Raw genomic sequence first — 54,304 nt, 5'->3', positions numbered from 1 at the left:
AGCAGCCGGTGCCGACACCGCCGCTGCCGGCCGTGCGCAGCAAGGTCGAGGAAGCGGCCGACATTGCGCTGGAGCAGAAGAAGCGCAAGCAGGCCGAGGAAGCTGCCGCACGCGAGGAAGCCGCGCGCCGCGAACGCGAGCGCAAGGACCAGGAGCAGAAGGAAGCCCAGCGCAAGGAAGAGCAGCGCCAGCAGCAGCTCGATGCGCAGCGCAAGGAAGACGCAAAGAAGAAGGCTGACAAGGACAAGGCTGACAAGGCCGCCCAGGAAAAGGCCGCCGAGGTCGCTCGGGAAAAGGAAAAGGCCGAACAGCAGCGCAAGGAAGCCGAGGCAAAGGCCAAGGCCGATGCGGACAAGCAGGCCAAGGCCAAGACGGATGCCGAGAAGCAGGCGAAGGCCAAGGCGGATGCCGATGCCAAGGCCAAGCATGAAGCCGCGGCCAATGCGCAGCGCAAGAGCGAACTGGCGCGCCTGCAGGCGCTGGCCGGCGGCGGCAGCGCGTCGTCGAGCGGTGGCGGCATCGGCAGTGCCGCGGGTTCTGGTGCCGGTTCGGGCGGCAAGGCGTCGCCGGGCTATTCGGACCGCGTGCGCCGCAAGGTGAAGCCGAACATCATCTTCAACGGCACCGTGGACGGCAACCCGTCGGCCGTGGTGGCAGTCCGCCTGGCCCCGGACGGCTCGATCCTGTCCAAGCGGCTGGCCAAGTCCAGTGGCGACGCCGACTGGGATAATGCCGTGATGCGCGCCGTGGAGCGTTCGGACCCGCTGCCAACCGATGAGGGTGGCAAGGCCCCGTCGTTTGAATTCACCATCACGTTCCGCCCGAAGGATTGACCGGCTAAGGGTCGAGAGCGCCATGATTTGCAACATAATGCAACCTTCATCGTTGGCCGCCAGTCCCATCGCTACCATGAACGGTTGCCTGACGCGGCCGGCAGTGTGCAAGACGTACACGCACGGAGCATGCGCCAAGCTGCATGCCGTTCCCGTGCCTGACTTGCTGTGCCCGCCGTACCGATGAATCCCAAAATCGACTGAGGAGCAGCATGCGAAAGCTTTGGGTCCCTAACTGGCTGTCCCGGCGCCAGACCACCAAGATCACCCGCGACCAGGGCCGCCACGCGCTGATGGCCTGGCTGGCGGTGGCGCTGATGTCGGCCGGCGCGGTGCACGCGCAACTGAACGTGGAAATCACCGGCGTGGGTTCGAACCAGTTCCCGGTGGCAACCGCCAATTTCCAGGGTGAAGGCCAGGGCGCGCAGAACCTGACCGCCGTCATCCGTTCCGACCTGACCAACAGCGGCCGATTCCGCAATATCGATCCGGCCGGTGCCACCGTCGCCGAATCGGCCCAGGTGGACCTGGGCAGCTGGAAGGCCAAGGGCGCCGACGCCTTCGTGGCCGGCAGCGTGACCCCCTCCGGCAATGGCCAGTACGAGGTGCGTTTCCGCCTCTACGACACGGTCAAGGGCCAGAGCCTGGGTGGCCTGGCGTTCAACGTCAGCCAAAGCCAGCTGCGCGTGACCGCGCACAAGATCGCCGACTACATCTACGAGAAGCTGCTGGGCGAGCGCGGCGTATTTGCCACGCGCCTGTCGTACGTGTCGAAGGTGGGCAGCCGCTACCAGCTGCTGATTTCGGATTCGGACGGCCAGAACGCCCAGGTGGCGCTGTCCAGCAGCGAGCCGATCATCTCGCCGTCGTGGTCGCCCGATGGCCGCCGCGTGGCCTATGTCTCGTTCGAGGCCAAGAAGCCGGTGGTGTACGTGCACGACCTGGCAACGGGCAAGCGCACGCTGGTATCGAACCAGAAGGGCAACAACAGCGCGCCGTCGTGGTCGCCTGACGGCCAGCGCCTGGCCGTGGCGCTCTCGCGCGATGGCAACACCCAGGTCTACCTGGTCAACGCCGACGGCTCAGGCCTGCGCCGCATCTCGCGCAGCAGTGCGATCGACACCGAGCCGCAGTTCTCGCCGGACGGCCGCAGCATCTATTTCACCAGCGATCGTGGCGGTGCGCCGCAGATCTACCGTATGCCGGCCTCTGGCGAGGAATCCGGCGCAGCACAACGCGTGACCTTCAAGGGCAACTACAACGTCAGTCCGCGCATTTCGCCGGACGGCAAGTACCTGGCCTACATCTCGCGTTCGGGCGGCTTCCGCCTGCAGCTGCAGGACCTGTCCAACGGTGACGTGACTTCTCTTACGGATACGTCCAACGACGAAGCCCCGAGCTTCGCCGCCAATGGCAAATACATCCTGTATGCCACCCGCGTGGGCGGCCGCTCGGTACTGGCGGCAGTCTCCACGGACGGCCGAACGAAACAGGTTCTGTCACTCCAGTCCGGCGAGGTTCGCGAGCCGTCCTGGGGTCCTTTCATGCAGTAGAAAAAGAGGAGTCTCTCGCCATGTCCCAAATGATGACCAAATCGCTTGCCCTGGCTGCTCTGCTGGCCCTGGGCGCCTGCTCTTCCGGCGTGAAGCTGGACGACGCATCGAAGTCGGGTGCCAACCAGGGCGGTGCCCAGACCGATCCGCGCGCCGTGGCGCCGGTGGTTGCCGCCGACCCGCTGAACGACCCGAACAGCCCGCTGGCCAAGCGTAGCGTGTACTTCGACTTCGACAGCTACTCGGTCAAGTCGGAATACCAGGGCACGCTGCAAACGCACGCGCAGTACCTGAGCGCCAACAAGGGCCGCAAGATCCTGATCCAGGGCAACACCGACGAACGCGGTACCAGCGAGTACAACCTGGCCCTGGGCCAGAAGCGTGCCGAGGCCGTGCGTCGCTCGATGTCGTCGCTGGGCGTGCCCGAGTCGCAGATGGAAGCTGTGAGCCTGGGCAAGGAAAAGCCGAAGGCTACCGGCCACGACGAAGCCTCGTGGGCTGAAAACCGTCGCGCCGACATCGTCTACTGATCCACGGAATAATCCTTCATGAAAGCTCGCGTTTCCACCCTGCTGTGGCTGGCCGCCTTCTCCGGTGGCCTGCTCGCAGCCAGTTCCGCGCACGCCGGCGTCTTTGACGACGACGAGGCGCGCAAGGCGGTGCTGCAACTGCGGGACCAGTTCAACGGTTTCCAGGCAACGGCATCGCAGCGTATTGACCAGAACAGCCGCCAGCAGCTCGACATGCAGAACCAGCTGGAAGGTCTGCGTCAGGAAGTCGCCCGGCTGCGCGGTCAGAACGAGGTGTTGCAAAACACGGTGGACACGCTGCAGAAACAGCAGAAGGATTATTACGCGGACCTGGATGCGCGCCTGAAGAAATTCGAGCCGCAACAGGTGACCGTCGATGGGAAGGAAGGGCTTGCACAGCCGACCGAAAAGCCCGAGTACGACGCCGCGCTGAAGCAGTTCCAGTCGGGCGATTTCAAGGGCGCGGGCAACGCTTTCTCGGCGTTTGCGAAGAAGTATCCGCAAAGCCCGTATCTGCCGCTGGCGCAGTTCTGGCTCGGCAACTCGCTCTACGCGCAGCGTGACTACAAGGGTTCGACTTTCGTTCTGCAGAACATGGTGCAACAGTTCCCGGCGCATGCGAAGGTGCCGGACGCCATGATCGCCATTGCCAACAACCAGATGGAATCGGGCCAGAAGGCAGCGGCCAAGAAGACACTGGAGACGGTGGTGTCGAAATATCCGGGCACAGAAGGCGCCCAGGCCGCCAGCAACCGGCTGAAGACGCTGAAGTGACCGGCTGAAGTACGAAAGCCAGGAGAGAGCCCGCAGATTGCGGGTTTTTTCTTTTTCGGGGCGGCGCAACGGCGGCATCGCGGCTGTCGGGCCGGGTCATTGGCGCCATCACCCCTGGCTGATCCTCTCCGGGGCGCCGGCGCGTTAAAATACGCGATTCGCCCATCGCGGCGTGTCCGACAGCGCGCTTGTTCCGCGCGCACCCCATCATGACCAAACGTGCAATCGTCCTGCTTTCCGGCGGCCTGGACTCCGCCACCGTGCTCGCCATGGCCAATGCGGCCGGCTTCGAAACCTATGCGTTGTCGATGCGTTACGGCCAACGCCATTCGTCCGAGCTGGATGCCGCGAAGAAGGTGGCCGCCGCGCTTGGCGCCAAACGCCACGAGATCATCGACCTGGACCTGCGCCGCTTTGGCGGCTCGGCCCTGACCGACGATGCGCTCGATGTGCCCGTCGACGGTGCCACCGGCGGTATTCCGGTAACCTACGTGCCGGCTCGCAATACGATCATGCTGTCGCTGGCACTCGGCTGGGCCGAAGCCATCGGTGGCCGCGATCTGTTTTTCGGCGCCAATGCGGTGGACTACTCCGGCTACCCCGATTGCCGTCCCGAGTACGTCTCGGCGTATGAAACGCTGGCAAACCTGGCAACCAAGGCCGGTGTCGAGGGCGACCGCTTCCGAGTGCATGCCCCGATCATCGACATGACCAAGGCCGAGATCATCCGCGCCGGCGTGAAGCTGGGCGTGGACTACGGCCTGACCGTGTCATGCTACAAGGCTGACGACGATGGCCGCGCCTGCGGGGTTTGCGATTCGTGCCGCATTCGCAAGGCCGGCTTCGAGCAGGCCGGCGTTGCCGATCCCACGCGTTACCAGCCGGCTGCCTGAGCGGCTGAACAAGGCTGGTCATGACGAGAGGCGCCGCGAACGAGCGCCTCCGTTCACAGAAAATCAGAAATCTACGAGCCACCCCCGGTCCCGACATGCCCGATATCGATATCCCCGCGCTTACGCACACCGTCCTGCTGAGCACCTTCGTCCTGACTTTCCTGTTTGGTGCCGTGTTGCAGCGCACGCACTTCTGCACGATGGGCGCCATCTCGGACATCGTCAACATCGGCGACTGGAGCCGCATGCGCATGTGGGTGATGGCGATTGGCGTGGCGATGATCGGCACTGGCGTGCTGGCGTGGGCAGGGCTGATCGATCCGACCAAGACCATCTATACGTCGGCCAGGCTCGGCTGGCTGTCGGCGGCAGTGGGCGGGCTGATGTTCGGCTTCGGCATGGTGCTGGCGTCGGGCTGCGGCAGCAAGACGCTGGTGCGTATCGGCGCGGGCAACCTGAAGTCGCTGGTGGTGTTCGTGTTTCTCGGCCTGTCGGCATACATGACGCTGCGCGGCCTGTTCGGCGTGGTGCGCGTGAATACGGTGGATACGGTGGCCGTGGCGCTGCCGGCGACGCAGGATCTGCCGTCGCTGGTGGCGCAGGCTACCGGCATGGCGCGCGGCATGCTGCAACTGGTGCTGGGCGTGGCGATTGGCGCGGTGCTGGTGCTCTGGGCGCTGGTCGGCAATGGTTTCCGCACCTTCGACAACCTGCTGGGTGGCCTGGCCGTCGGTCTGATCATCGTGGGCATGTGGTACGTATCGGGCCATCTTGGCTTTGTGTCGGAAGACCCGAATACTCTGGAAGAGTTGTTTGTCGGTACCAACAGCGGCCGCATGGAAAGCCTGAGCTTCGTGGCGCCGTACGCATACACGCTGGACTGGCTGATGATGTTCAGCGACAAGAGCAAGGTGCTGACGATCGGCATCGTCAGCGTGTTCGGCGTGATCGCGGGTGCGGCGGCCTATGCGCTGGTGTCGCGCACGTTCCGCTGGGAAGGCTTCGGCAATGCCGAGGACGTGGCCAATCATATGGTCGGCGGCATCCTGATGGGCGCCGGCGGCGTGACCGCGCTGGGCTGCACGATCGGACAGGGGCTGTCGGGCGTGTCGACGCTGGCCGTCGGTTCGTTCATCGTATTCGCCACCATCATCGTCGGCGCGATCCTGGCATTCAAGTACCAGATGTGGCGTCTGGAGCGTATGGTCTGAGTGGGGCATGACGTGCCCGAAGCTTGACACGCCATAGGGTGCTCCCTATAATCGCGGATTCAGTTTTTTCGGGTCGTTAGCTCAGTCGGTAGAGCAGCGGACTTTTAATCCGTTGGTCGCGTGTTCGAGTCACGCACGACCCACCAGCATTCCCAGAAGGGCCTGTGGCGAAAGTCACAGGCCCTTTTGTTTTGTCTGCGCGTTTTATGCGTTTCCGCTTGCTCGGTCTCCGGTCCATGCGCAAGCGCACGTAACAGATCAGGCAACGTGCGGCGCCGCTGCATAGAATGAATTTCCCGCTTCCCGAAAGGCCGATGCGCAGACACCATGCAGCGGATTGCAGGCCACCTGGCATTCTTCGTCGTCCTGGCATTGTGGGTTGCCGAAGTGACATGGGCTTCCGATATCTCGTGCCCGCACGCCTATCGGCCGCGCTGTGATGTTTCCGCCCCTGCTACTACGTCTTGCGCGGAGCCCATGCGGCAACACGCGCATGGTTCGCAGTTGATCTGCGAATACGCGTTGCTGCACGAAACCTACGAGGGCATCTACGCGGACCAGCAGCGCAGGCGGTATGCCGGCACGCTGCGCAAGAGTGATCTGGACGCGTGGCGCAAGCGGCGCGACGCGTGTACGACGGTGCGATGCCTCGATCAGCTGTTCGCGGACTGGCGCCGGGCACCACAGGGAACCGCCACGCGTGAGGCGACCACGCAGAAGCCGCCGGCGATGGCTGACAACCGGACGGCAAGGCGAACGCTGCCCGCTGCGCCGACTGCCACGCGCACCATGCCGGCCAGGGATGCCGGGATATCGGCGGTTAGCGCGGCGGACGATTCGAATCCTCCCGCGCCCGTCTTCGAGTCCGTGCCCGTGTCGTTGCGCGATTCGCTGCAGCCTCTGCCACCGGTATCGCCACGCGTGCCGGGCAGGGTGACCAATGTCCCGACGCCGTTCGCATGGCTGGGGTGGCTGTCGTGGTTCGTGGTCGTGCTGGCGGCCGGCGGCGCATTCTATTGGCTGGTCGTGCGCAAGCAGGCCACGCGCTATCTGGACGCGGCCTTCACGTCGGCTTCCGCCGGATTATCCTGGCTCAAGACGCTGCCGACGCTGGCCTTCATCCTTACCGGACTCGCGCTCCTGAACGGGGTTTTGCTCGTTGTTCTGCTAGGCGGTTGGCCGATGCATATTCCCGGCGTCAATTAACCAGTCTGAGGTAGAGACACCCATTAACGCGTCATTGACAATGCAACCAGACATGGCTGGCCGTCCAAGGCCCGCCATGGTGCATTCATCGACAGGGCCGGGCCCATGGCCTGGCGCGGGAAGTCTCATATGCAGCAAGCTGGTGGCGGCGGTAGCCTGCCGGCCAATGAGCACGTACTGCGTGTCGTCTGGCCGTTTGTCCCGGTGGTTCTGGCGTTGGCGTTGGTCTGCATCGCCAGTGTTGATATGCTGTCTGCGGCACGCAGCTTTGTTGCCGGTGAGAGTCACTGGACCAAGGGCCAGAAAGCGGCGGTCCTGCATCTGCTGCGCTACGCCGACAGCCGCGATGAAGCGGACTACGACGCCTACCTGGCCAGCATCGCCGTGCCGCAAGGCGACCATCAGGCGCGCCTCGAACTCGAAAAGCCCGACTACGATCACGCCCGCGCGGTGCAGGGGCTGCTGACCGGCGGCAATCATCCCGACGATGTGCCCGGCATGATCCGGTTGTTCCGCTATTTCCGTCATGTGCCGGAGATCGACGAGGCCATCTCGATCTGGGCCGCCGCCGATGTGGAGATCGCAAGGCTCGACGTCATGGCGCGGCGCCTGCGCGAGCGCGTGGGCGAGCACGGCTGCGACGCGGCCTGCGTCACGCCGCTGCAGCGCGATATCGCCGATGTCGATGCCTTGCTGACGCCGATGGAAGAAGCCTTTTCCGCCGCGCTGGGCAAGGCTTCGCGGCGCGTGCGTGCGTTGCTGATGTGGGGATCGGCCGGGCTGGCGCTGGCACTGCTGGGCTGCGCGGCGTGGATGTCCACCCGGGTCATCAGCCGGCAGCGCCAGCTTCGGCTCGCCCTGACGGTCAGCGAGGAACGTCTGCAACTGGCCGTGGCCGGCAGCACCGATGGCCTGTGGGACTGGCATCCCCATCGTGGCGAACTGTATTTCTCGCCCCGCTGTGCCGAGATGCTGGGCTATGGCCCGCACGAACTGCCGCAGGCGCGCGAAACGCTGCTGGCCTTGATGCATCCTGCCGACGTGGCCGAGTTCGACCGGCGCCTGGTGGTGCATGTGCGCCAGGGCGTGCCGTACGACGTGGAACTGCGCCTGCGCCGCAAGGGCGGCGGCTATCTCTGGGTCAGGGCCAGGGGGCGCATGGTGCGCAGCGCCATCGGCAAGGCCACGCGCATGGCGGGGTCGTTGAGCGATATTTCCGACCGCAAGCGTTCCGAGGCGCAGCTGTTTGCCGAAAAGGAGCGCGCGCAGGTCACGCTGCAGGCCATTGGCGACGCGGTGATCACCACCGATGTCTGGGGGCGCATCCAGTCGCTGAACCCTGTGGCCGAAACCATGCCGGCTGGACCGATGCCGAGGCTGCTGGCTGTTTCCTGCAACAGGTCTGCCGGCTGCATGACGAAGCCGCGCGCGAGCCGGTGGCCGACCTGGTGCCGCGCGCACTGGCGGGTACCTGGCCCGGCCAGATGGTGATGCTGCTGGAGCGTCGCGAGCCCGCCGCGCAAGGCGCGACGCTGGCGGTCAAGCCGTCGGTGGCGCTGATTCGTGACAAGGGCGGCCAGGCCATCGGCATCGTCGTCGTCCTGCACGATGTCAGCCTGGAGCGGGCTCACGCCGCACAACTGGCCTACGAGGCCAGCCACGACCCGCTGACCGGCCTGGTCAACCGGCTGGAATTCGAGCGGCGGCTGGGGGCGGCCGTGGCGCGCGCCCAGCACGAAGGCTGCACGCACACGCTGATGTATCTGGATCTCGATCAGTTCAAGGCCGTCAACGACACCTGCGGGCACGCGGCTGGCGACGAACTGATCTGCCAGATCGCCGATGTCATGCGCCACCAGCTACGGCGCAGCGACACGCTGGCCCGGGTAGGGGGCGATGAATTCGCGGTATTGCTGGAGTATTGCGCCGCCACCGACGGCGAGCGCGTGGCCGAAGGGCTGCGCAGCGCCATCGCGGCCTATCGGTACCGCTGCCACGAACATGAATTCTCGATCGGGGTCAGTATCGGCCTGGTGCGGGTCGACGAACACACGGTCAAGCGCGAGGATGCGCTCGATGCGGCCGACCTGGCCTGCTATCGGGCCAAGCGCGAGGGCCGCAATCGCGTGCAGATCGGCTGATAGGGGGCGATCAGGGTTGGGAGACCGGGGGCGCGGCTGGAGGCACCGCTGCGGGCGGCGACGGCACCAGCGGGTCGCGGAACCCGGTGTCGACCGGCACTGCCGCCGCCCGGGCAGCCGAAGCCGCGTGGGCACCAGCCTGCGGCTGCGCGCCGTTCCAGGTCTTGTAGGCCCAGTACCCGGCGCCGGCCAGCATGCCCACCTTCGACACCTTCCAGGCCACGCGGCCGATGGGGGTCTTGCGCAGCAGCGGCAGGGCCAGCGTGATGGCCGTGCTCAGCATCGGATAGTCGCGCGTGATGCCTAACAGCTTGAGCCAGCCCGACGGACGGGTCACGCGCGGCAGCCACGCGCCCAGGTTGGTCATGCGACGGGCGCCGCCCTTGACCTGGCGCAGCGCCTGGACGGCGTCATAGCGCTCCAGCGCGGCACGCGTGACCAGCAATTCCTTGCGCACCGCCAGCGGCAGGCGAACTTCGCGCGTAAAGCGGACCGGACGCGGGTGCTCGTGGCGCTGGCGGCTGTCGATCGAATCGTCTTCGGGCGTGGTCATTGGCGCAGCATCTCCCGGTCTTTATCGAGCTCGGCCAGCGTGGATTCAAACAGCGGCGGGGCGTTGCGGACCTTGTTGCGGGCCACCAGCAGGCAGGCTGCGGCGCAGATCAGGTAGAACAGCACGATCGCGCCCAGGGCCTGCCAGCGATAGGTTTCCCAGAACAGGATGGCGACCAGCAGCGTGAAAGTCATCAGCGCCATGCTGAAGAACACCAGCCCGAACAGGGCCAGCAGCGCAACCTTCATCAGCCGCTCGCGTTCCTCGGCCAGTTCCACGCTGGCCAGTTCCAGGCGCGTCTGCAGCATCGACACCACGGAACCGGCGAGGTTGCGAAGGGATTCGAGGAACTTGGGGGAATGGGATTCGCTCATGCGGCTCCGGCGATAAAACGATGCGCCGGCATGGGCGGCATCTGCGAGGGATGGACTGGCAGCGGCGTGATGGGGCCGCGCCAGTCCGTCTTCAGGACTGCATGCACCCGGCGCAGATGCGCAGCCGGGGCTGGTAATGCGAATTGCTACGGTACTGCGGTTCGGCTTACTTGCGGTTCAGCAGCAGACCGATCAGCAGGCCCACGCCGGCTGCCACGCCCACGGCGCGCCACGGGTGGTCATGCACATAGTCGTCGGTGGCGCGGGCGGCCGCCTTGCTCTTGGTCACGACGGCATCCTGCAGGTCCTGGGCCTTTTCCTTGGCCTGCTTCAGCAGGCCCATGCCACGCTCGCGCAGTTCGGCGGCTTTTTCGCCGGTGGTCGAGGCCGCTTGCTTAAGCAGTTCTTCGGCGTCGGACAGAACGGTCTTGACATCGCTCATCAGTTTCTCCTGTTGCGGGCGGTTAGGTTCAAGTGGGTGACATTTTGCCTTGCCCGCTCGGGCTTGTGGCATTTCTTGTCGTCCACTTAGCATATGTGGCGGCTGCCCATCGTTTCAAGCTCGCCGACACATTGCCGTATCGCTGTCACCAACGTGCCATCGGCCCCGGGCAGGGCTGCCACAAGGGAACCATGGCCCGATCACCCCGGTCTTTATGACTTCGAGTGATTTTGTAGTGACTTTATATTCGTTTGGGTTGGATGGCAATCCAACTAAGCTGGTTCACCAGTTTTTACCTTTCCTTACTTTCGTTTATTTTCCGTTTCTCTGGAGACTTCACTCATGGCACTGCGTCTTGGCGATATCGCACCGGACTTCGAGCAAGAATCGAGCGAGGGTCGCATCCGCTTTCATGACTGGCTCGGCGAAGGCTGGGGCGTCCTGTTCTCGCACCCGGCCGACTACACCCCGGTCTGCACCACGGAACTGGGCCTGACCGCCAAGCTCAAGGAAGAGTTTGCCCGGCGCAACGTGAAGGCCATCGCCCTGTCGGTGGACAGCGTGGAGTCGCACAAAGGCTGGATTCAGGATATCAACGATACCCAGTCGACCTCGGTCAATTTCCCGATCCTGGCCGACAGCGACCGCAAGGTGTCGGAGCTTTACGACATGATCCATCCGAATGCGAATGAGACGCTGACCGTGCGTTCGCTGTTCGTGATCGACCCGAAGAAGAAGGTGCGGCTGATCATTACCTATCCTGCAAGCACGGGTAGAAATTTCAACGAAATCCTGCGCGTCATCGATTCGCTGCAGCTGACCGATCACCACAGCGTGGCCACGCCGGGCAACTGGCAGGACGGCGATGACGTGGTCATCGTGCCGTCGTTGAAGGACGAAGAGGTGATCCGCCAGAAATTCCCGAAGGGCTACAAGGCGGTGCGTCCGTACCTGCGTCTGACGCCGCAACCGAACAAGTAAGAAAAAGCCGGGCTCGGGGTTGGCCCCCGGCCCGGCTCAGTACTGCTTTACCGATGTCGTAAAACGACGGGGTCGTGCCCGTCGTCTCCTTGGTAGTGTGCTTCTGCCCGGCTTTCCAGCCGGGCTTTTTTACGTACGGACGATCGGAGGGATCGACCCGTCGATCAGAAGAATGCCTGCAGGCCGGTCTGGGCGCGGCCCAGGATCAGCGCGTGGATGTCGTGCGTGCCTTCGTAGGTGTTCACCACTTCCAGGTTCACCACGTGGCGGATCACGCCGAATTCGTCCGAAATGCCGTTGCCGCCCAGCATGTCGCGTGCCACGCGGGCGATGTCCAGCGACTTGCCGCACGAGTTGCGCTTCATGATCGAGGTGATTTCCACCGCGGCGGTGCCTTCGTCCTTCATGCGGCCCAGGCGCAGGCAGCCTTGCAGGCCCAGCGTGATCTCGGTCTGCATGTCGGCCAGCTTCTTCTGCACCAGCTGCGTCTGCGCCAGCGGGCGGCCGAACTGCTTGCGGTCCAGCGTGTACTGGCGGGCGGTGTGCCAGCAGAACTCGGCGGCGCCCAGGGCGCCCCAGGCGATGCCGTAGCGGGCCGAATTCAGGCAGGTGAACGGACCCTTGAGGCCCTTCACGCCCGGCATGATGTTCTCTTCGGGCACGAAGACCTGGTCCAGCACGATTTCACCGGTGATCGACGTGCGCAGGCCCACCTTGCCGTGGATGGCCGGGGCGCTCAGGCCCTTCCAGCCCTTTTCCAGGATGAAGCCGCGGATATCTTCCTTGCCGTCTTCGCCGGCCAGCTTGGCCCACACCACGAAGACGTCGGCGATCGGCGAGTTCGTGATCCACATCTTGGCGCCGCTCAGCTCGTAGCCGCCGTCCACCTTTTTGGCGCGGGTGACCATCGAACCCGGGTCCGAGCCGTGGTTCGGCTCGGTCAGGCCGAAGCAGCCGATCCATTCGCCGGTAGCCAGCTTGGGCAGGTACTTCTGCTTCTGGGCTTCGCTGCCGAATTCGTAGATGGGCACCATGACCAGCGACGACTGCACGCTCATCATCGAGCGATAGCCCGAATCCACCCGTTCCACTTCGCGCGCGATCAGGCCGTAGCTGACGTAGTTCAGGCCCGGGCCGCCGTATTGTTCCGGGATGGTCGGACCCAGCAGGCCCAGTTCGCCCATCTCGCGGAAGATCTCCACGTCGGTCTTCTCGTTGCGGAACGACTGCAGCACGCGCGGCATGAGCTTGTCCTGGCAATAGGCCGCGGAGGCGTCACGGATCATGCGCTCGTCGTCGGTCAGTTGCTGGTCCAGCAGCAGCGGGTCGGCCCAGTGGAATTCGGCGTTTGCAGCCATGGAGGTCTCCTTCTTTGGTGGCGCGGTGAAGGCAGTGCCGCCTTCATTCGATCCGGTCGATCAAAAAGATGTGGTTCCGCATTGCGGAACCTTGTTCCGATGAGCTAGTATAGCTGAACCGATTCGCGCTGCAACAGGGGAAATCCGCGCCCTGGCGATTAGCGTTCGGCAATCGACCAACTTCCACAGGAGCTGTCTCTTGGCTACATCCACTGCCGCCGCCGCCGAGCCGGTCCAGAAGGAACGCGAGAGCGACCCTAATTTTGTGACTGCGCTGGCGCGCGGGCTGGAACTGCTGCGGTGTTTCCGCACCGGCGAGGCGATGCTGGGCAATCAGGATTTCGTGCGCCGCACGGGGTTCCCAAAGGCCACAGTAAGCCGTCTGGCCGGCACCCTGGTGCAGTTGGGATACCTGCGCTACGACGACAGCCTGGGCAAGTACGCGCTCGATGCCGGCGTGCTGGCGCTAGGATTCTCCTACCTGGCGGCGTCCGATGTGGTGACGCTGGCACGCCCGCACATGCTGGCTTTCGCGCAGTCATATGGCGTGTCGGTGTCGCTGGGCAAGCGCGAGCGCATGGAAGTCATCTACATGGAATCGATCCGGAACGATGCCGGCGTGATGCTGGGCCTGGGCGTGGGATCGCGCCTGTCGCTGGTGTCCAGTTCGATGGGGCGGGCGTACCTGGCCGCCCTGCCGCCGGCGCGCCGCGACAAGGTGCTGGCCGAGTTCGCGCAGGCGTATCCGGAGCAGTGGAAGCAGCAGGAAGTGCCGATGCGCGCCGCGCTGGCGCAGGCCGAGCGCGATGGTTATGCCGCGTCGTTCCGCGACTGGCATCCGGCCATCCACGCCTGCGCGGTGGCATTCAAGCCGGTGGGGGACAAGGATCTGCACATGCTGAGCTGCAGTGCGTCGTATGGCGCCGTCAGCGAGGAGACGTTCCACGAAAAGCTGGCGCCCGCGCTGCAGACGCTGGGAGCAAGGCTGTCGGATCCGGCCGGGCGGTAGTGCTCGGGCCGCCCTCTCCCGCGAGGGCGGGAGAGGGCGGAAACCATTGGCGGATTACAGGTCCGTCCGCAGCTTCCACAATTCCGGGAACAGCACCACATCGAGCATCCGGCGCAGGTAGCTGACGCCTTCGGTGCCGCCGGTGCCGCGCTTGAACCCGATCACGCGCTCCACCGTGGTCACGTGGCGGAAACGCCATTGGCGGAAGGCATCCTCGAGGTCGACGAACTTCTCGCCCAGCTCGTAGAGTTCCCAATGCGCCGCCGGGTTGCGATACACCTCCAGCCAGGTCGCCTCCACCGACGCGTTGTACTGGGTCGGCTGGGTCCAGTCGCGTTCCACCACTTCGGCGTCGATCTGGAACCCGCGCCGCGCCATCAGCCGGATCGCCTCGTCGTACATCGACGGTGTATGCAGCGCCGCTTCCACCAGTTCCAGATGTTCGGCCCGGTGCGCGTGCGGCCGCAGCATGGCCGCGTTCTTGTTGCCGAGGATGAACTCGATTTCGCGATACTGGTACGACTGGAATCCCGACGACGCGCCCAGGTAAGGGCGCATGGCCGAATATTCGGGCGGCGTCATGGTGGCCAGCACGTTCCACGCCTGCACCAGCTGATCCATGATGCGCGACACGCGCGCCAGCATCTTGAACGCCGGACGCAGCTGGTCGTTCTTCACGCCGTCGCGCGCGGCGCGCAGTTCGTGCAGCATCAGCTTCATCCACAGCTCGGTGGTCTGGTGCTGGACGATGAACAGCATCTCGTTGTGGTCCGGCGACAGCGGGTGCTGTGCGCTCAGGATCTGGTCCAGGCCCAGATAGTCGCCATAGCTCATGTCGCGGGCGAAATCCATCTGCGCGCCATGCCAGCCATCCTCGCCGGTGGCGTCGGCCGGCTGGCTGCCGTGCCCCATCGGGCATCCCTTGAAGTCAGTCATGATGCGCTCCGCTCAGGTCACCGCCGTCCGCACCGCAAAGCGGGCGTCGCGATAGGCGCCGCTGTCCAGCACGTCGCGCATGATTTCCACGGCGTCCCAGACTTCGGTAAAGGTCGTGTAGAGCGGCGTGAAGCCGAAGCGGGCAATGCCGGGCTCGCGGTAGTCGCCAATCACGCCACGCTCGATCAGCGCGGCCACCAGCGCATAGCCGTCGGGGTGCGCAAAGCTCACCTGACTGCCGCGCCGGGCATGCGCGCGCGGGGTGACCAGCGTCAGCGGATGCTTGGCGCATCGTGATTCGACGAGTTCGATAAACATGTCGGTCAGCTTGAGCGACTTCGCGCGCAGCGCGCTCATGCTGGTCTGCGCGAAGATATCCAGGCCGCATTCGACCATGGCGAGCGACGTGACCGGCTGCGTGCCGCACAGGAAGCGCCCGATGCCCTTGGCGGGCGCGTACTGCGGCGACATCGCGAACGGTGCGCCATGGCCCCACCAGCCCGACAGCGGTTGCCAGAACTGGTCGCGCAGCGCGGGTGCCACCCAGACAAAGGCGGGCGAGCCAGGGCCGCCGTTCAGGTACTTGTACGTGCAGCCGATGGCGTAGTCAGCCCGGGCCGCCGTCAGGTCCACCGGCACGGCGCCGGCCGAGTGCGCCAGATCCCAGACGGTCAGCACGCCGCGCGCGTGGGCGAGTTCGGTCAGGCCGGCCATGTCGAGCATCTCGCCGGTCTTGTAGTTGACATGCGTCAGCATCAGCACGGCCGTGTCGGCGCCCACGGCGGCGTCGATCTCGTCAGGGCTGTTCACCAGGCGGACTTCGTAGCCTTGCTGCAGCAGATCGGCCAGGCCCTGGGCGATATAGAGATCGGTCGGGAAGTTGCTGGCCTCGGACACGATCACGCGGCGCGACGGATCGCGCTGCTGTTGCACGCGCAGCGCGGCGGCCAGCACCTTGAACAGGTTGATCGACGTGGTGTCGGTGACCACTACCTCGTCGTGGCCCGCGCCAATCAGCGGCGCCAGGCGGTTGCCCAGCCGGCCCGGCAGGTCGAACCATCCCGCGCTATTCCAGCTGCGGATCAGGCCTTCGCCCCATTCGCTGCTGACGACCTCGGCGGCACGCGCCGCGGCTGCGCGCGGGCGGGCGCCCAGCGAGTTGCCATCGAGATAGATCACGTCGGCGGGCAGGGCAAATTGTTCGCGCAGCGCGCGGAGCGGTTCGTCCCGGTCCAGCGCCTGGCAGCGTTCGCGAGTCAGGTTGGTCATGCTTTCAGTGTTCAGAGTGTTCGGAAGGATTCAAAGTGCGCGCAGCACCGCACGGACCGGGCTCGCGTCGAGCGTGGCCAGGCGCAGCGGCAGCGCGATGAGTTCGTAGTCGCCGGCCGGCACGTCGTCGAGCACGATGCCTTCGAGAATTGCCAGCCGGTGATCGCGCACCGCGTGGTGGGCGTCCATCGTCTTCGAGGTTTCGGGGTCCAGCGACGGCGTGTCGATGCCGATCAGCTTCACGCCATGGCGGGCCAGCAATGCAATGGTTTCCGGGGCGACGGCGCAGAACGCCGAGTCCCACGCGCCCTGCGGCACGCTTTCATAGGTGCGCAGCAGCACGCGCTGCGGCACGCCGGCCAGCGCTGCCTCGACGTGATGCGGCTCCACGCGCGGCGCGGCGCCGATGCAGTGGATCACGCGGCAGGGGCCCAGATAGGCGTCCAGCGGCACGTCGCCAATCGGCGCGCCGTCGGCGGCGTAATGCAGCGGCGCGTCGGCATGGGCGCCGGTGTGCGGCGACATCGTGATGCGGCCAACATTGACCGGGCAGTGTTCGTCCAGTTGCCAGGCGGGCTCGTGCCGGAACGGTGTGTCGCCGGGCCAGACCGGCGTGGCGTTCGATACAGGCGGGCTGATATCCCAGATCCGGCGTGGGGCAGTGGGGGCGTTTGGCATGTTGACTAGGGTCTCCGTAGCGCGTTTCTGAAGACGCGGTGCGTGTGGGGATCATAGTCAAAAGCGCCGAGAAGAGGCTTGCGAAATGGCCCGTCCGCTGGGCCATCTTTCGCATAAAATTGTGCAAGACAAAGAGAAAACCGTGGTTTCTGCGAAATGACCCTTGATCCGATTGATTTACGCATACTGACCGCCCTGCAGGAGAACGGCCGCATCAGCAATCAGGACCTGGCCGACCGGGTGGCGTTATCGCCATCCGCGTGCTTGCGGCGGGTGCGGCTGCTGGAAGAAAACGGCGTGATAGGCGGCTACAAGGCGTGGTTCGACGCCGAGCAGCTGGGGCTGGAGATCGAGGCCATCGTGCAGGTGTCGATGCGGCACGACGTGGAAGGCTGGCACGACACGTTCAATGCCGTGGTACAGACCTGGCCCGAGGTGCTGACCGCCTATGTGATCACCGGTGACAGCAACTACATCCTGCGGGTGCAGGCGCGCAACCTGAAGCACTACTCCGATTTCATCGTGAATCGGCTATATCGCACGCCCGGGGTGATGGATATCCGCTCGAATATCGTGCTGCAGCGGATCAAGACGGACGGATCGCCATTGGCGATCCTGAAGGACAAGGACGGGAAGCCGTGACCTAGCGCTCGCGCGGGTCGACCTGGTCGAGTGAATCCAGCGGACACAGTGTGGAAAACTGCGCGCCCTGGAACACCAGCGGCTCGCCGCCGGCGTCAAGAATGCCGCAGCGTTCCACTTCGCCGACGAAAATCACGTGGTCGCCTTCGTCATAGCGGCTGCGGTTGTGGCATTCGAACCAGGCCAGGGCGTTGGCAAGGATTGGCAGGCCGGTCTCCGACAACCGGTAATCCACGCCGGCAAAGCGGTCGCCCTTGAGCGTGGCAAAACGCTGGCAGAGGTCCAGCTGTGATGCAGCCAGCACGTTGATGATGTAGTGCGAGCCATCGCGGAACATCGGCAGGCTGTTGGCGCGCGTGGCCATGCTCCACAGCACCAGCGGCGGATCGAGCGACACCGAATTGAACGAGCTGGCGGTAATGCCGACGAACGGCGCGCCGTTGGCGTGCTGGTGACCGGCGGCACGCGTGGTGATCACCGTTACACCTGTGGCGAACTGCGACAGCGCGCGCTTGAAATGACGGCTGTCAAAATCGGGGGCGGCGGCCTTGCGCTCCTGGGTGGCGGGGGCGGCGGCCTCGGGCATGCCCATCTCTCGGGCTCCACACAAATCCATGATCTTCATATCGGGATGGCCGGCGCGCATTCAACACACCAAACCTAATCCTGGGGGGCGGCTATTTCGGTGGCCTGGCGCACACACGACGCAGCAGCTGCCGGACGCGCGCTGCCGGGCGCTTGCAGGCGCCAATACAGGTGCGATTGTAGCGGACTCCGGACATTTCACCCGAAGTGACCCCTGCGCAATATCAAATGGTCTTTATGCCATCCCGATTGCACTTGTTTCATTTTTAACGGCAGTTCGTTGCGTCATTGCTTATGCTGGAAAATCGATGCCCGCTTGAGCCGGCACGGTATCGGATACCCTTGAACGCGGGAAGGGAGCGAGCAGATGGATCACGAGCTTGAGATTGCCACGCTCGGTGGCGGGTGTTTCTGGTGTCTGGAGGCGGTGTTCCAGCAGGTGGACGGCGTGCGTGCCGTGGAGTCGGGCTACACCGGCGGCTATATCCACAATCCAACCTATCGCCAGGTGTGCGAGGGCGACACGGGCCACGCCGAGGTGGTGCGCGTGACCTTCGACCCGGCGACGATCACATTCCGGGAAATCCTGGAGATCTATTTCTCGATCCATGACCCGACGCAGCTCAATCGTCAGGGCAACGATGTGGGCCCGCAATATCGCTCGGTCATCTTCACGCATTCGGAGGCCCAGCGCGCCGTGGCGGAATATGTGATTGGCGAACTGGTGGCGAACAAGGTGTACGACGCGCCGATCGTGACGCAGCTCGAACCGGAGCAGCCGTATTGGCGCGCCGAGATGAGCCACCAGAACTACTACCAGGAACATCCGGCGCAAGGCTACTGCGCGTTTGTGATCACCCCCAAGCTGGCGCAGTTCCGGCGCGATTTCTCGCACCGCATGCGGCGCTAGGCGAGCCTGGCCAGGCCTGCCGCGCCGTCCAGGCGGTCGGCAATCGCCGCGGCCAGCCGGGCGATGCTCAGCGGCGCGCAGCCTTCGGCATTGTTGCTGACGATGACGTAGGCCGGCTGGCCGCTGCGCAGCGTGTTCGCCACCACATCGGCGATGGCGTCGCGCGTCGCGTCGTCGGGGTCCGCGAGCTTGTCGAACGGCATGTAGGCTTTCTCGGCCATCGCATAGGAGCGGCCCTCGCGCAGCATCCAGCGCAGCACCAGCGGGCCGGGCGCGCCATCGTCCATCAGCGCCTGCGCATGGGCCTGGCGCGATACCGGCGGCAGTCGGTCGCGCGCGGCCAGGCAGAAGCGCACGCCGCGCTCGCGCAGCAGGCGGATGTAGCGCGGCGTCAGCAGCGCAGGATCGCGCATTTCCACGGCATAGCAGGCGTGCGGCGTCAGGCTGGGGTCCAGTGGCGGCAGGGCGGCCAGGAAGGCATCGAGCCGCGTGAAGAAGGCCGGACCGTCGTCAGCCACGCTTTGCAGCGGTGACAGCTGGAACAGCAGTGGGCCGCAACGCTGGCCCAGGCCGCCAGTGGCCGGCACGATGAAATCGCGGATCGCGATCTCGGCGTTCAGGAATGCCGCGTTGGGCAGGCGTCCGGCGCCATCGGGGCCGCGCAGCCAGGCATCGCATACGCTGGCCGGGGCCTTGACCAGGAAGCGGAAACCCTCGGGCACCTGCGCCGCGTAGCCCAGGTAGTCGGCCAGCGGAATCGGGCCATAGAAACCGCGGTCGATACCCGCCGCGCGCAGCAGCGGATGCTGGCCGCAGGCGCGCAGGCCCTTGCGGGACAGCAGGCTTTCCGTGTACTCGCCGTCGTAGACCATGCCGTGCCAGCCCGGATACGACCACGACGAGGTGCCGAAATACAGGTTGGGGGGCAGCCGGCCGGCGAGCGCGGTCAACGCGGCATCGGGCGTCCAGGGCTGGACGACCTTGCCAACGGGCTTCTTCTTTTCGGGATTTCCGGCCGCGGCGGGCCGGGGCGGGGCGTCCGGCGATGCCGGGGCTTCGCCGAACAGGTCGAGGTTGTCAGTCAAACGTCAGACGGCATTTCCAATCGGAGACGCGTAAATATAGCGCCGCGAGACCGGGAATGTGTCGGCGGGACGATTTGTCTTCTGGCACACCACCTGGTGCAACGACATGATGCTGTTGGTGAACGCGTGCTCGCAGCCGGCCATGTAGACGCGCCAGATGCGGTATTTCTTCTCGCCTACCATCGCACGGATCGCATCGGCATTCGTCTCGAAATTGTCGCCCCAGTGCCGCAGCGTCTGGGCATAGTGCCGGCGCAGCAACTCCACGTCGAAGGCCTCCAGCCCGCCCTTGGCCATGGTATTCAGCACCATGCTGATGTGCGGCAGTTCGCCCTGCGGGAACACGTAGCGGTCCATGAAGCCCGAGCCGTCCATCGGCACGGCGCCGCTGTCGGGGTCGGTGGCCGTGATGCCGTGGTTCATCGCCACGCCATCGTCCTTGAGCAGGTCGTGGATGCGGCCGAAGTAGCCGATCAGGTTGTCCTTGCCCACGTGCTCGAACATGCCGACGCTGGTAATGCGGTCGAACTGGCCCTGGATATCGCGATAGTCCTGCAGCCGGATCTCGATGCGGTCCTGCAGCCCGGCGGCCTTCACACGTTCGGTGGCCAGGTCGAACTGGTTCTGCGACAGCGTGATGCCCACGCACCGCGCGTCGAACTTCTGCGCGGCACGGATCACCAGCGCACCCCAGCCGCAGCCGATGTCGAGCAGGGTCTGGCCTGGCTGCACGCGGATCTTGGTCAGGATGTGGTCGATCTTCTTGAGCTGCGCCGTAGCCAGGTCTTCGGTGCCGTCCTCGAAATACGCGCACGAATACACCATGCGCGGATCGAGCCAGAGCTGGTAGAACGCGTTGGAAACGTCGTAGTGATACTGGATCGATGCCTTGTCTTCCGAACGGCTGTGCGTGAAGTGCTGCGCCACCTTTGCCAGGGCGCCCCCCGCACTGCGCGCGGCGGCGGCCGACAGGCCGTAGGCCATCTTGATGATGTCGGCCAGGTGGCCGTCGAGATCGATCTTTTCCTGGACGTATGCCTCGCCGAGGTTGTCCAGGCTTGGCGCGAGCAGCAGCGGAAGGGCCGAGGCCTCGCGCACGGTCAGCGTGACCTCGGGTTTGTCGAAGTTGCCCAGCTGGTACTCGCTGCCATTCCACAGCCGAAGCCTGACAGGCAGGTTGGCGTGCTCGCGCACGTCGGAGATCCAGCTATCGAGCTGCTTGTCGATTGCTTGCTTGAAGAACATGCGGCTTTCTCCCGATTGGTTGGTTATCCCTCTCGAATGAAATGCCCCACGGTCGGCTGCGCAGACTGCGTGGTGGGACGCAGCTCTGGCCTTGGGGGCGCACCGATGCATGGCCGGTGCGGCATCCCAACAACTTTACGCCAAATCCCCGAATTGTGCAGTGTGGGGCGCCGCAGTCAGTGCCTGTCAGAGCAGGCAGACATTGACTATGCAGCGATCATCACCCACGTTGTGCTGTATGCCGCGCGCAGGCTCAGGGCGACAGCCGGACGATCTGCCAGCTGCCGTCGGCCTGCTGCCGGAAGGCGATGCGGTCGTGCAGGCGCGAAGGGCGGCCTTGCCAGAACTCGATCCACGTTGGACGCAGGCGGTAGCCGCCCCAGTGCGGCGGACGCGGCGGGTTGTCGCCGAACTTGCTGCGGAAGTCGGCTTCGCGTGCCTCCAGCACGTCGCGGCCGGCCACCTCGCGGCTTTGTTCGGAGGCCCAGGCGCCCAGGCGCGAGCCCAGCGGACGCGATGCGTAATAGGCATCGCTCTCGGCATCGTCCACCTTCTCGACAATGCCTTCCACCCGCACCTGGCGTTCGAGCTGCACCCAGTGGAACAGCAGCGCCGCGCGCGGGTTGGCTTCCAGGTCCAGGCCCTTGCGGCTTTCGTAGTTGGTAAAGAACGTGAAGCCGTTGGCATCCATGCCCTTGAGCAGCACGATGCGCGCCGACGGCTGACCATCGGCGCCTACCGTGGCCAGCGTCATCGCGTTGGGTTCGGGCAGCTTGGCCTGCATGGCCTCGTCGAACCAGTTCTGGAACTGGCGGATCGGGTCGCCCGCCACGTCGGTTTCGGAAAGGGCGCTCAGCATGTAGTTGCGGCGCAGATCAGCGAGTTGGGTCATATCGCATATCGAAGAGTCGGGCCGCACGGGGACCATGCGGACCAGGATGCTTCGAGTATAGCGAATGCGCCGCACACCGCATTTGCGCCATGGCAAAGCGGCATCGTAGTTTTACTAGTCCGCGCGATTCAAGATCGCCAGTGGCTAGTCCGACAGTTTCGGCGCGGCGATCTTCTGCGTCTGGCGCCGCGAATAGTAGTTGGCCATGCCCATTGCGCCGGCCATCGACAGGAAGATCGGCAGCATGCCCAGTGCCGTGCCCACCACGCCGAACGTGAGCGGCCACACCACCTGGCTCGTATTGAGCACGGCGGAGCGCAGGCCCAGTGCCTCGCCGGCGCGGCCCGAGGGCGAGGCCGTGTGCAGGATGTTCATGACGTTGGGCTGGGCGCTGCCCAGCGCCAGGCCCAGCACGAACGCCAGGCTGCACATGAGCCAGAAATGCGACACGAACGGATAGACCACGTACGCCATCGCGCCCACCAGCAGCGCCAGGCGGATGATCTTCCATTCCGAGAAATGGCGCGACACCATCGGCATGGCAATCCGGATCGCCAGCGTGGCAATGGAGAACGCACCGAGCACCCAGCCGATCATCGACGGCGACAGGCCAATACGCGTGCCCTGGATCGGGATCAGGAACGCGTGCAGGTCCCACGCGGCGGACAGCACGGCGCTGGCGACGAACACGGCCCGCAGTTCGGGATGCAGGAGCAGGTCCAGCGTGGAATGGCGCGAACCGTCCTCGATGGCGATGCGGCCCGCGTTGCCGCCAGTGGCAGGCAGGCGCGGCCGTACATACTGCAGGCCGGCCTGGCCCAGCAGCGCCACGCCAACCAGGATGCAGAACGCGGTGCGAAAGCCCGCGTGCTCGATCGTATAGCCCATCGCCACCGGCCCGAGCGTGCCCGAGATGGACAGCCCCAGCGCATGCCACGTGTAGTTGCGCAGGCGGGTTTCGTTGGTCGACACCTGGCCGATCAGCAGTTGCATGGCTACCTGCACCAGCATGAAGCCCACGCCGATCAGCGCGCATGCCACGTATAGCGACGCAATGTCATGCCAGACCGCCGGCAGCAGCGTGCCACCCACCACCATCAGCGACCCGGCCGTCATCGGCAGGCGCGGGCCAATTTCGTCGATGCGCTTGCCGGCGCGAATCGCCAGGAACATCGGCAGCAGCGCATAGAGCGACATCAGGATGCCCAGCGTCACCGTGGAAGCCTTGAGCGAGATGGCAAATAGGGAAACGACGACACGACTGGCGTTGAACGCCACGTGGTTGCACACCGTCAGCGCGATCAGCCAGCTGATCGGGGGAACGGCGGCATGAGGCAACGTCATGGCAGGGGTGCGCGGGGGCGGCGAAGGTGGTTCGCGCCGCCGGCAAGGGTCTCCGATCCGGACAATAAGACGCGCGAAAAAGAAAATCAGTGCGGCCGGAGCCGCACCTTACAAGGCACCGCTGGCCAGGCTGGAACCCGGCAACCGGTGGCGTTGCGTGTCGTTGTTCATTAATTACTTGCTTAATCAACGACCAGTCGATTATGCGACTGTCAGTGGGATATGCACAACAACGGTGTAGAAGGGCGTGCCAAATCCGCAACACATTAGGTACACGTGTGTTGCGGATATGCCGATGTCGTCAGAGTGCAATGAGTCGAGGGAAGGGCAACTGCAGCGCGGGACCAACGCCTGTCCCGCTAGCCGCCCTGGTAAAGCTGCTTGTCGTTGTCCGGTCGCGACGGCTGTTGCACCGTGGGGCTGGGAATGCGGGGTCTGGTCGGCGGCGGGGCCGGTTCGCCGCGTGCGGCGTCCGACTTCGTGGGCGACTCCGGTATGGCCGGGCCGGCCTGCTGCTGGCCCTTCGGCGCGTCCGGTCCCTGGTAGGTCTTGCCCGGCGGCGGGGCGGTAGGCCGCTTCTTGAGATCCGCCAGCAGCCTCGCGCACTCGCTTTCGTCGCCGCCGCCCGAGACGTCGAGCAGCGGCACCACCATCGCCACTGGCGCAGTCAGGGCCAACGCCAGCGCACCGCCGGCGCGCAGCGCCAGGATGGCAATGTTCGGGCTGACCGACGGGTTCTTGAACGTGCCGCCCACATAGAGCGGCGAGCGCAGCGAGATGATGCGCAGCCCCTTCGAATCGGGATGGATCGTCAGCGCCAGGCGTTCGTCCTTGAAATCGACCGCGCCCTCGGTGGTGATGACGGCGTCCTGCGTGTCGAGCACGAAGGTCTGGGCCCGCGCGACGCCGTTCTGGAAGCCGAACGCGCTGACGCCGCAGTTGATCTGCACCGGCTTGTCGCCGAACAGCTTCGAAATCACCACGCTGCCCACATTCAGGCCGATGGCTTCGAGGATGAACTTGCTGACGGTGCCGTTTTCCACCAGCAGCCTGGCCTCGCCGTTCGACGATCCCATCAGCGCCGCCACCGAATTGCCGGTGGCGGACAGCTTGGCGCTGCCGTTCACCTCGCCGACGCTGGCGCGCGTGCTTTCCACCTTCGGGAACAGCTGCTTGATCTTCAGGTGCCGCGCGGTCATGTCGATCTTCGCGCCCATCGGTTCGCGCTTGCCGTCGAGCTCGATCGTCGATACCAGGTTGCCGCCGGCCATGCCGAAGTTCAGCGGGTCGAGCAGCAGTACGCCGTCGGTCAGCTTCAGGTGCGTGGTCAGGTCGGTGATCGGCAGGTCTTCATTGCGCACGATGCGCTTGCCCGTGAACTTCACGTCGGCGTCGATCTCGTCCCAGCGTTCGGTGCGGAACGGCGCCACCGGCAGTTTCCTGTCGGCCGGCTGCTTCACAGGGCTGTCCTTGGCCGCCTGGCCCGGCTTGGCACCGCCGCCGATCAGCGGCGCCAGGTCGGCGAACAGTAACTGCTTCGAGACCAGTTCGCCAGACAGCAGCGGGCGCGGCGAGCGCTGGGCAAAAGTGAGCGTGCCGCCCAGGTCGCTGCCGCCCACCTTGCCGGTGAAGTCGCGGTAGGTATAGGTCGATGCCCCCTTTTTCAGCGTGGCGACCAGCCGGCCGCGCGTTTCATACGGCGGGGTGGACGGCAGCACGATGCCGGTCAGGTTGTAGAGCGACGCCATGCTGTCGCCGGCCAGGGTCAGGTTCACATCGAGCGCGCCCAGGTGGGCCGGATTGGTCACCGTGCCTTCCATCGTGGCGTGGGTGGCGCCCACGCGCACATCGGCCTGTACCGGGTAGGGGGTGTCCACATCGCGCAGGCTCAGCACGGTGCCGGCCTTGCCGGTGGCATTGATGGTGGCCTGCTTGTAATGGCCCACGGCTTTCCAGCGGATGCCGTAGCGGTCGTCGTTGCCGGACTTGCCGCCCTTGTTGTCGTTGGTCCTGGCCTCGGGCGTCGATGCGGCGGAGCCCTGCGACGCCGCCACGGCCGAGGCGTCGGACGGCATCAGCGCGCCGTCGCGGGCCTTGTCATAGATGGCCTGGTCGCCGACGGTGTCCAGCGCTGCCTGCAGCTGGATCTTCTCGGCGGCATCGTCCAGCGCCAGGTTGCCGCGCTGGAGCACGACTTCACCCACGTCGAGGTGCCATTTGGATTTGCCGGAATCGGTCTGCGTGCGCAGATCGAAGGTCCAGTTGTTGCGCTTGTCGGCGAGCCGTTCCAGCCACACGGCGGGGCTGTCGACGACGATGGTGGGCACGTTGATCTCGTGGGCCAGCAAGGGCAGCGGGCGCAGCACGAAGATCAGTTCCCGGACCGTGCCCATGTTGGGCGCCTGGGCCCAGTCGGGGTTGCCCACGGAAATGTCCTTGGCCGACAACCGTGGCCATGGCACAAGCGTGCGCCAGCCGGTTTCCCCCTGGCCACGTTTCCAGGTGACGGTCAGGTCGCCATTGATGGCGAACGGGCGCCCGATCGATTCCGACACCTTGTCGTTGAGCCAAGGCTTGAGCCGGTTCCAGTCGAACGTCAGGATGATGACGACAAGGACCGCGATCAGCGCCAGCGGCGTGAACACGCTCCAGAAAACGATCTTGTGGCGACGCGAGGCGGGCATAAGGGGTGGACTCCTGGTAGCAGCCGTGCGGCGGATGAACCACTGCATTGGTAATTGTAGGGAGGCCAGCCGCAGGTGGTTGTCGGCCTCAGGCTGACATTGCGGTCGTCGGGATGCCTATTTGTTGCCCGTTTGCCGGGGCCGGATGAATTCCTGCGGGTGACATAAAATGCCGGCAGATTTAAGAATTCAACTATGACCATCACCCCTACGCCTTTGGCAGAGCAGGACCTGCCCGTGCCCCTGTCACACGAAAGCGCCGCCGACGACGACTACCATCGCCGGTTTGGCGGTGTGGCGCGCCTGTACGGCGCACATGGCCTGGCCAGGCTTGAGGCGGCCAATGTGTGCGTCATCGGTATTGGCGGCGTGGGCAGCTGGGCGGCCGAAGCGCTGGCGCGCAATGCGGTGGGGCGTATCACGCTGATCGACCTCGATCACATTGCCGCGTCGAACACCAATCGGCAGATCCATGCGCTGGGCGATGCCTACGGTCGGGCCAAGGTGGAAGCCATGGCCGAGCGCATCGTGGCGATCAATCCGCGTTGCCGCGTGACGCAGATCGACGATTTCGTGACCGAAGACAACGTGGCGGAATTGCTATCAGGCTTTGACTATGTGATCGACGCCATCGACGCCGTGAAGGTCAAGACCGCAATCCTGGGCTGGGCACGCCGCGAAGGCGTGCGCGTGATCACGTGCGGCGGCGCGGGTGGCCAGCTCGACCCCACGCGCGTGCGCATCGAGGACCTGGCCCGTACGATCCAGGACCCGTTGCTGGCGAAGGTGCGTGGCAACCTGCGCCGTCAGTGGGGTTTTCCGCGCGATCCGAAGAAGAAATTCGGCATCGAGGCCGTCTACTCCGACGAGCCGCTGCGCTACCCCGAGCCCGAACAGCAGGCGTGCGAGATCGATGAAGTGCCCCCCGCGCCGACGCGTGGTCCGCAAGGCCTGGCCTGCGCCGGCTTTGGGTCGTCGGTGGCGGTGACGGCGGTTTTCGGGTTCGTGGCGGCGTCGGCGGTGATCGGCGCGCTCGCGGCCGGCTAGGCTCAGGCGGCCAGCGTCCGCAGCAGGCCGCCGACGGCGGCCTCGTCGGGCGCCTGGTTGTCGAAAAAGATCAGTTCGGGATATTCGGCCGGGTCCGGCGAAAAGCGGCGGGCGCGGTAGGCGTCCCAGTGCGTGAGCTTGTAGGCGTCGTTGGGATTGGCGCGGCTGATGATGCGCGCGTGCGCCTCGTCTTCCGGCAGGTGCACCCAGACAATCTGCGTGCGCGTGCCGTCGGGCACATGCAGCCATTGCGGATCGGTCAGCAGATGCGCACGGATTTCGCGCGAGAGCGGGCCGATCACGATCACGCTGATGCCCAGCATCAGGTTCTCGCGTGCGGTATCCAGCAGGCCCTCGTATTCGGGGTCGCGCAGGTTGTCCAGGTACGCCGGGCTGTCGCGGTCGTTGGGGTCGCCGGTGATCGCGCGCATGGCGGCGGCACTGTAGCGCCCGTAGAGGGTGTCCTTGTCGAGCAGGCAGAACGGTTCGCCGGTGGCCTGCATCAGCGGGCCGATCAGGCGATGGGCGAGGGTGGTCTTGCCGGTACCGGCGTGACCGCAGAAGAAGATCAGTCGAGGCATGTCGGTGGCTTGCTGAACATCAGTCACTTGCCAGGGGCGCGAGGGTCAAGGATACCGTTCTTTGCGGAAAATCAGATCGAACGCTGGCGAAATCGGTATCCTTGCCGCTTATCTCAAAGAAAAGTCTTCAGATCCATGTCTGCAGCACAGAACCCCTACGACGGTCTTTCCTCGGAAGGCTTGCCAGACGAACTCCGCCTGGGCGAGCCCGTGACCGACGCCACGCACGCTGAATTCCTGCAATTGCTCGATGCCGTCGCCAAGTCCGACGATGCCGGCTTCCTGGCCGCCTACGACGAGTGGATCGCGCACACGCGCCACCATTTCGAACAGGAAGAGCAGTGGATGGAGGCCATGCAGTTCGGGCCGCGCTTCTGCCATACGAACGAGCACAAGGGCGTGCTGCAGGTGGTGCAGGCCGTGCGCGACAAGATCGCGCAGGAAGTGGAAGATCCGGAAGGCCCCGGCAAGGGCGGGCTCTCGCTGGGCCGTCGCCTGGTGGATGAACTGTCAGGCTGGTTCGACAATCATGTGAAGTCGATGGACGCGATGATGGTCGAGCATATGAAGGCCAACGGCTTTTCACTGATCGAGGCCCCGGCGGCCTGACGACGCCGTCCGGCAGGGAGAGGGGCGGCGCCGTCTCCGCGTCCTCTCCGCGCTTTTTCCGTAGCCTCTCCGACTACGGCTGCCTCTCAGTTCAGCGCCGTGCTCAGTTGCCGGCGCCATTTCGATACCACTTCTGGCGAATCGGCCATCAACTCGAACACCGACAACATTGTCTTGCGGCCGATGTCGTCTTCGAAGCCGCGGTCGCGGCGCACGATTTCCATCAACTGAACCAGTGCGGGTTCATACTCGCGGCGTGCGATCAGTACTTTCGCCAGATCCAGGCGCGCGGCCAGGTTGGCCGGGTCGGCTTCGACCTGCGCTTTCAGGTCGGCGCCGTCGGGCAGATCGTCGAGTCCCTTCATCGCATCCAGCCGGGTCCGCAGCGCGGCGTAACCGTCTTCCTGCGGTGCGCGCGGTGTCAGGCGGCCAAATTCCGCTTCGGCTGCGTCAATGGCATCGCCGTCGAGCAGGAAGCTGATATACGCCAGGCGATTCGGATCGTTTTCCGGATCATCTGCGAGCGCGGCCTGCCACGCTGCCCTGGCGCCTTCACGGTCGCCGGCTGCGGCCAGTGCCTGAGCGTCCTGCAAGGCGACCTCGCCTTCGCTGGGGGCCAGCGTGTCGATGAACTCGCGCAATTGCGATTCCGGTAGCACGCCTACAAACTGGTTGACTGCCTGCCCGCCGGCAAACGCCACCACGTGGGGAATGCTGCGGACGCCAAAGTGGCTGGCCAGTTGCTGGTTCTCGTCGACATTGACCTTGACCAGCTTCCACGTACCGCCGGCTTCGGCTTCCAGCTTTTCCAGCATCGGCCCCAGTGTGCGGCACGGGCCACACCAGGGCGCCCAGAAATCCACCAGTACGGGTACGGGGCTGTTGATGACTTCGGCTTCGAAGTTCTGCAGGGTGACGTCGCTCATGTTCTGCACCTTGGAATCGGGTTGGCCAGCACTGTGGCCGGATTTCACCATTGTGAGGACGAAGTCCCAAATTGCAACCGGCACGGACAGGCGCGCGGCGATGGGCGGGAAAACCTCCTGTTGAAAATAGAACGGTCGTTCAGTTATATTGTTTGACCAATACGCGGGGCCCACCTCGCGAGACACGCGATTTCCAGAAACTGGTCCCTTGAAGACCAACCGCAGGAGACACCATGACCACCACGCCCGCCCGTCCGCATTTTCAGTTCTGGCCCAAGCGAGTGCCGACCGAAATCGTGCTGCCGGAAACTTCGCTCTGGTACAACCTCGAAGTTTCGGCGCGCCGCTATGCGGACAAGGCCGCCATCCGCTACTTCGGCAACGCCATCACGTTCCGCGCGCTCGAGGCGCAGGCCACGGCAATGGCCGGCTGGCTGCAGCAGAAGGCGGGGGTGAAGAAGGGCGATCGCGTGCTGCTGTACATGCAGAACTGCCCGCAGTTCATCATCAGCTACTACGCGATCCTGCGTGCGGACGCCGTGGTGGTGCCGGTCAATCCGATGAACCGCGCCGAGGAATTCAAGCACTACATCACCGATGCCGGCGCCCGCGTGGCGATCTGCACGGCAGACCTGGCCGCCGGCGCGATGCAGGCCGACAGCGAACTGGCCGCCGACCAGCGCCTGCAGCATCTGCTGGTGACGCAGTACGCCGACGCGCTGCCGCCGTCGCACGAATTCCCCGAAGACGCCCCGCCCGCATGGCTGACCGCGCAGCACCCGCTGCCCGCCAATGCCACCCCGTGGGCCGAGGCACTGGCTGCGGGCCTGCAACCGGGGCCGCATACGGCAGGCCCCGACGACATGGCCGTGATGCCGTACACGTCGGGCACCACCGGCTTCCCCAAGGGCTGCATCCACACCCATCGTTCGGTGATGCATAACGTCATTGGCGGAGCCACGTGGTCGGGCAGCGGTGCCGAATCGGTGATCCTGTCGGTGCTGCCGCTGTTCCACGTGACCGGCATGCAGTACGGCATGAATGGCCCGATCTACACCGGCGCCACCGTGGTGATGCTGCCGCGCTGGGATCGCGAAGTGGCCGGGCGCCTGATCTCGCGCTACCAGGTCACGCATTGGACCAACATCCCGACCATGGTGATCGACTTCCTGGGCAGCCCGAACCTGGCAACCTTCGACGTCAGCAGCCTGCGCTATATCGGCGGCGGCGGCGCGGCCATGCCGCAGGCGGTGGCCGAGCGCCTGAAGACCCAGTTCGGCCTGAGCTACCTGGAAGGCTACGGCCTGTCCGAGACCATGGCGCCGACGCACAGCAATCCGTCCGAGCGCGCCAAGCTGCAGTGCCTGGGCGTGCCGACGTTCAACACCGATGCGCGCGTGGTGGACCCGGTTACGCTGAAGGAACTGCCGCCCAACGAGGTGGGCGAGATCATCGTGCGCGGCCCGCAGGTGTTCAAGGGCTACTGGGGCAAGGAAGATGCCACGCGCGACGCGTTCATCGAGTTCGAAGGCCAGACCTACTTCCGCACCGGCGACCTGGGCCGCATGGACGAAGACGGCTACTACTTCATCACCGACCGCCTCAAGCGCATGATCAACGCGTCGGGCTTCAAGGTCTGGCCGGCCGAGGTGGAAAACCTGCTGTACAAGCATCCGGCCGTGCAGGAAGCCTGCATCATCGGCACGCGCGACCAGTACCGCGGCGAGACGGTGAAGGCGGTGGTGGTGCTGCGCGCCGACGCCAAGGGCAAGACCCGGCCCGAGGACATCGTCGAATGGGCCAAGGAAAACATGGCCGCATACAAGTACCCGCGCGTGGTGGAGTTTGTCGATGCGCTGCCGAAGTCCGGTACCGGCAAGGTAATGTGGCGCCAGCTGCAGGAAGCGGAAAACGCGCGCCAGACGCCTGCCGCTACGGCTTGACCTGGGTGTCTTCTCGCCTCTCCCGCGACGCGGGAGAGGCGAGCCGGCCTGCAGTGCCGCAACTGGCTCAGTGCCCCCGGGCACGCATCAGCATCTTGACCATCGTCTTGTAGCCGCGTTCGCGCGCATGGCGCGACGGCGTGATGCCCTCGCGGTCGGCCAGGTTGGCATCGGCGCCCGCATCGAGCAGCAATTGCACGATATCTTCATAGCGCGCGCTGCCGTCGCCGAGAATGATGGCTTCCAGCAGTGCCGTCCAGCCCAGCTGGTTGACGCGGTCCACCGGCACCCCCGCCTTCAATAGCAGTTTTACGACTTCGACATTGCCGTGCTGGCAGGCCGCAATCAGGGCCGTGCCGTCGTAGCGGTCAGTGCTGCGGATGTCCGCGCCGTGCGACAGCGACAGCCGTACCACGTCGATCTGGTTGGTGGCGGCCGCGAGCAGGAAGGCGCTGTTGGACTCGCCGTCCTTCTGGTTGACGTCGGCGCCGGCCATGATCAGCGCGCGTGCTACATCGCCCCGGCGGTTGTACACCGCGGCCAGCAGGGCAGAGCGGCCGCGTTCGTCGACGGCATGGAGCGAGGCACCGGCCTTGAGCAGCCGGTTCACAAGATCGAGATCGCCGATGCTGGCAGCCGTGATCAGGTTGCGGTCGAGTGCGGACATGCCCTCGCCACGCAATGCCGGGTGGGATGACGATGGATGTGGCGCCGGTGCGGGCGGCGACGATGCGTCGCGCATGCTGCCAATCGACCGCGCCAGTGTCTGGCCACCCTGCCCGGCCAGCAGTCCGCCCCCCATCAGCAATCCCATAAGCCCTAGCATTTCGGCGAGTGCCTGGCGGCGGGGGCGGGTCTGGGAGCGCGTCATGATGGTCGGCAGTGGCTTCGGTCAGACGGTTTCGTGGGGGTGGACAGAGGCTGCCACGGCATCCTCGGGGCACGTCGACGCAGATGCCGAGGTGGCGACCGGGGTGGCCACGGCGCAGGCATTGCTGGCGGCCTCGACGGCATCGCTTTCCTGCAACTGGCGCCAGAGCCGGCCCAGGTAGGGATCGTCGACGCCATGCGTGGCGAGCCCCAGCAAGGTCTGGTGCAGATATTCGCGGGCGGGCCCGTACAGGCCGCAGGCGTGGCGCAGGCAGTTCACCACGCGCGTATCGGGCAGCCGGCCGGCGTAGCTGGCATGTTCGCGATTCATCACGAAAGCGAGCGCCCGCTGTTCGGGTGCGTCATGCGCGGCGTCCAGCTTCACGCGCAGCCAGCGCGGGTGATAGGCGCCGGTCATCATCTCGCGGCGCCACAGCACGCGGAATTCCTGCTCCACGACATGGCGCGGGATACGGAAGACCATTCCCGTGCAGCAGCCGCCGCGGTCCAGGCCCAGCACCAGCCCGGGGTTGTCCCAGGTGCCGCGATTGATCTTCGAATACAGGTAGAAGCCGCGGTGATAGCCATGCACGGTGGCAAGGCGGCTTTCGGTATGGACGACCATCGGGTTCCAGATCAGCGATCCGTAGCCGAAAACCCAGACATCTCCGTCCAGCCCGGGGGTGTCGGGGCGGCCGGCCAGCGTGTGGCACAGCGAGCGCTCTATATCGGCCTCGGGCAACAGCGAAGACGCGACCGGCGTACTGCACAGCGTCGTGCGCAGCCTGTTTGCTTCGAGATCCTGTCTTGTGATGGCCATGGCTGAAAGAATAATCCAAAGCGCATTGATGCGTCGCAAGCAAACCACACATCGGGGTCAAGGTGTGTGCAGCAGGCAACGGTCGGGTGGCTGGCCCATGTCCGATCGGTTGGCCGGATTGGGCGTCAAGTCTCTACAATAGGGGCCCTAACCCATGCAACTTTCGTTCAACACTCGGCGAATCTCGGAGAAACCGCACATGGCGCACACCCTGACCGTGGTATTTGGCAGCGGCAAGGAATTTGAATTCACGCTGGACGACAGCGAGCTTGCGGCCGTCACCGAGGATGCTGCCTGGCGCTGGTTCGACCGTGAATATGCCGAGCTGGACTGCCAGGCGTCGAGCCCGGTGGGCAAGGTGCTTGTGATCGACAAGATTCTTAATGTCGCGAAGTTCTCGGGCGAGAACCGTTTTGCCGGCAATGCCGACTGGGCGCAGGACTTCGCCCGCCATGCCGGCCGCCTGCTGGACCGCGACAAGGTGCGCATCGACGTGGGTAATGCGGCCATCGGTTTCTGACCGTTTCGGCCTCGGGACAAACAAAAACGGACGCCAGGGCGTCCGTTTTTGCTGAATGCGCCGGAATCAGACCGACAGCAGTTCCACTTCGAACAGCAGCGTGGCGTTCGGCGGGATCACGCCACCGGCGCCGCGCGCGCCGTAGCCCAGGTCGGCCGGGATCACCAGGCGGCGCGTGCCGCCTACTTTCATGCCTTGCACGCCTTCGTCCCAGCCACGGATCACGTGGCCGGCGCCCAGCGGGAAGACGAACGGGTCGTTGCGGTCCTTGCTCGAATCGAACTTGCGGCCAGGTTGGCCGTTTTCGTAGAGCCAGCCGGTGTAATGCACGGTCACGTGCTTGCCAGCCGTGGCTTCGTCGCCCGAGCCGACGACGGTGTCTTCATACTGCAGGCCGGAGGGAGTGGTATGCATCGCGGTCTTCCTTTTTCTGTGTGGCGGTAAGTGTGTCCGATCGGTTTCCGGCGGACGCTATGACTAGCCGTCGGCGCGCTGGAGCACGTCGCGCGTCAGCTGCACGTTGTGATCGTCGTCGCTGACCCAGATGTCGCCGTCCTGGATGGTCACGGACAGGCGCATGGCGCGCTGGGCCATCTGTGCCAGCGCATCCACGGCTTCGGAAGGCACATTGTAGACGGTCACGTTGCGCAGCTTGCTGGCCTTGCCTGCCATGCCTTTCCACCATTCGCGCGCGCTGGCGCTCTGATAGGTATAGACGGTGACGTGATCGGCACGTGCAGCGGCGCGTTTCAGGCGGGTCTCGTCGGGCTGGCCCAGGTCGATCCAGTGGACGATGTCGCCGGTCAGCGACTTGTCCCAGAGGTCGGGTTCGTCGGGCTCGTCCAGGCCACGCGTGAATGCCATGGTTTCGGAGGCCTCGCAGGCAAACGCCAGCAGGCGGACCATCATGCGGGCATCGTTCTCGGACGGATGCTGCGCGATGGTGAGCGTATGACTGCCGTAGTACGGCCGGTCCATGTCCGAAACGGACAGTTCGGCCTTGAAAATCGTGGATTTGAGCGCCATGGGATCGGAAATGCGGCGCGCGCCGGCAACGGTGCCTGGCACGCGAAAGGCCGAATCATACGTGATCCGCGCGGCGGCGCGATGGAAACCGGCGCGGGTATGTGCGCCGGGACGCGCAGTGGCAGGAGAAAAGCTCAGGGTTTGCGGTATTCGCCGAGCCAGAAACGCAGCATTGCAGAAACCAGCACCAGTCCCAGGAACGCAGCCGCTGCCACCAGGGCCAGGCCGCCATCGCTGTTGATCTGGCCAGCGACAACCAGGCGCGTCAGCAGGATGCCGACCATGCCGGCCAGCAAGGGGAGCAATACGGCGCCCCGGCCGTAGGTCTTGAAGGCCCACAGCGGAAAGCGACGGAGGAAATTGGCGGGAATGCTGCACGCCAGGCACGCACCGGCAGCAGCCAGCGACGCCGCAACGACGTCGTTCAGGGAAATCAGGCTCATCTTGACTCGCGTCTGGCCGGGTACGCATAGGCGAAACGCGGCAGGATGGGAATAGGCAAGGCGCTGATTTTACTGAAGATTTTGCCGTCAAAGGTGATGCTGGGTCGTCATCATGCTGCACTGCGCACGGTTTTTTTCGGCTTACTGTGCGGGCCCGGCCGGCGACGCTTCTACCGTGATCTGCAATGTGACGGTATCCCCCACATCGGGCAGGAAGCGCGTCATGCCGAAGGCACTTCGCGCAAATGTGGCGCGAAAATCACCGCCGCATACGTCGCGCTTGATGCCGAACAGCACGGTCTGGCCGCAGCTGAACCGGTCGGCTTCAAGCCTGAGCGGCTGGGCAACGCCATGCAGCGTGAACGTACCCTCGACGGCAACGAGCTTGCCGCTTTCCGTGACAAAGCGGTTGGCCTGGAACCTGGCGACCGGAAACGTCTGGGCGTCGAAAAACTGCGCAGAGCGGAGCACACCATCGAGGCTGCGATTGCCGCTGTCGACCGAATCGGTGTCCACGGTGAAGTCGATCGATCCCGCGCCAGTGGCTGGGTCGTAGATCACGCGGCCATCGATCTTGGCGAAGCGGCCGCGCACGCTGGTCCGATCAAAATGGCTGACGCCGAAATAAACGCTCGTGTGCGTGGGATCGACGGCGTAGTTCGTGGGCGCGGCGAGGGCTGGCGTGCCGGTCAGGGCGGCGAGAGCGGCAAGCGTAGCAAGCGGGGCGAACAGGGCGAGGGAACGGCGACGCATCGGCATGGCCGTGGCTCAGTGGACGAACACCGGCAGCAGGAAGATGCCAATCACCGTCAGATAGCCGATTGTCCAACACAGCGTGCGCAACGTGGCGCGATCAGTCAGGTAGCAGATCGTGTAGAGAATCCGGACCACGATGAACACCATCGCCAGCTCGTTGATGCGTGCCTGGGGTGCGGCGAGATGCGTGGCCGTGAAGACGGCCGCAGCAAAGAACGGAAATGCTTCGAAGTGATTGCGGTGCGCCATGTCGGCGCGGCGGGCGCGGCCGCTTTGCCTTTCCAGCCATGCGCGCGGGTCATGGTTGTCGAATGCGCCGGCACGATTGCCGGCCTTGGCGATGGAGACAGTCAGCACTGGCATCAAGCCTGCCAGCAATACACACCAGAACGCGATCGGCATGAAGACTCCTTGCGTGCTTCGGTGTGGAGGCGGCATGGGTTGCCACCTCCCTTCCTTTCTTACCTTCCGTGCCAGCCCTGCCGCCGACAGCTGCTGTCGCACGGTCCGGGCCGACGGCTCAGGTGGCTCAGGCCGCGACGACCTTGATGCGAATGCCGTCGGCGCCGCCAACGCCCACCACCTGGCCGGCGCGGATCTTGGCGGTCTTGCGCGACTCGGCCGCGCCGTCCACCGTTACCTCGCCTGCCGCGACCAGCGCCTTGCCGGCACCGCCGCTGTCGCAGACGCCTGCAACCTTCAGAAGGTCATTCAGGGCGATGAACTCACCCTCGAGCGGAAACGTAATCGTTTGTGCCATGGTTACTTGCCCCAGCTGTCCTTGAGGCCAACCGTGCGGTTGAACACCGGCTTGCCAGGCTGCGAATCGGTACGATCCGCCACGAAGTAGCCGTGACGCTCGAACTGGAAGCGCTCTTCCGCCTTGGCGTCGCGCAGGCCCGGCTCCAGGTAGGCGGTTACCACCTTCTTGGAGTCCGGGTGCAGCGCATCAAGGAAGTTCTTGCCGCCGGCATCCGGATTCGGGTCGTTGAACAGGCGGTCGTACAGGCGCACTTCGGCCGGGCAGGCATGCGCCGCGCTGACCCAGTGGATGTTGCCCTTGACCTTGACGCTGTCCGCGCCCGGCGTTCCGCTCTTCGTTTCCGGCAGGTAGTTCGCGTGGACGGCGATCACGTTGCCGTCGGCATCCTTGTCCACGCCCGTGCATTCGATCACGTAGCCGTAGCGCAGGCGTACCTTGTTGCCCGGGAACAGGCGGAAATAGCCCTTCGGCGGGTTCTCGTTGAAGTCGTCGCGCTCGATCCACAACTCGCGCGACAGCGGGAACACGCGGCGGCCCATTTCCGGCAGCTTCGGGTGAACCGGCGCCGAGCATTCCTCGCTCTGGCCCTCGGGGTAGTTGTCCAGGATCAGCTTGACCGGGTCCAGCACCGCCACGCTGCGCGGGGCGCGAGCGTCCAGGTTGTCGCGCACGGCACCTTCCAGCGTGCTCATGTCGATCCAGCTATCGGCCTTCGACACGCCGATGCGGTCGCAGAACAGCTGGATCGATTCCGGCGTATAGCCGCGGCGGCGCATCCCGACGATGGTCGGCATGCGCGGATCGTCCCAGCCGTCCACGCGTTTCTCGTCCACCAGCTGCTTGAGCTTGCGCTTGCTGGTGATCGCGTAGGTCAGGTTCAGGCGCGCGAACTCGTACTGGTGCGGCAGCGGGCTGGCGAAGACGCCGGCATCGCGCAGGTGTTCCAGCACCCAGTCGTAGAGCGGGCGGTTGTTCTCGAATTCGAGCGTGCACAGCGAGTGCGTGATGTTCTCGATCGCATCCGAGATGCAGTGCGTGAAGTCGTACATCGGGTAGATGCACCACTTGTCGCCGGTACGGTGGTGATGGGCGTGGCGGATGCGATAGAGCACCGGGTCGCGCATCACGATGTTCGGCGCGGTCATGTCGATTTTGGCGCGCAGCACGTGCTCGCCATCGCCGAACTTGCCGTCGCGCATCTCGCGGAACAGCTTCAGGTTTTCCTCGACGGAACGGTCGCGGAACGGCGACGGCTTGCCTGGCTCCGAGAAGTTGCCGCGGCTGGCGGCGATCTGCTCGGCGCTCTGGCTGTCCACGTAGGCTGCGCCACGCTCGATCAGGGTTTCGGCGAACTGGTACAGGCGGTCGAAGTAGTCGCTCGCGTAGTACAGGTGCGGCTCGCCGCCGGGCTGCCTGGCGTCCCACGAGAAGCCCAGCCAGTGCACGGCGTCGATGATGGAATCGACGTATTCGGTGTCTTCCTTGACCGGGTTCGTGTCATCGAAGCGCAGGTGGCAGCGGCCGGCGTAGTCGCGGGCCAGCCCGAAGTTCACGCAGATGCTCTTGGCGTGGCCAATGTGCAGGTAACCGTTCGGCTCCGGCGGGAAGCGCGTGATGACCGTCGGCAGCGGCTCGCCCTGCTTGTCAGCGCGGCCGTCGTAGGTGCCGGCGGAAAGGTCCTGGTCGATGATGCTCCGCAGGAAATTGGAGGCGGCTGGCGTGTCGGTAGGCTTGTTGTCGTGGCTCATGTTGGCGCCGCATCACCTGCGGCTCGATAACTGGTGGACCGGCCCGGTCTGGGTTGACCCGGCCGCGATCCTGATGTTCCTGGGTTTGGTGCGCTGGAATTGCGACGGAAAATCCGGCGAATGGCGCGATTTTACCGTGCCTGCGGCGCGACCCGGCGGTGCGGCGCGAAATTCGGATTTGTCTCACAGCGCGACGGGCCGAAGTGGTGCAGAATCCACGGCACGGTACGGTGCATCGTACCGGTCTCGCGCATGCTCCGTGCGACGTCATCGTCGCATGCCGCCTTCATTCCCGCCGCAGGAATACATGCCATGAATGCCGCCAGTTCCACTTCGAACACCCCCGGCGCCGCCAGTTCCGGCCGCGCCGCCACCCACCAGACGCCGGCCGGGACGGTCGCCGCGCTGTGGGGCGCCGCCGCCATGCCGCCCGAGGCGCTGTCCCATCTGATACTGACAGGCGACGATCCGGTGCTGCCGTCCAGCTTCGCCATCGGCACCGCCGCGCAAGCCAGCCTGGGCGCTTCGGCACTGGCGGCGGCAGCGCTGTGGGCACAACGCACCGGCCGCTGGCAGGATGTGTCCGTCGACATGCGCCATGCGCTGGCCGAATTCCGCAGTGAGCGCTACCTGCGCGTCAATGGCGGGCCGGCGCCCGAGCTCTGGGACAAGATCGCCGGGCTGTATCCGGCCGGGGACGGTCGCTGGGTGCGCCTGCATACGAATTTTTCCCACCATCGCGACGGCGTTCTGAAGATTCTCAAATGCGCGTACGACAAGGACGCCGTGCGCGCGGCGCTGTCGGCCTGGAAGGCCGAGGATTTCGAGACGGTCGCGTCGGACGCCGGCATGGTGGTGTCGGCGATGCGCTCGCTCGACGAATGGCAGCAGCACGCGCAGGCCCATGCGCTGCAAGGGCTGCCGCCGGTCATCATCGAGAAGATCGGCGAGGCGCCGCCGGAACCGCTGCCGGCGTTCGGGCCGCATGCCGAGATCAATGTCGATGCACGGCCGCTGAGCGGCGTCCGCGTGCTGGACTTCACGCGCATCATCGCCGGGCCGGTGGCCGGCCGCACGCTGGCCGCGCACGGGGCCGACGTGCTGCTGGTAACGGCCGCGCACCTGCCGTCGATGCCTTCACTGGTGATCGACACCGGTCGTGGCAAGCGGTCGTGCCAGCTCGACCTGCGCGATACGGACGACAAGCGCACGCTGCACAAGCTGTTCCACGGCGCAGATGTGGTGGTGCAGGGCTATCGTCCCAACGGACTGGCGGAACTTGGTGCCGGCCCCGAGGCCGCGGCCCGCGCCCGGCCCGGCATCGTCTATGTCTCGCTGTCCGCCTATGGTCACGTGGGCCCGTGGTCGGGCAAGCGGGGCTTCGATTCGCTGGTGCAGACCGCCACCGGCATCAACACCGACGAGGCGCAGGCGGCCGGCAGCGCGGAGCCGAGGCCGCTGCCGGCACAGGTGCTGGACCATGCGTCGGGCTATCTGCTTGCCTTCGGGGCGATGGTGGCGCTGCATCGCCGCGCGGTGGAAGGCGGCAGCTGGCATGTGCGCGTATCGCTGGCGCAGGTGGGCCAGTGGCTGCGCAGCCTCGGGCGCGTGCCGGGTGGCACCGATGTGCCAGACCAGCATATCGACGAAATTTCCGATCTGCTGGAAGTGGAAGAATCGGGGTTTGGCGAATTGACGGTGGTGCGCCACGCGGCGCACCTGTCGGAAACGCCCGCGCACTGGGCGTTGCCGTCGGTACCGCTGGGCACGCACGCGGCGGAGTGGCTGCCGCGCTAGGCCAGCGGCGTCAGTACAGCGTGGTGCGTACGCGTTCGGGCAGTTCGCGGTCGTAGGCGGCGCCATCGATCGCGTTCTGGCTCAAGGCGGCCAGCATGGTGCCGGTGCTGGGCAGGGCTTCGCGCGGGACCTGTGCGTCGGCCAGCCACAGGCGCGAGCGCAGCAGCGCACGCGCGCACTGGAAGAATACCGAGTGGATGCGGATCACCAGCACGGTGGTGGGGGCCTTGCCCTGTGTCACGCAACGGGTGATCAGGTCCGGGTCGGTGGAGACCGTGGCCGTGCCGCTGACGCGTAGCGTTTCATTGACGCCGGGCACCAGGAACAGCAGTCCCACGCGAGGATCGGCCAGGATATTGCGCAGGCTGTCGATGCGATTGTTGCCGCGCCGGTCGGGCAGCAGCAGCGTGCGGTCGTCCAGCACCTGCACGAAACCGGGCGCATCGCCGCGCGGCGAGCAGTCGCCGCCATGGTCATTCATCGTGGAAAGCAGGCAAAACGGCGACGCTTCGACGAATGCGCGGTAGTGCGGATGCAGGTAGTCGACTTCCTTGGACAGCGAGGCGGCGCCGGGCTCGGCGTAGAGCGCCTCGAGGTCGGCCAGCGTGGCAATGTCGTGCGATGACATGGGACGGCTCACGAAGTGGGGGCGTGGAGGGGAGGGGCCGCGCCAGTATGACGCAGATCTCCGCCGGTTCGATAAAGTGCGGTCAGATGCTGACCGTGCCGCGACCCAGCTCGATTACCCGGCCGCCCACGCGGATCGCACCTTCGGTGGTCACGGCGAGATCCAGCCGGCATCGGCGATCCACGAATTCTCCCTGGTCAACTTCATAACGGGCCGGCAATGCATGGTCGGTGGACAGCAGCCAGCCCCCCAGGTTCGCGCAGGCCGAGCCGGTGCCCGGATCTTCGGCCACGCCACCGCCCTGCTTGGTGAAGAAATAGCGCACCAGCACCTTGCCCGGCTGTTCGGGATCGAAAGCAAACACATAGGCGGTCTTGCGGCCCAGGCTGCTTTGCGGCCAGCGGTCCAGGCGGCTGCTGTCGGGCTGGGCGCGGCGCACGGCGTCGGGCGTCTTCAGCGGCACCAGCAACTGGTCTGCGCCGGTATCGACCCACATCGGCGCGCCCGCCAGGTCGTCGGCGTGCAGGCCCAGCAGCGACGCCATCTCGGCATCGGGCAGGCCGGCCGGCGCGGTCTTCGGCGCGCCCTGGTGCGGGGCAGTCAGGGTCCAGCGATCTTCCACGGCGGTCACGGGCACCACGCCGGCCTTGAATTCCAGCGACAGCGCATCCCCGGTTTGAGCCAGGTCGCGCACCACATGGGCGGAGCCCAGCGTGGGATGACCGGCAAAACGCATCTCGTAGCCGGGCGTGAAGATGCGCACGGCGGCATTGGCCCGGTCGGACGGCAGGATGAACGTCGTCTCGGACAGGTTGAACTGCAGGGCCAACGCCTGCATGGTGGCGTCGTCCATGCCGCGCGCATCCTCGAAAACGCACAGAGGATTGCCGCCGAAGGTGGATTCGGCAAAGACATTGACGATTCGGTATGCGTAGGTAGCCATGGCGTAGCGCGGACGTGAAATGGGAAAACGGTCAGTGTACGGAAGCCGCGTGCCGGCGCCATGCACAGTTTCATGCAAGTGCAGCGGAACAGTTGCAATCGCCAAGTTCTTCATCTTTAAGCGGAATGCGATTGGCGAGGATGATCGGGGCGCCAAGAATCGAGGTTTTCTGGTTGCTCGCCATGCTGGAACTCAACAACTACGAATCGCTTGTCGCGGCATCGCTGGTGCTGCTGGTCGGGCGCAAGCTGCTGCACGTCACACCTCCGCTACGCACCTTCAATATTCCCGAGCCGGTGGTGGGCGGGCTGGTGGTGGCGCTATGCCTGGCGCTGGCCCGCTATACCGCCGATGTGCAGGTGAAATTCGATACCGCGGCGCAGACGCCGCTGATGCTGGCCTTCTTTGCCACGCTGGGCCTGAGCGCCAACCTTGCCAGCCTGAAGCAGGGCGGCAAATCGATCGGCATCTTCCTGTTTGCCGTGGCGGGCCTGCTGGTGATCCAGGATGCGATCGGCGTCGGGCTTGCCAGTGCGCTGGGCCTGCATCCGGCCACCGGCCTGCTGGCCGGGTCGATTGCGCTGTCGGGCGGTCACGGCACCAGTGCGGCCTGGGGCAAGACATTCGTGGAGCAGTTTGGCATGACGTATGCCACGGAACTCGGGGTGGCGTGCGCCACGTTCGGCCTGGTGCTCGGCGGGCTGATCGGCGGGCCGGTGGCGCGCTACCTGCTGCGCAACGTAGCCAAGCCGGGGCTGGATGCCGGCGACGACCGCGTGCTCAATTTCGAGAATCCGCAGGCGGTACGGCCGATCACGGCTTCGGCGCTGATCGAGACCCTGGCGCTGATCCTGGTCTGCCTGACCGCGGGGCAGGCGCTGGGCGATCTGTTCAAGGGCAGCTGGCTGGAACTGCCGACCTTTGTCTGGGTGCTGTTTGTGGGTGTGCTGCTGCGCAACGGGCTGGCACTGCTGGGCTGGTACACGGTGTTCGATCGCGCGCTGTCGGTGCTTGGCAACGTGAGCCTGTCGATGTTCCTGGCGATGGCGCTGATGAGCCTGCGGCTGTGGGAGCTGACGTCGCTGGCGCTGCCGATGCTGCTGATTCTGCTGGCGCAGACCGGCGCCATGGCGGCCTATGCGATCTTCGTCACCTTCCGGATCATGGGCCGCAACTATGATGCCGCCGTGCTGGCCGCCGGTCACTGCGGCTTCGGCCTTGGCGCCACGCCCACGGCCATCGCCAACATGCAGGCGATCACCGACCGCTACGGCCCGTCGCACCTGGCCTTCCTGATCGTGCCGATGGTGGGCGCCTTCTTCATCGATATCGTCAACGCCGTGGTCATCAAGCTGTTTCTGAGCCTGCCGGTCTACTGACGCGGTGCGGGCATAAAAAAGGCGCCATGGATTGCTCCGTGGCGCCTCGCAGGACTTCAACTACGTACTACTTACTGCGGTACTACGATATCGGTACGTCAGGCGGCGCAAGCGTCAGAAGCCCACGGCCTGGCCGTCGCGGCGGCTGTCGCTGGCGGCCACGTAGCCTTGCTCGGCGTCGTCCGACAGGCGCCAGATGAACTGGCCCGAGCCGAAATCCATATACGGGTCTTCCACCGACTTGAGCTTGTGGCCGCGATCCTTGAGGCCGGCCACGGTATTCGGGTCCATGGTGCCTTCAACGTCCAGCGTGAAGTCGCGGTTGACCTTCCAGCGCGGCGCGCAGCATGCGGCCTGCGGCTGCTGGTTGTAGTCGAGCATGCGCACCACCGTCTGCAGGTGGCCTTGCGGCTGCATGTCGCCGCCCATCACGCCAAAGCTCATCACGGGCTGACCGTCCTTGGTCAGGAACGCCGGGATGATCGTGTGGAACGGGCGCTTGCCGCCTTCCACCACGTTGGCCGATTTCGGATCCATCGAGAAGCCCACGCCGCGGTTCTGCAGGCTGATGCCGGTGCCCGGCACCACCACGCCCGAACCAAAGCCCATGTAGTTCGACTGGATGAACGAGATCATCATGCCGTTCTCGTCGGCGGCGGTCAGGTAGATCGTGCCGCCCGTGCGCGGCATGCCGAAGTTGAAATGCGTGGCGCGCTGCATGTCGATCAGCTTGGCACGCGACTTCAGGTACGCGTCGTCCAGCATCTGCTCGGGGGTGACTTCCATGCTGCGCGGGTCGGCCACGTAGCGATACAGGTCGGCAAACGCCAGCTTCATCGCCTCGATCTGCAGGTGCTGCGAATCGACCGAATCCACGGGCAGGGCGCCCAGATCGAACTGGTCCAGGATGCCCAGCGCCATCAGCGCGGCGATGCCCTGGCCGTTCGGCGGGATTTCATGCACGTCGTAGCCGCGATACGACTTGCTGATCGGCTTGACCCATTCGGGGCGATAGTTGCGCAGGTCGTCCAGCGTCATCGCGGCGCCGCATTCCTTGCTGAAGGCGGCGATCTTCTCGGCGATCTCGCCTTCGTAGTAGGCGCGGCCCTTGGTGGCGCCGATCTTGCGCAGCGTCTCGGCGGCGTTCTTGAAGACGAACTTCTCGCCGACGTTGGGCGCGCGGCCGTTGGGCATGAAGGTGTCGGCAAAGCCCGGCTGGTTCTTGAGGTCCGGCACGGCGGCTGCCCACTTGTGCGCCACCACCGGCGGCACGGCGTAGCCGCGCTCGGCGATCTCGATGGCGGGCTCCATCAGGTCTTCGAACGGCAGCTTGCCGAAGCGCTCGTGCAGTGCGGCCCAGCCGGCGATCACTCCTGGCACGGTCACCGAATCCCAGCCACGGATGGGCCGGTTGGCGAGCCCGTTGCCGTCCACGCCGTACTTGTTCTTGAAGTATTCGGGGCTCCAGGCCTTCGGGGCCACGCCCGACGAGTTCAGGCCATGCAGTTCCTTGCCATCCCACAGGATCGCAAAGGCATCGCTGCCCAGTCCGCACGACACCGGCTCCACCAGCGTGATGGCGGCCGCGGCGGCGATGGCCGCGTCAACGGCATTGCCGCCCTTGAGCAGCATGCGCAGGCCGGCCTGCGCGGCCAGCGGGTGCGAGGTCGATACCACGTTGCGCGCGAACAGCGGAATGCGCACGGTGGGGTAGGGGTTGGTCCAGTTGAAGTTCTGCATGTTGTCTCTCGTTGCTGCCTGGTTGTCGTGCTTCGGCGAGGCGACGTCATTGTCGCCCGCTTGTCCTGCTGGTGCTTAGTCCACCTGGATCTTGCGATCCTTGATCAGCTTGCCCCATCGCGCGCTGTCCTTCCTGACCATCGCGGCGAACTGGGCCGGCGTGCCGCCAACGGGCTCGGCGCCCAGCTTGGCAAGGCGATCCTTCACGTCCTGCGACTGGATGGCCTTGTTGAACTCGGCGTTCAGGCGGTTGACGATCTCGGGCGGCAGGCCCTTGGGACCGTAGATGCCGAACCAGGTGTCCGATTCAAAGCCGGGCAGGCCCGATTCGCTGGCGGTAGGCAGGTCCGGTGCCAGCGGCGAGCGCTTCAGGCTGGTCACGGCCAGCGCCTTGAGCTTGCCGTCCTTCACGTGCGGCATGCCGGACACGATGCTGTCGAACAGCACCTGCACCTTGTTCGAGATCAGGTCGGGCACGGCCAGCGCGGTGCCGCGGTACGGGATGTGCGTGATGAACACGCCGGCCTGGGCCTTGAAGGCCTCGGCGGTCAGGTGGACCACGGTGCCGTTGCCGCTCGATGCGTAGTTCAGTTCGCCCGGGTGCTTCTTGGCGTAGTCGATCAGTTCCTTGACGTTCTTGACCGGCAGCTGGTTGGGCACTACCAGCACGTTGGTGGCCGTGGCGACCTGACCAATCGGCGTGAAATCGGTCTCGGTGTTGTACGGCAGGTGCGTGTTGATGTACGGACCGATCGAGTGCGTGCTGGTGGTGGCAATCAGGATCGTGTAGCCGTCCGGCGCGGCCTTGGCGGCCATGTCCGACCCGATGGCACCGCCGGCGCCCGGCCGGTTATCGACCACAATCTGCTGGCCCAGGTTCTGGCCCACCTTCTGGGCGATGGCGCGCGCCAGCAGGTCGGTGGCGCCGCTGGCCGGAAATGGCACGATCAGGCGGATCGGCTTGCTGGGAAAGGTGTCGGCGTGCGACGGGGCGGCAGCAAGGGTCAGGCTCGTGGCAAGGCCGAGGCCAAGATGGCGTAGCCAGGATTTCATGTTGTGCGTCTCCGGGACGGATGGGTACGACGTGGAACTGCGGCAGGAAAACATAAATTATTCCGCGCTCTCGTCCACAATGAAAGTTAATATTCCTTGCTTGATTGACAAGAAAACCTTGTGGATCCCCGCCGTGGGGCGGCCTTCCGAAAAGATGCACCGACAATGAGCACGATCCGCTTCCTGAGAACCTTTGTCGCCGTGGCCGAGCACGGCTCGTTTGCCGCCGCCGCCAGCCAGGTGGCGGTGACGCAGGCGGCCGTCAGCCTGCAGATGCGATCGCTGGAGGAAGAACTGCGCCGACCGCTGTTCGATCGCACCGGCCGGGTGGCCGTGCTCAATGCCGATGGCCGGGCGCTGTTGCCGCAGGCGCGCCGCCTGCTGGCGCTTTACGACGACATGCGCGTGCCGCTGGCCGATACCGAGGCCATGGCCGGAGCGGTTGCCGTTGGCGCGGTGGTCTCGGTGATGGGCGGGCTGTCGCACGTGGTGGCGCAGATGAAGCGCACCTATCCGGCGCTCGATGTCAGGCTGATCGGCGCCAAGTCGTTCGAGCTGGCGGCCATGGTGGAAAGCGGCGAACTTGACGCGGCTTTCGTGGTGGAGGGCTCGGCCCGGCTGGCGGGCACGCTGCACTGGACGCCACTCTACGACGAGCCGCTTGTGGCGATTGCGGCACGCGGAAGCCAGGGCGACGACGCCCGGCAGGCCTTGGCTTCCAACCCTTTCCTGCGCTTCGACCGCAGCCAGCGCACCGGCGCGCTGGTGGAGCGGGCGTTGCGCCGTGCGCATCTTCGCACCAACGAATACCTGGAACTGAACTCGATCGAGGCGCTGGTGGAACTGGTGCGGCAGGAGGTGGGCGTGACCGTGGTGCCGCTGCTCAAGCGTGCCCGCTGGCGAGACGACCGCGCGCTGCGCATCCTGCCGTTGCGGGCCGGCGGCGAGCCCACGGTGCGCACCATCGGCATGCTGGAAAGGCGCGACCACGGCCGCGTTCACGTGACCGAGGCGATTCGCACCGCTTGCGCGGCGCTGTTTGGCGACTGAGGCCGTAGGCAGACCGGCAGCACCAAAGGAAAAGGGCGCCGCAGGGGCGCCCTTTTTCGTACAGCGGGGAAACGTCCTTATTCTTCCTGGAACGCTTCTTCGCGCTTGGCCTTGATCGACGGCATTGCCACGATCGTCACCAGGACCGCAGCGGCGATCAGCAGGCCCAGCGACAGCGGACGCGTCACGAACACGCTGAAGTCACCACGCGACAGCAGCAGCGAACGGCGGAAGTTTTCTTCCATCATCGGTCCCAGCACGAAGCCCAGCAGCAGCGGAGCCGGTTCGCAGCGCAGCTTGATGAACAGGTAGCCGATGATACCGAAGGCCGCGGTCTGGAACACGTCGAACGTGGTGTTCTGGACCGAGTACACGCCGATGCAGCAGAACGTCAGGATGGCCGGATACAGGTAGCGGTACGGCACCTTCAGCAGCTTCACCCAGATACCGATCATCGGCAGGTTCAGGATGATCAGGATCAGGTTGCCCAGCCACATCGAGGCGATCAGGCCCCAGAACAGCGCCGGGTTGCTGGTCATGACCTGCGGACCGGGCTGGATGTTGTGGATGGTCATCGCGCCCACCATCAGCGCCATCACGGCGTTCGGCGGAATGCCCAGCGTCAGCAGCGGGATGAACGAGGTCTGTGCAGCGGCGTTGTTGGCCGATTCCGGACCTGCCACGCCTTCGATGGCGCCCTTGCCGAACTCATGCGCGTACTTGGAGGTCTTCTTTTCCAGCGAGTAGGCTGCAAACGAAGCCAGTGCCGCACCGCCGCCCGGCAGGATACCCAGTGCCGAACCCAGGGCCGTGCCACGCAGCACGGCAGGGATCATGCGCTTGAAGTCTTCCTTGGTCGGGAACAGGTTCGTCACGTGATCGGTGAAGGTCTCGCGGGCTTCCTTCTGTTCCAGGTTCGCGATGATTTCCGCGAAGCCGAACACACCCATGGCGACCGACACGAAGTTCAGGCCGTCAGTCAGCTCCGGCACGTCGAACGAGAAGCGCGCGGCACCCGAGTTCACGTCGGTACCCACCAGGCCCAGCAGCAGGCCCAGCACGATCATCGAAATCGCCTTGACCAGCGAGCCCGAGGCCAGCACCACGGCGCCGATCAGGCCCAGCACCATCAGCGAGAAGTACTCGGCGGGGCCGAACTTGAACGCCAGTTCCGACAGCGGTGCCGCGAAAGCGGCCAGGATCAGCGTGGCCACGCAGCCGGCGAAGAACGAACCGATACCGGCTGTGGCAAGCGCCACGCCGGCGCGGCCGCGCCGTGCCATCTGGTAGCCGTCGATGGTGGTCACCACCGACGACGATTCGCCCGGCAGGTTCACCAGGATGGCGGTGGTGGAGCCGCCGTACTGGGCACCGTAGTAGATACCGGCCAGCATGATCAGCGCAGCCACCGGGGGCAGCGTGTAGGTCACGGGCAGCAGCATCGCGATGGTGGCCAGCGGGCCCAGGCCCGGCAGCACGCCGATCAGCGTACCGAGCACGCAGCCCAGGAACGCGTAGGCGATGTTCTGGAAGGACAGGGCGGTCGAGAAGCCCAGTCCGAGGTTGGCTAACAGTTCCATGAGGGCGGGCTCCTTAGCTTGCCAGGAAAGCCGGCCACACCGGCATCTGCAGGTTGATGCCGTACACGAACGCGCCCATGCTGATCAGCACCAGGACGATCGCGTTGAGGACAGCACCCTTCCAGCTGAATTCGTGACTGGCCATCGAGGAGACCAGCACCAGTACCACGACCGACAGCACCATGCCCAGCGGCTTGAGCAGCAGGCCAAACAGCACCACGGAACCTAGGATCCACAGCAGGATCTTCAGGTCCCAGCGGGCCAGGTGATCTTCTTCCATCCTGGAAGACAACGAGCCCCACAGTACCAGCGCGCCCAGCAGGGCGAGCACGATGCCGAGCCAGAACGGGAAGTATCCCGGTCCCATCTTGGCGGCTGTTCCCATGGAATAGCCACGGGCGACGAAGGAAAAGCTCAAACCGACCAGGATGAACATCAGGCCGGAGGCAAAGTCCTTTTGGCTACGTATGCGCAAAATGATTCTCCTCGATATGACACAGCTTTGACTGCTTGAAATCGTCGCGACAAGGGCTCCCCGATCGCGGCAGGGTTGGAAGGTAAAAGCACATCCTTTCAGCTACCTTTCATATGTCTGCATAAAGTGGCAACCTCAGGGTATGTCCCTACGCATACGTCTGAAAGCATTCGGTAAGTCGTTGACGACGCAAGGAAAAGTGCAGGGAATACGCCGATGGAGGGCGTAGGGAAGTGGTGTTCCGCCGGACGGAAACGGACAGACCGGCGGCTTGCGGCCACCTATGATCGAAAGCTGGAGTGAAAGCTTTCGCATGGCCTGAAACCCCCTTCGACAAGAACGACCGGACAGGAATAAAGACAGGAGGCCCGCTTGGAAGCCATCGACCATGCCATCCTGATTGGCGCCCTGGTGATGACGCTGGGCATCCTGCTCGGGGTGTTCTCGGCACGCTTCGGGGTGCCGTTCCTGCTGGTGTTCCTGGGTGTGGGCATGGCCGCCGGCGTGGATGGCCCGGGCGGCATCCGCTTTGCCAACACCTGGCTCAGCTTCCTGGTAGGCAATATCGCGCTGGCCGTGATCCTGCTCGACGGCGGGCTGCGCACGCGCTTTGCCACGTTCCGCGTAGCGCTGAAGCCATCGCTGTCGCTCGCTACCGTGGGCGTGGCGCTGACCGCCGTGCTGGTGGGATTGTTTGCAACATGGATGCTGGGCATCGACTGGAAGCTCGGGCTGCTGCTGGGCGCCATCGTCGGGTCCACCGACGCGGCCGCGGTGTTCTCGCTGCTGAACAGCAGCGGCATCCGGCTCAAGGAACGCGTGGCAAGCGTGCTGGAAATCGAATCGGGCATCAACGATCCGATGGCGATCTTCCTGACCCTGACCCTGATCGAATGGATCACCGCGCCACAGGGCCTGTCGCCCGGCGCGCTGGTGCTGCGGTTGCTGGTGCAGTTCGGGGTGGGCGGCCTGCTGGGGGTGGGGCTGGGCTATTGCATGGCTAACGTGATGGAGCGCGTCAACGTGGCCGAGGGGCTGCAGGCCATCCTGATCTGCTCGGCAGGCTGCATGATCTGGGCCATTGTCCAGTCATTTGGCGGCAGCGGCTTCCTGGCGGTCTACCTGACCGGAATGATGGTGGGCAACCGCGACCGCGCCGTCAGCGAGGACGTACTGCGCGCCATGGACGGCATGGCGTGGCTGGCGCAGTCGGCCATGTTCCTGTTGCTGGGGCTGCTGGTGACGCCCCACCGGATCTGGGATATCGCGTTGCCAGCCCTGGCACTGGCCGGGTTCCTGATGTGCGTGGCGCGGCCCGTGGCGGTCTTTGCCGCGTTGCTGCCGTTCCGGTTCAGCCTGCGCGAAAAGGGCTTTCTGGCTTGGATGGGCTTGCGCGGCGCAGTGCCGATCGTGCTGTCGCTGTTTCCGCTGCTGCAGGGCATGGAGGATGCCGGGCTGCTGTTCCGCGTGGCGTTTGCCGTGGTGCTGGCGAGCCTGCTGTGCCAGGGCACCACGGTGTCGCTGGCTGCGCGGCTGGCGCGCGTGCTGCGGCCGGCCTACGACGAGCCGCTGTCGCGCGAGCGCCTGCGCGGCGTGCGCGCCCCGGGCATGGAAATGATGCAGTTCCTGGTCGCGCCCAATTCGTCGATGGAAGACCTGCGTGCGGACCAGGTGGAACTACCGGCGCGCAGCCGGCTGGTGACGGTGGCTCGCGAGGGCGTGCTGGTGCCGCTGGACCAGGTGGTGCTGCGCGCGGGCGATATCGTGTCGATCCTGGCGCCAAGCCCGGCGATGCCGCGCCTGTCGCGCCTGTTCCTGAGGCCGTCCACGCCGCCGGCCTGGGATCAGGTGGCGCACGATTTCCTGCTGGACGGGCAGGCCGCGCTGGCCGACGTGGCGGCGCTTTACGCCACGCGGCCACTGCAGCCACCGCAGCAGGAACAGACACTGGAGCAAGCGATGCTGGCGGTGTTTCCGTCGCCGCCGGTGGAGGGCGATGCGGTGGAGATTGCCGGCTTGCGGCTGACCGTGACCCGCATGGAGGGGCCGCGCATCACGCAGGTGGGGTTGTTGCTGCCGCGCAATGCGGCGGAAGACGCCAGGGACGGCAAGGACCGCCTCTGGCGCATGCGGGACAAGGCGCGCGGATCGCTCAGTCGACCTTCGCGCCGGAAACCTTGACCACCTGGCCGTACTTCTTCAGTTCACGCTGGATCAGCGCGCCGAACTGCTCGGGCGTGGTGGGCGCTGGCTGGGCACCGATACGGGCCAGGCGCGCCTTCATGTCGTCGGTCTTCAGAATGGCGACGATGTCGTGATTGAGGCGGTCCACGATATCGCGCGGCGTGCCGGCCGGCGCCAGGACGCCGAACCACGTGGAGATATCGAAGCCTTCCAGCCCCAGCCCCTTGCCTGCCTCGGCAATGGTCGGCAGTTCGGGGAACGCTGCCGCGCGGCTGGCCGTGGTCACGGCAAAGGCCTTGAGCTTGCCGGCCTTGATGTTGGCCGATGCCGACGCCAGGTTATCGAAGATCAGGTCGGTCTGGCCCGACAGCACCGACAATTGCGCGGGCGACGCGCCGTTGTACGGGATATGGACCATGCTGACGTGCGCCATGCTCTTGAACAACTCGCCCGACAGGTGGCCGGCACTGCCATTTCCGCCCGACGCGTAGTCGAGCTTGCCCGGATGCTTGCGCGCGTATTCCACCAGGTCGCGCACATTGTTGATATGCAGTTCGGCGGCCTTGCCCGGATGCATCACCAGCACGTTCGGCACGTCGGCCACCAGCGTGACCGGGGCGAAGTCCTTGACCGGGTCGTACGGCATCTTCGTGAACAGCGTGGGGTTGATCGCGTGCGTGGCGACGGCACCCATCACGATGGTGTAGCCGTCGGCCGGCTGCTTGGCGACGTAGTCGGCGCCCAGGTTGCCGCCGGCGCCGGGCCGGTTTTCGACCACCACGGGCTGGCCCAGGCTGTCGCGCAGCTTCTCGCCAATGGCGCGCGCCACGGTGTCCAGGGGGCCGCCGGCCGGGTAGGGGACCACGAAGCGGATCGGCTTGGCCGGCCAGTTGGCGGTGGCGGCGTGGGCCGGGACGGCCAGTGCCGTGGTGACGGCCAGCGCGGCCGTGAGCAGGGTCTTCAGCATGTCAAACGTGGAAAAGGATGGGAATCTGTAGGCCGGCGTGTGCGTTGCACGCCGGCTTTTGGGTTTGAATCAGGAGGCGCGCAGCCGCAGACGGTGCAGGCGGCACGGCAAGGCCGTGCAACGACGCCAGGATCATTCTGATAGTGCCACTTAGCGGATGCCTATGCCGCGCGCCATCATCACGGCGCACAGCGGCAGCAGGATCACCAGATGCGCCTCGATCATCACCCAGCGGCGGGCTTTCTTGATCTCCGCGGGTGTTGGCACGAAGTCTGGCAGGTGCCTGGACTGCTTGCGCCACCTGGCAAAGATAAAGGTGGGCGGCAGCGAGCACAGCGCGATCACCACGAACACGGTCATCTTGGCGTGGAACCACGGGTTGTGGATATAGAAATCCACGCCCTTGGCGCCGTAGAACAGGCGCAGCAGGCCGGTTGCCAGCGTTGCCATGGCCGACAGGAAATAGACGAAATCGTAGATCGACAGGCGGCGGACGGCGGCCGGGGTCATGTCCGGACGCAGGACCACGGCTTCGGCGGCCATCAGCGTAATCAGGACGAAGATGGCCGTGAAGTGCAGGAACGCGAGCAGGGCATCGGTCAGCATGCATTCTCCTAGGGATGGAAAAACGTCATGATCACCGGCCCGCGCGCCCGCCAGAGGCAGGCGCGGTCAAGGTCTGGTCAGGTTCCGACGGATCAGGCTGGCGTCAGACCACACCCTTGGCACGCAGGGCGGCGATGTGTTCGGCACTGTAGCCGAGTGTCTCGTCCAGCACCACATCGGTGTGCTCCCCGAGCAACGGCGGATGGCGCAGGGCCTCGGGCGGCGTGGCGCTCATCTTCATCGGGCTGCCCACCAGCTTGACCGTGCCGCCCGTGGGGTGGGGCAGGTCCACGCGCAGGCCGCGCGCCACCACCTGTTCGTTCTCGAAGACCTCGTCCATCGTGTTGATCGGGCCGCACGGCACGCCGGCGCGCTCCAGGTCGAGAATCCACTGCTCGCGGGTACGCGGCAACACCATCTCGGCCAGGATCGGCACCAGCGCGTCGCGGTGCGCCACGCGCTGCGGGTTGGTGGCAAAGCGCGGGTCGTCGGCCAGTTCGGGGCGTCCGCCGGCGGTCACGAACTTGCGGAACTGGCCGTCGTTGCCCACCGCCACGATGATCCAGCCATCGGCGGCATGGAACGTCTGGTAGGGAACGATGTTCGGGTGGGCATTGCCCCAGCGCTTGGGCGCCACGCCACTGGCCAGGTAGTTGGTATTCATGTTTGCCAGCATCGACACCTGCACGTCGAGCAGGGCCATGTCGATGTACTGGCCTTCGCCCGTGCGGTCGCGGTGCGCCAGCGCGGCCAGCACGGCGATGGTGGCGTACTGGCCGGTCATCAGGTCGGAAATCGCCACGCCGGCCTTCTGCGGGCCGCCGCCGGGCAGGTCGTCGCGCTCGCCGGTCAGGCTCATGAAGCCGCCCATGCCCTGGATGATGAAGTCGTAGCCGGGGCGCTGGGCGTACGGGCCGGTCTGGCCGAAGCCGGTGACCGAGCAGTAGATGATGTCCGGCTTGACGGCCTTGAGCGATTCGTAATCGAGGCCATACTTCTTCAGTTGGCCTACCTTGTAGTTTTCCAGCACCACGTCGCTCTGGGCGGCCAGGTCGCGCACCAGCTGCTGGCCTTCGGGCGTGCTGATGTCGCAGGTCACCGAGCGCTTGTTGCGGTTGGCGGCCAGGTAGTAGGCGGCTTCGGCGGTATCGCGGCCGTCGGGCGTCTTGAGCCAGGGCGGGCCCCAGATGCGGGTGTCGTCGCCTGCGCCCGGGCGTTCGATCTTGATCACGTCGGCGCCGAAATCGGCAAGATTCTGGGCGCACCATGGCCCGGCAAGTACGCGGGTCAGGTCGAGGACGCGAAGATGGCTTAAGGCTCCCATGGCGGTGGCGGCTGGCAGGTCTGAGGAGCCAGCACTCTATCACCGGCCAACCGGCCCGTTGCCCGGGGGCGGGGCGCCGGCCCGTGTTCCGTGGGCGATAACCGGACAGCCGGCGCCGCGCCGTGCCTGGTCCCAACACGGGCACGGCGCGCCAGTGCCCCGGGGCGGGGCTTCCCCGTATAATCAACGGTTTGCAAATCCAACCTGACTGCCTGCGCCCTGCCACGACGCGCCGAGGCGCCCGATACAACATGAAAGTCTCCGACATTCGCAGCAAGTTCCTGCAGTTCTACGAGTCGAAGGACCATACCGTGGTCCGCTCGTCCAGCCTGGTGCCGGCGAACGACCCGACCCTGCTGTTCACCAATTCGGGCATGGTGCAGTTCAAGGACGTGTTC

General features: G+C 65.4%; 55 protein-coding genes and 1 tRNA gene (2 of these 56 running past the window's edge). 23 read left to right on the top strand and 33 right to left on the bottom strand.

Features of this window, described 5'->3' with window-relative positions; translation table 11 throughout:
- The 10 genes from tolA to ACOABP_RS04725 form a co-directional block, all read left to right on the top strand.
- A protein-coding gene (gene tolA / locus ACOABP_RS04770; protein ID WP_474227184.1) for a cell envelope integrity protein TolA crosses the window boundary here: on the top strand, positions 1-833 show its 3' portion. It extends 250 nt beyond the left edge of the window; 833 of the gene's 1,083 nt are visible here — the last part of the coding sequence; its start codon lies off the left edge, out of view; its stop codon occupies positions 831-833.
- Between the two features lie 212 nt (positions 834-1,045).
- Positions 1,046-2,386: a Tol-Pal system beta propeller repeat protein TolB gene (tolB, locus tag ACOABP_RS04765; protein ID WP_474227183.1), complete on the top strand. Its 1,341-nt coding sequence runs from the start codon at positions 1,046-1,048 to the stop codon at positions 2,384-2,386.
- A gap of 20 nt (positions 2,387-2,406) precedes the next feature.
- On the top strand, positions 2,407-2,916 hold the full coding sequence (gene pal, locus ACOABP_RS04760) for a peptidoglycan-associated lipoprotein Pal (protein WP_197497450.1): 510 nt from the start codon (positions 2,407-2,409) through the stop codon (positions 2,914-2,916).
- An 18-nt stretch (positions 2,917-2,934) separates the two neighbouring features.
- The gene (ybgF, locus tag ACOABP_RS04755; RefSeq protein WP_066731694.1) at positions 2,935-3,690 is read left to right on the top strand and encodes a tol-pal system protein YbgF; all 756 of its coding nucleotides are present in this window, start codon (positions 2,935-2,937) and stop codon (positions 3,688-3,690) included.
- Between the two features lie 209 nt (positions 3,691-3,899).
- Positions 3,900-4,583, top strand: a complete 684-nt coding sequence (gene queC / locus ACOABP_RS04750; protein WP_474227182.1) for a 7-cyano-7-deazaguanine synthase QueC — start codon at positions 3,900-3,902, stop codon at positions 4,581-4,583.
- A gap of 95 nt (positions 4,584-4,678) precedes the next feature.
- The gene (locus ACOABP_RS04745) at positions 4,679-5,794 is read left to right on the top strand and encodes a YeeE/YedE family protein (protein ID WP_474227181.1); all 1,116 of its coding nucleotides are present in this window, start codon (positions 4,679-4,681) and stop codon (positions 5,792-5,794) included.
- Between the two features lie 70 nt (positions 5,795-5,864).
- Positions 5,865-5,940: transfer RNA gene (locus ACOABP_RS04740), tRNA-Lys, on the top strand.
- 376 nt (positions 5,941-6,316) lie between these two features.
- Positions 6,317-7,000: a hypothetical protein gene (locus ACOABP_RS04735; protein WP_474227180.1), complete on the top strand. Its 684-nt coding sequence runs from the start codon at positions 6,317-6,319 to the stop codon at positions 6,998-7,000.
- A 129-nt stretch (positions 7,001-7,129) separates the two neighbouring features.
- A complete protein-coding gene (locus ACOABP_RS04730; protein ID WP_474227179.1) occupies positions 7,130-8,491 on the top strand; it encodes a PAS domain-containing protein in 1,362 nt (453 codons plus the stop codon).
- Positions 8,437-9,141: a GGDEF domain-containing protein gene (locus ACOABP_RS04725; protein ID WP_474227178.1), complete on the top strand. Its 705-nt coding sequence runs from the start codon at positions 8,437-8,439 to the stop codon at positions 9,139-9,141. Before ACOABP_RS04730 ends, ACOABP_RS04725 begins: the two co-directional genes overlap by 55 nt.
- Positions 9,142-9,151: 10 nt before the next feature.
- Here ACOABP_RS04725 and ACOABP_RS04720 read toward each other — a convergent pair whose 3' ends face one another.
- The 3 genes from ACOABP_RS04720 to ACOABP_RS04710 form a co-directional block, all read right to left on the bottom strand.
- Positions 9,152-9,694 (bottom strand): DUF3318 domain-containing protein, encoded by a 543-nt coding sequence (locus ACOABP_RS04720; RefSeq protein ID WP_474227177.1) that lies wholly within the window; start codon positions 9,692-9,694, stop codon positions 9,152-9,154.
- Positions 9,691-10,068: a phage holin family protein gene (locus ACOABP_RS04715; RefSeq protein WP_474227176.1), complete on the bottom strand. Its 378-nt coding sequence runs from the start codon at positions 10,066-10,068 to the stop codon at positions 9,691-9,693. The genes ACOABP_RS04720 and ACOABP_RS04715 overlap by 4 nt, the downstream gene beginning before the upstream one ends.
- Positions 10,069-10,234: 166 nt before the next feature.
- Positions 10,235-10,582: an ElaB/YgaM/YqjD family protein gene (locus ACOABP_RS04710; protein WP_307188098.1), complete on the bottom strand. Its 348-nt coding sequence runs from the start codon at positions 10,580-10,582 to the stop codon at positions 10,235-10,237.
- Positions 10,583-10,852: 270 nt separating this feature from the next.
- Here ACOABP_RS04710 and ACOABP_RS04705 point away from each other — a divergent pair, with 270 nt between their 5' ends.
- Complete coding sequence (locus ACOABP_RS04705) at positions 10,853-11,491, top strand: peroxiredoxin (protein ID WP_092594488.1); 639 nt, start codon at positions 10,853-10,855, stop codon at positions 11,489-11,491.
- Positions 11,492-11,655: 164 nt separating this feature from the next.
- Here the strand turns inward: ACOABP_RS04705 and ACOABP_RS04700 are convergent, their stop codons facing one another.
- A complete protein-coding gene (locus ACOABP_RS04700) occupies positions 11,656-12,849 on the bottom strand; it encodes an acyl-CoA dehydrogenase (protein WP_153945601.1) in 1,194 nt (397 codons plus the stop codon).
- 199 nt (positions 12,850-13,048) lie between these two features.
- On the opposite strand from ACOABP_RS04700, the gene ACOABP_RS04695 reads away from it, so the two are divergent.
- Entirely contained in the window at positions 13,049-13,858 is an 810-nt protein-coding gene (locus ACOABP_RS04695) for an IclR family transcriptional regulator (RefSeq protein ID WP_474227175.1), read from the top strand.
- Positions 13,859-13,912: 54 nt separating this feature from the next.
- Here the strand turns inward: ACOABP_RS04695 and kynA are convergent, their stop codons facing one another.
- From kynA to kynB, 3 genes are read right to left on the bottom strand one after another with little or no spacing between them, the layout of a single operon-like run.
- Entirely contained in the window at positions 13,913-14,794 is an 882-nt protein-coding gene (gene kynA / locus ACOABP_RS04690; RefSeq protein ID WP_474227174.1) for a tryptophan 2,3-dioxygenase, read from the bottom strand.
- 12 nt (positions 14,795-14,806) lie between these two features.
- Positions 14,807-16,063 (bottom strand): kynureninase, encoded by a 1,257-nt coding sequence (gene kynU / locus ACOABP_RS04685; protein ID WP_474227173.1) that lies wholly within the window; start codon positions 16,061-16,063, stop codon positions 14,807-14,809.
- A gap of 30 nt (positions 16,064-16,093) precedes the next feature.
- Positions 16,094-16,741 carry an arylformamidase gene (gene kynB / locus ACOABP_RS04680; RefSeq protein WP_474227172.1) on the bottom strand — a complete coding sequence of 216 codons (648 nt, stop codon included), beginning with the start codon at positions 16,739-16,741 and terminating at the stop codon, positions 16,094-16,096.
- Positions 16,742-16,897: 156 nt separating this feature from the next.
- Here kynB and ACOABP_RS04675 point away from each other — a divergent pair, with 156 nt between their 5' ends.
- Complete coding sequence (locus ACOABP_RS04675; RefSeq protein WP_474227171.1) at positions 16,898-17,383, top strand: Lrp/AsnC family transcriptional regulator; 486 nt, start codon at positions 16,898-16,900, stop codon at positions 17,381-17,383.
- Position 17,384: 1 nt separating this feature from the next.
- On the opposite strand, the gene ACOABP_RS04670 is transcribed toward ACOABP_RS04675, so the two are convergent.
- Positions 17,385-17,975, bottom strand: a complete 591-nt coding sequence (locus ACOABP_RS04670) for a flavin reductase family protein (RefSeq protein ID WP_474227170.1) — start codon at positions 17,973-17,975, stop codon at positions 17,385-17,387.
- A gap of 360 nt (positions 17,976-18,335) precedes the next feature.
- Here ACOABP_RS04670 and msrA point away from each other — a divergent pair, with 360 nt between their 5' ends.
- Positions 18,336-18,878, top strand: coding sequence for a peptide-methionine (S)-S-oxide reductase MsrA (gene msrA / locus ACOABP_RS04665; RefSeq protein ID WP_474227169.1), 543 nt, complete (start codon positions 18,336-18,338; stop codon positions 18,876-18,878).
- On the opposite strand, the gene ACOABP_RS04660 is transcribed toward msrA, so the two are convergent.
- The 5 genes from ACOABP_RS04660 to ACOABP_RS04640 form a co-directional block, all read right to left on the bottom strand.
- Entirely contained in the window at positions 18,875-19,963 is a 1,089-nt protein-coding gene (locus ACOABP_RS04660; RefSeq protein ID WP_474227168.1) for a DUF72 domain-containing protein, read from the bottom strand. The genes msrA and ACOABP_RS04660 overlap by 4 nt on opposite strands.
- A gap of 3 nt (positions 19,964-19,966) precedes the next feature.
- Entirely contained in the window at positions 19,967-21,208 is a 1,242-nt protein-coding gene (locus tag ACOABP_RS04655) for a class I SAM-dependent methyltransferase (protein ID WP_474227167.1), read from the bottom strand.
- Positions 21,209-21,461: 253 nt separating this feature from the next.
- Positions 21,462-22,100 (bottom strand): pyridoxamine 5'-phosphate oxidase, encoded by a 639-nt coding sequence (gene pdxH / locus ACOABP_RS04650; RefSeq protein WP_474227166.1) that lies wholly within the window; start codon positions 22,098-22,100, stop codon positions 21,462-21,464.
- A 144-nt stretch (positions 22,101-22,244) separates the two neighbouring features.
- The gene (locus ACOABP_RS04645; RefSeq protein ID WP_474227774.1) at positions 22,245-23,501 is read right to left on the bottom strand and encodes an MFS transporter; all 1,257 of its coding nucleotides are present in this window, start codon (positions 23,499-23,501) and stop codon (positions 22,245-22,247) included.
- A 302-nt stretch (positions 23,502-23,803) separates the two neighbouring features.
- Positions 23,804-26,128, bottom strand: a complete 2,325-nt coding sequence (locus ACOABP_RS04640; RefSeq protein WP_474227165.1) for an AsmA family protein — start codon at positions 26,126-26,128, stop codon at positions 23,804-23,806.
- 195 nt (positions 26,129-26,323) lie between these two features.
- On the opposite strand from ACOABP_RS04640, the gene tcdA reads away from it, so the two are divergent.
- Positions 26,324-27,175 carry a tRNA cyclic N6-threonylcarbamoyladenosine(37) synthase TcdA gene (gene tcdA, locus ACOABP_RS04635; RefSeq protein ID WP_474227164.1) on the top strand — a complete coding sequence of 284 codons (852 nt, stop codon included), beginning with the start codon at positions 26,324-26,326 and terminating at the stop codon, positions 27,173-27,175.
- Positions 27,176-27,177: 2 nt separating this feature from the next.
- Here the strand turns inward: tcdA and ACOABP_RS04630 are convergent, their stop codons facing one another.
- Positions 27,178-27,756 (bottom strand): P-loop nucleotide/nucleoside kinase family protein, encoded by a 579-nt coding sequence (locus ACOABP_RS04630; protein ID WP_474227163.1) that lies wholly within the window; start codon positions 27,754-27,756, stop codon positions 27,178-27,180.
- Between the two features lie 135 nt (positions 27,757-27,891).
- On the opposite strand from ACOABP_RS04630, the gene ACOABP_RS04625 reads away from it, so the two are divergent.
- A complete protein-coding gene (locus tag ACOABP_RS04625; protein WP_474227162.1) occupies positions 27,892-28,365 on the top strand; it encodes a bacteriohemerythrin in 474 nt (157 codons plus the stop codon).
- 86 nt (positions 28,366-28,451) lie between these two features.
- Here ACOABP_RS04625 and trxA read toward each other — a convergent pair whose 3' ends face one another.
- The gene (trxA, locus tag ACOABP_RS04620) at positions 28,452-29,291 is read right to left on the bottom strand and encodes a thioredoxin (RefSeq protein WP_474227773.1); all 840 of its coding nucleotides are present in this window, start codon (positions 29,289-29,291) and stop codon (positions 28,452-28,454) included.
- Positions 29,292-29,524: 233 nt separating this feature from the next.
- On the opposite strand from trxA, the gene ACOABP_RS04615 reads away from it, so the two are divergent.
- Positions 29,525-31,234 (top strand): long-chain fatty acid--CoA ligase, encoded by a 1,710-nt coding sequence (locus tag ACOABP_RS04615; protein ID WP_474227161.1) that lies wholly within the window; start codon positions 29,525-29,527, stop codon positions 31,232-31,234.
- A 67-nt stretch (positions 31,235-31,301) separates the two neighbouring features.
- Here ACOABP_RS04615 and ACOABP_RS04610 read toward each other — a convergent pair whose 3' ends face one another.
- Both ACOABP_RS04610 and ACOABP_RS04605 read right to left on the bottom strand, forming a co-directional pair.
- A complete protein-coding gene (locus tag ACOABP_RS04610; protein ID WP_474227160.1) occupies positions 31,302-32,105 on the bottom strand; it encodes an ankyrin repeat domain-containing protein in 804 nt (267 codons plus the stop codon).
- 21 nt (positions 32,106-32,126) lie between these two features.
- Positions 32,127-32,924, bottom strand: a complete 798-nt coding sequence (locus tag ACOABP_RS04605; protein ID WP_474227159.1) for a gamma-glutamylcyclotransferase — start codon at positions 32,922-32,924, stop codon at positions 32,127-32,129.
- Positions 32,925-33,123: 199 nt separating this feature from the next.
- Here ACOABP_RS04605 and ACOABP_RS04600 point away from each other — a divergent pair, with 199 nt between their 5' ends.
- Positions 33,124-33,444, top strand: a complete 321-nt coding sequence (locus ACOABP_RS04600) for a hypothetical protein (protein ID WP_474227158.1) — start codon at positions 33,124-33,126, stop codon at positions 33,442-33,444.
- Positions 33,445-33,510: 66 nt separating this feature from the next.
- Here ACOABP_RS04600 and ACOABP_RS04595 read toward each other — a convergent pair whose 3' ends face one another.
- The 7 genes from ACOABP_RS04595 to ACOABP_RS04565 form a co-directional block, all read right to left on the bottom strand.
- Positions 33,511-33,858: an FKBP-type peptidyl-prolyl cis-trans isomerase gene (locus ACOABP_RS04595; protein WP_474227157.1), complete on the bottom strand. Its 348-nt coding sequence runs from the start codon at positions 33,856-33,858 to the stop codon at positions 33,511-33,513.
- Positions 33,859-33,921: 63 nt separating this feature from the next.
- Positions 33,922-34,470: a YaeQ family protein gene (locus ACOABP_RS04590; protein ID WP_474227156.1), complete on the bottom strand. Its 549-nt coding sequence runs from the start codon at positions 34,468-34,470 to the stop codon at positions 33,922-33,924.
- A 134-nt stretch (positions 34,471-34,604) separates the two neighbouring features.
- Entirely contained in the window at positions 34,605-34,913 is a 309-nt protein-coding gene (locus tag ACOABP_RS04585; protein WP_474227155.1) for a hypothetical protein, read from the bottom strand.
- 141 nt (positions 34,914-35,054) lie between these two features.
- Complete coding sequence (locus tag ACOABP_RS04580) at positions 35,055-35,666, bottom strand: YceI family protein (protein ID WP_474227154.1); 612 nt, start codon at positions 35,664-35,666, stop codon at positions 35,055-35,057.
- 15 nt (positions 35,667-35,681) lie between these two features.
- Complete coding sequence (locus ACOABP_RS04575) at positions 35,682-36,071, bottom strand: MAPEG family protein (protein ID WP_474227153.1); 390 nt, start codon at positions 36,069-36,071, stop codon at positions 35,682-35,684.
- Between the two features lie 127 nt (positions 36,072-36,198).
- Entirely contained in the window at positions 36,199-36,429 is a 231-nt protein-coding gene (locus ACOABP_RS04570) for an RNA-binding S4 domain-containing protein (RefSeq protein WP_474227152.1), read from the bottom strand.
- A gap of 2 nt (positions 36,430-36,431) precedes the next feature.
- A complete protein-coding gene (locus ACOABP_RS04565; protein WP_474227151.1) occupies positions 36,432-38,180 on the bottom strand; it encodes a glutamine--tRNA ligase/YqeY domain fusion protein in 1,749 nt (582 codons plus the stop codon).
- 312 nt (positions 38,181-38,492) lie between these two features.
- Here ACOABP_RS04565 and ACOABP_RS04560 point away from each other — a divergent pair, with 312 nt between their 5' ends.
- Positions 38,493-39,977 carry a CoA transferase gene (locus ACOABP_RS04560; protein WP_474227150.1) on the top strand — a complete coding sequence of 495 codons (1,485 nt, stop codon included), beginning with the start codon at positions 38,493-38,495 and terminating at the stop codon, positions 39,975-39,977.
- Between the two features lie 10 nt (positions 39,978-39,987).
- Here the strand turns inward: ACOABP_RS04560 and ACOABP_RS04555 are convergent, their stop codons facing one another.
- Positions 39,988-40,605, bottom strand: coding sequence for a pyridoxamine 5'-phosphate oxidase family protein (locus tag ACOABP_RS04555; RefSeq protein WP_474227149.1), 618 nt, complete (start codon positions 40,603-40,605; stop codon positions 39,988-39,990).
- A gap of 82 nt (positions 40,606-40,687) precedes the next feature.
- The gene (locus ACOABP_RS04550) at positions 40,688-41,548 is read right to left on the bottom strand and encodes a PhzF family phenazine biosynthesis protein (protein WP_474227148.1); all 861 of its coding nucleotides are present in this window, start codon (positions 41,546-41,548) and stop codon (positions 40,688-40,690) included.
- A 182-nt stretch (positions 41,549-41,730) separates the two neighbouring features.
- On the opposite strand from ACOABP_RS04550, the gene gltS reads away from it, so the two are divergent.
- Entirely contained in the window at positions 41,731-42,927 is a 1,197-nt protein-coding gene (gene gltS / locus ACOABP_RS04545) for a sodium/glutamate symporter (RefSeq protein WP_474227147.1), read from the top strand.
- Between the two features lie 114 nt (positions 42,928-43,041).
- Here gltS and ggt read toward each other — a convergent pair whose 3' ends face one another.
- Together ggt and ACOABP_RS04535 are read right to left on the bottom strand one after the other, a co-directional pair.
- A complete protein-coding gene (gene ggt / locus ACOABP_RS04540) occupies positions 43,042-44,667 on the bottom strand; it encodes a gamma-glutamyltransferase (protein WP_474227146.1) in 1,626 nt (541 codons plus the stop codon).
- Between the two features lie 75 nt (positions 44,668-44,742).
- Positions 44,743-45,720 (bottom strand): Bug family tripartite tricarboxylate transporter substrate binding protein, encoded by a 978-nt coding sequence (locus ACOABP_RS04535; RefSeq protein ID WP_066731621.1) that lies wholly within the window; start codon positions 45,718-45,720, stop codon positions 44,743-44,745.
- Between the two features lie 165 nt (positions 45,721-45,885).
- Here ACOABP_RS04535 and ACOABP_RS04530 point away from each other — a divergent pair, with 165 nt between their 5' ends.
- Positions 45,886-46,770: a LysR family transcriptional regulator gene (locus tag ACOABP_RS04530; protein ID WP_474227145.1), complete on the top strand. Its 885-nt coding sequence runs from the start codon at positions 45,886-45,888 to the stop codon at positions 46,768-46,770.
- 77 nt (positions 46,771-46,847) lie between these two features.
- Here the strand turns inward: ACOABP_RS04530 and ACOABP_RS04525 are convergent, their stop codons facing one another.
- A complete protein-coding gene (locus ACOABP_RS04525; protein WP_474227144.1) occupies positions 46,848-48,350 on the bottom strand; it encodes a tripartite tricarboxylate transporter permease in 1,503 nt (500 codons plus the stop codon).
- A 13-nt stretch (positions 48,351-48,363) separates the two neighbouring features.
- Entirely contained in the window at positions 48,364-48,825 is a 462-nt protein-coding gene (locus tag ACOABP_RS04520) for a tripartite tricarboxylate transporter TctB family protein (protein ID WP_474227143.1), read from the bottom strand.
- A gap of 372 nt (positions 48,826-49,197) precedes the next feature.
- Between ACOABP_RS04520 and ACOABP_RS04515 the strand changes: the two genes are divergently transcribed.
- A complete protein-coding gene (locus tag ACOABP_RS04515) occupies positions 49,198-51,006 on the top strand; it encodes a potassium/proton antiporter (RefSeq protein WP_474227142.1) in 1,809 nt (602 codons plus the stop codon).
- Here the strand turns inward: ACOABP_RS04515 and ACOABP_RS04510 are convergent.
- The 3 genes from ACOABP_RS04510 to ACOABP_RS04500 form a co-directional block, all read right to left on the bottom strand.
- Positions 50,978-51,976: a Bug family tripartite tricarboxylate transporter substrate binding protein gene (locus ACOABP_RS04510; RefSeq protein ID WP_474227141.1), complete on the bottom strand. Its 999-nt coding sequence runs from the start codon at positions 51,974-51,976 to the stop codon at positions 50,978-50,980. The two genes, ACOABP_RS04515 and ACOABP_RS04510, sit on opposite strands and share 29 nt — an antisense overlap.
- A gap of 150 nt (positions 51,977-52,126) precedes the next feature.
- The gene (locus ACOABP_RS04505) at positions 52,127-52,582 is read right to left on the bottom strand and encodes a DUF2214 family protein (RefSeq protein ID WP_474227140.1); all 456 of its coding nucleotides are present in this window, start codon (positions 52,580-52,582) and stop codon (positions 52,127-52,129) included.
- 103 nt (positions 52,583-52,685) lie between these two features.
- A complete protein-coding gene (locus ACOABP_RS04500; RefSeq protein WP_474227139.1) occupies positions 52,686-53,906 on the bottom strand; it encodes a CaiB/BaiF CoA transferase family protein in 1,221 nt (406 codons plus the stop codon).
- Between the two features lie 251 nt (positions 53,907-54,157).
- Between ACOABP_RS04500 and alaS the strand changes: the two genes are divergently transcribed.
- Positions 54,158-54,304, top strand: partial view of an alanine--tRNA ligase gene (gene alaS, locus ACOABP_RS04495; RefSeq protein ID WP_474227138.1) — the start only. It continues 2,478 nt past the right edge of the window; the window shows 147 of its 2,625 coding nt (coding positions 1-147); its start codon is at positions 54,158-54,160; the stop codon falls past the right edge of the window.

This window comes from Cupriavidus sp. HE11 (assembly GCF_056097175.1).
The sequence above is the reverse complement of the archived record's forward strand: the minus strand, read 5'-3'. Positions and strand labels throughout refer to the sequence as shown.

What these genes read in the sequence shown, in the direction of transcription:
- tolB (WP_474227183.1), top strand. Translation starts at nt 1,046, where the DNA reads ATGCGAAAGCTTTGGGTCCCTAACTGGCTGTCCCGGCGCCAGACCACC.
- pal (WP_197497450.1), top strand. Translation starts at nt 2,407, where the DNA reads ATGTCCCAAATGATGACCAAATCGCTTGCCCTGGCTGCTCTGCTGGCC.
- ybgF (WP_066731694.1), top strand. Translation starts at nt 2,935, where the DNA reads ATGAAAGCTCGCGTTTCCACCCTGCTGTGGCTGGCCGCCTTCTCCGGT.
- queC (WP_474227182.1), top strand. Translation starts at nt 3,900, where the DNA reads ATGACCAAACGTGCAATCGTCCTGCTTTCCGGCGGCCTGGACTCCGCC.
- ACOABP_RS04745 (WP_474227181.1), top strand. Translation starts at nt 4,679, where the DNA reads ATGCCCGATATCGATATCCCCGCGCTTACGCACACCGTCCTGCTGAGC.
- ACOABP_RS04730 (WP_474227179.1), top strand. Translation starts at nt 7,130, where the DNA reads ATGCAGCAAGCTGGTGGCGGCGGTAGCCTGCCGGCCAATGAGCACGTA.
- ACOABP_RS04720 (WP_474227177.1), bottom strand. Translation starts at nt 9,694, where the DNA reads ATGACCACGCCCGAAGACGATTCGATCGACAGCCGCCAGCGCCACGAG.
- ACOABP_RS04715 (WP_474227176.1), bottom strand. Translation starts at nt 10,068, where the DNA reads ATGAGCGAATCCCATTCCCCCAAGTTCCTCGAATCCCTTCGCAACCTC.
- ACOABP_RS04710 (WP_307188098.1), bottom strand. Translation starts at nt 10,582, where the DNA reads ATGCCACAAGCCCGAGCGGGCAAGGCAAAATGTCACCCACTTGAACCT.
- ACOABP_RS04705 (WP_092594488.1), top strand. Translation starts at nt 10,853, where the DNA reads ATGGCACTGCGTCTTGGCGATATCGCACCGGACTTCGAGCAAGAATCG.
- ACOABP_RS04700 (WP_153945601.1), bottom strand. Translation starts at nt 12,849, where the DNA reads ATGGCTGCAAACGCCGAATTCCACTGGGCCGACCCGCTGCTGCTGGAC.
- kynA (WP_474227174.1), bottom strand. Translation starts at nt 14,794, where the DNA reads ATGACTGACTTCAAGGGATGCCCGATGGGGCACGGCAGCCAGCCGGCC.
- kynU (WP_474227173.1), bottom strand. Translation starts at nt 16,063, where the DNA reads ATGACCAACCTGACTCGCGAACGCTGCCAGGCGCTGGACCGGGACGAA.
- kynB (WP_474227172.1), bottom strand. Translation starts at nt 16,741, where the DNA reads ATGCCAAACGCCCCCACTGCCCCACGCCGGATCTGGGATATCAGCCCG.
- ACOABP_RS04675 (WP_474227171.1), top strand. Translation starts at nt 16,898, where the DNA reads ATGACCCTTGATCCGATTGATTTACGCATACTGACCGCCCTGCAGGAG.
- ACOABP_RS04670 (WP_474227170.1), bottom strand. Translation starts at nt 17,975, where the DNA reads ATGGGCATGCCCGAGGCCGCCGCCCCCGCCACCCAGGAGCGCAAGGCC.
- msrA (WP_474227169.1), top strand. Translation starts at nt 18,336, where the DNA reads ATGGATCACGAGCTTGAGATTGCCACGCTCGGTGGCGGGTGTTTCTGG.
- ACOABP_RS04655 (WP_474227167.1), bottom strand. Translation starts at nt 21,208, where the DNA reads ATGTTCTTCAAGCAAGCAATCGACAAGCAGCTCGATAGCTGGATCTCC.
- pdxH (WP_474227166.1), bottom strand. Translation starts at nt 22,100, where the DNA reads ATGACCCAACTCGCTGATCTGCGCCGCAACTACATGCTGAGCGCCCTT.
- ACOABP_RS04640 (WP_474227165.1), bottom strand. Translation starts at nt 26,128, where the DNA reads ATGCCCGCCTCGCGTCGCCACAAGATCGTTTTCTGGAGCGTGTTCACG.
- tcdA (WP_474227164.1), top strand. Translation starts at nt 26,324, where the DNA reads ATGACCATCACCCCTACGCCTTTGGCAGAGCAGGACCTGCCCGTGCCC.
- ACOABP_RS04630 (WP_474227163.1), bottom strand. Translation starts at nt 27,756, where the DNA reads ATGCCTCGACTGATCTTCTTCTGCGGTCACGCCGGTACCGGCAAGACC.
- ACOABP_RS04625 (WP_474227162.1), top strand. Translation starts at nt 27,892, where the DNA reads ATGTCTGCAGCACAGAACCCCTACGACGGTCTTTCCTCGGAAGGCTTG.
- trxA (WP_474227773.1), bottom strand. Translation starts at nt 29,291, where the DNA reads ATGAGCGACGTCACCCTGCAGAACTTCGAAGCCGAAGTCATCAACAGC.
- ACOABP_RS04615 (WP_474227161.1), top strand. Translation starts at nt 29,525, where the DNA reads ATGACCACCACGCCCGCCCGTCCGCATTTTCAGTTCTGGCCCAAGCGA.
- ACOABP_RS04610 (WP_474227160.1), bottom strand. Translation starts at nt 32,105, where the DNA reads ATGACGCGCTCCCAGACCCGCCCCCGCCGCCAGGCACTCGCCGAAATG.
- ACOABP_RS04605 (WP_474227159.1), bottom strand. Translation starts at nt 32,924, where the DNA reads ATGGCCATCACAAGACAGGATCTCGAAGCAAACAGGCTGCGCACGACG.
- ACOABP_RS04600 (WP_474227158.1), top strand. Translation starts at nt 33,124, where the DNA reads ATGGCGCACACCCTGACCGTGGTATTTGGCAGCGGCAAGGAATTTGAA.
- ACOABP_RS04595 (WP_474227157.1), bottom strand. Translation starts at nt 33,858, where the DNA reads ATGCATACCACTCCCTCCGGCCTGCAGTATGAAGACACCGTCGTCGGC.
- ACOABP_RS04590 (WP_474227156.1), bottom strand. Translation starts at nt 34,470, where the DNA reads ATGGCGCTCAAATCCACGATTTTCAAGGCCGAACTGTCCGTTTCGGAC.
- ACOABP_RS04585 (WP_474227155.1), bottom strand. Translation starts at nt 34,913, where the DNA reads ATGAGCCTGATTTCCCTGAACGACGTCGTTGCGGCGTCGCTGGCTGCT.
- ACOABP_RS04580 (WP_474227154.1), bottom strand. Translation starts at nt 35,666, where the DNA reads ATGCGTCGCCGTTCCCTCGCCCTGTTCGCCCCGCTTGCTACGCTTGCC.
- ACOABP_RS04575 (WP_474227153.1), bottom strand. Translation starts at nt 36,071, where the DNA reads ATGCCGATCGCGTTCTGGTGTGTATTGCTGGCAGGCTTGATGCCAGTG.
- ACOABP_RS04570 (WP_474227152.1), bottom strand. Translation starts at nt 36,429, where the DNA reads ATGGCACAAACGATTACGTTTCCGCTCGAGGGTGAGTTCATCGCCCTG.
- ACOABP_RS04565 (WP_474227151.1), bottom strand. Translation starts at nt 38,180, where the DNA reads ATGAGCCACGACAACAAGCCTACCGACACGCCAGCCGCCTCCAATTTC.
- ACOABP_RS04560 (WP_474227150.1), top strand. Translation starts at nt 38,493, where the DNA reads ATGAATGCCGCCAGTTCCACTTCGAACACCCCCGGCGCCGCCAGTTCC.
- ACOABP_RS04555 (WP_474227149.1), bottom strand. Translation starts at nt 40,605, where the DNA reads ATGTCATCGCACGACATTGCCACGCTGGCCGACCTCGAGGCGCTCTAC.
- ACOABP_RS04550 (WP_474227148.1), bottom strand. Translation starts at nt 41,548, where the DNA reads ATGGCTACCTACGCATACCGAATCGTCAATGTCTTTGCCGAATCCACC.
- gltS (WP_474227147.1), top strand. Translation starts at nt 41,731, where the DNA reads ATGCTGGAACTCAACAACTACGAATCGCTTGTCGCGGCATCGCTGGTG.
- ggt (WP_474227146.1), bottom strand. Translation starts at nt 44,667, where the DNA reads ATGCAGAACTTCAACTGGACCAACCCCTACCCCACCGTGCGCATTCCG.
- ACOABP_RS04535 (WP_066731621.1), bottom strand. Translation starts at nt 45,720, where the DNA reads ATGAAATCCTGGCTACGCCATCTTGGCCTCGGCCTTGCCACGAGCCTG.
- ACOABP_RS04530 (WP_474227145.1), top strand. Translation starts at nt 45,886, where the DNA reads ATGAGCACGATCCGCTTCCTGAGAACCTTTGTCGCCGTGGCCGAGCAC.
- ACOABP_RS04525 (WP_474227144.1), bottom strand. Translation starts at nt 48,350, where the DNA reads ATGGAACTGTTAGCCAACCTCGGACTGGGCTTCTCGACCGCCCTGTCC.
- ACOABP_RS04510 (WP_474227141.1), bottom strand. Translation starts at nt 51,976, where the DNA reads ATGCTGAAGACCCTGCTCACGGCCGCGCTGGCCGTCACCACGGCACTG.
- ACOABP_RS04505 (WP_474227140.1), bottom strand. Translation starts at nt 52,582, where the DNA reads ATGCTGACCGATGCCCTGCTCGCGTTCCTGCACTTCACGGCCATCTTC.
- ACOABP_RS04500 (WP_474227139.1), bottom strand. Translation starts at nt 53,906, where the DNA reads ATGGGAGCCTTAAGCCATCTTCGCGTCCTCGACCTGACCCGCGTACTT.